At 34.8% G+C, this 57,671-nt stretch carries 43 protein-coding genes (1 of these 43 running past the window's edge); 32 read left to right on the top strand and 11 right to left on the bottom strand.

All coding sequences use genetic code 11. From position 1 onward, the window contains the following. Positions 1–154: 154 nt before the first annotated feature. The 16 genes from VOI54_RS12470 (at position 155) to VOI54_RS12545 (ending at position 17,842) form a co-directional block, all read left to right on the top strand. Positions 155–811: a DMP19 family protein gene (locus VOI54_RS12470; protein WP_326283162.1), complete on the top strand. Its 657-nt coding sequence runs from the start codon at positions 155–157 to the stop codon at positions 809–811. Between the two features lie 530 nt (positions 812–1,341). Further along, on the top strand, positions 1,342–1,632 hold the full coding sequence (locus VOI54_RS12475) for a hypothetical protein (protein WP_326283163.1): 291 nt from the start codon (positions 1,342–1,344) through the stop codon (positions 1,630–1,632). 12 nt (positions 1,633–1,644) lie between these two features. Next, entirely contained in the window at positions 1,645–1,965 is a 321-nt protein-coding gene (locus VOI54_RS12480; RefSeq protein WP_326283164.1) for a hypothetical protein, read from the top strand. A 224-nt stretch (positions 1,966–2,189) separates the two neighbouring features. Further along, positions 2,190–3,845 (top strand): arylsulfatase, encoded by a 1,656-nt coding sequence (locus VOI54_RS12485; RefSeq protein ID WP_326283165.1) that lies wholly within the window; start codon positions 2,190–2,192, stop codon positions 3,843–3,845. A 183-nt stretch (positions 3,846–4,028) separates the two neighbouring features. Further along, positions 4,029–5,123: a DUF695 domain-containing protein gene (locus VOI54_RS12490; RefSeq protein ID WP_326283166.1), complete on the top strand. Its 1,095-nt coding sequence runs from the start codon at positions 4,029–4,031 to the stop codon at positions 5,121–5,123. A gap of 154 nt (positions 5,124–5,277) precedes the next feature. Then, a complete protein-coding gene (locus tag VOI54_RS12495) occupies positions 5,278–5,832 on the top strand; it encodes a hypothetical protein (protein WP_326283167.1) in 555 nt (184 codons plus the stop codon). Positions 5,833–6,417: 585 nt separating this feature from the next. Beyond that, positions 6,418–6,870, top strand: a complete 453-nt coding sequence (locus tag VOI54_RS12500; protein WP_326283168.1) for a hypothetical protein — start codon at positions 6,418–6,420, stop codon at positions 6,868–6,870. A gap of 274 nt (positions 6,871–7,144) precedes the next feature. Next, a complete protein-coding gene (locus VOI54_RS12505) occupies positions 7,145–7,780 on the top strand; it encodes a hypothetical protein (protein WP_326283169.1) in 636 nt (211 codons plus the stop codon). A 219-nt stretch (positions 7,781–7,999) separates the two neighbouring features. Continuing rightward, the gene (locus tag VOI54_RS12510) at positions 8,000–8,779 is read left to right on the top strand and encodes a DKNYY domain-containing protein (RefSeq protein WP_326283170.1); all 780 of its coding nucleotides are present in this window, start codon (positions 8,000–8,002) and stop codon (positions 8,777–8,779) included. 157 nt (positions 8,780–8,936) lie between these two features. Further along, complete coding sequence (locus tag VOI54_RS12515) at positions 8,937–9,467, top strand: hypothetical protein (RefSeq protein WP_326283171.1); 531 nt, start codon at positions 8,937–8,939, stop codon at positions 9,465–9,467. Positions 9,468–9,971: 504 nt separating this feature from the next. Beyond that, complete coding sequence (locus VOI54_RS12520) at positions 9,972–10,676, top strand: hypothetical protein (RefSeq protein ID WP_326283172.1); 705 nt, start codon at positions 9,972–9,974, stop codon at positions 10,674–10,676. 160 nt (positions 10,677–10,836) lie between these two features. Next, on the top strand, positions 10,837–12,045 hold the full coding sequence (locus VOI54_RS12525) for a leucine-rich repeat domain-containing protein (protein ID WP_326283173.1): 1,209 nt from the start codon (positions 10,837–10,839) through the stop codon (positions 12,043–12,045). Positions 12,046–12,328: 283 nt separating this feature from the next. Continuing rightward, positions 12,329–13,009, top strand: coding sequence for a DUF4386 domain-containing protein (locus tag VOI54_RS12530; protein WP_326283174.1), 681 nt, complete (start codon positions 12,329–12,331; stop codon positions 13,007–13,009). A gap of 164 nt (positions 13,010–13,173) precedes the next feature. After that, positions 13,174–13,653, top strand: a complete 480-nt coding sequence (locus tag VOI54_RS12535; RefSeq protein ID WP_326283175.1) for a hypothetical protein — start codon at positions 13,174–13,176, stop codon at positions 13,651–13,653. A 222-nt stretch (positions 13,654–13,875) separates the two neighbouring features. Beyond that, on the top strand, positions 13,876–16,314 hold the full coding sequence (locus tag VOI54_RS12540) for a LamG domain-containing protein (protein ID WP_326283176.1): 2,439 nt from the start codon (positions 13,876–13,878) through the stop codon (positions 16,312–16,314). 133 nt (positions 16,315–16,447) lie between these two features. Beyond that, the gene (locus VOI54_RS12545; protein WP_326283177.1) at positions 16,448–17,842 is read left to right on the top strand and encodes a Gfo/Idh/MocA family protein; all 1,395 of its coding nucleotides are present in this window, start codon (positions 16,448–16,450) and stop codon (positions 17,840–17,842) included. 88 nt (positions 17,843–17,930) lie between these two features. Here VOI54_RS12545 and VOI54_RS12550 read toward each other — a convergent pair whose 3' ends face one another. From VOI54_RS12550 to VOI54_RS12580, 7 genes are read right to left on the bottom strand one after another with little or no spacing between them, the layout of a single operon-like run. Further along, a complete protein-coding gene (locus tag VOI54_RS12550) occupies positions 17,931–19,166 on the bottom strand; it encodes an extracellular solute-binding protein (RefSeq protein ID WP_326283178.1) in 1,236 nt (411 codons plus the stop codon). Between the two features lie 4 nt (positions 19,167–19,170). Then, a complete protein-coding gene (locus tag VOI54_RS12555; protein ID WP_326283179.1) occupies positions 19,171–20,313 on the bottom strand; it encodes a CaiB/BaiF CoA transferase family protein in 1,143 nt (380 codons plus the stop codon). A 3-nt stretch (positions 20,314–20,316) separates the two neighbouring features. Beyond that, on the bottom strand, positions 20,317–20,823 hold the full coding sequence (locus tag VOI54_RS12560; protein ID WP_326283180.1) for a MaoC family dehydratase: 507 nt from the start codon (positions 20,821–20,823) through the stop codon (positions 20,317–20,319). An 11-nt stretch (positions 20,824–20,834) separates the two neighbouring features. Continuing rightward, positions 20,835–23,147: a DUF5703 domain-containing protein gene (locus tag VOI54_RS12565; protein ID WP_326283181.1), complete on the bottom strand. Its 2,313-nt coding sequence runs from the start codon at positions 23,145–23,147 to the stop codon at positions 20,835–20,837. A gap of 30 nt (positions 23,148–23,177) precedes the next feature. Continuing rightward, entirely contained in the window at positions 23,178–24,320 is a 1,143-nt protein-coding gene (locus VOI54_RS12570; protein WP_326283182.1) for a CaiB/BaiF CoA transferase family protein, read from the bottom strand. After that, the gene (locus VOI54_RS12575; protein ID WP_326283183.1) at positions 24,317–25,474 is read right to left on the bottom strand and encodes an ABC transporter substrate-binding protein; all 1,158 of its coding nucleotides are present in this window, start codon (positions 25,472–25,474) and stop codon (positions 24,317–24,319) included. The genes VOI54_RS12570 and VOI54_RS12575 overlap by 4 nt, the downstream gene beginning before the upstream one ends. A 7-nt stretch (positions 25,475–25,481) precedes the next feature. After that, on the bottom strand, positions 25,482–26,531 hold the full coding sequence (locus tag VOI54_RS12580) for an L-rhamnose/proton symporter RhaT (protein ID WP_326283184.1): 1,050 nt from the start codon (positions 26,529–26,531) through the stop codon (positions 25,482–25,484). A 123-nt stretch (positions 26,532–26,654) separates the two neighbouring features. Here VOI54_RS12580 and VOI54_RS12585 point away from each other — a divergent pair, with 123 nt between their 5' ends. Then, entirely contained in the window at positions 26,655–27,416 is a 762-nt protein-coding gene (locus VOI54_RS12585) for an IclR family transcriptional regulator (protein WP_326283185.1), read from the top strand. A 120-nt stretch (positions 27,417–27,536) separates the two neighbouring features. Here VOI54_RS12585 and VOI54_RS12590 read toward each other — a convergent pair whose 3' ends face one another. From VOI54_RS12590 to VOI54_RS12600, 3 genes are all read right to left on the bottom strand, one after another. Beyond that, a complete protein-coding gene (locus VOI54_RS12590; protein WP_326283186.1) occupies positions 27,537–28,316 on the bottom strand; it encodes an SDR family NAD(P)-dependent oxidoreductase in 780 nt (259 codons plus the stop codon). Positions 28,317–28,473: 157 nt separating this feature from the next. Beyond that, positions 28,474–29,118 carry a DNA alkylation repair protein gene (locus VOI54_RS12595; protein ID WP_326283187.1) on the bottom strand — a complete coding sequence of 215 codons (645 nt, stop codon included), beginning with the start codon at positions 29,116–29,118 and terminating at the stop codon, positions 28,474–28,476. Between the two features lie 254 nt (positions 29,119–29,372). Beyond that, a complete protein-coding gene (locus VOI54_RS12600) occupies positions 29,373–30,233 on the bottom strand; it encodes an AraC family transcriptional regulator (protein WP_326283188.1) in 861 nt (286 codons plus the stop codon). A 229-nt stretch (positions 30,234–30,462) separates the two neighbouring features. On the opposite strand from VOI54_RS12600, the gene VOI54_RS12605 reads away from it, so the two are divergent. The 10 genes from VOI54_RS12605 (at position 30,463) to VOI54_RS12650 (ending at position 45,784) form a co-directional block, all read left to right on the top strand. Further along, a complete protein-coding gene (locus tag VOI54_RS12605; protein ID WP_326283189.1) occupies positions 30,463–33,537 on the top strand; it encodes a SusC/RagA family TonB-linked outer membrane protein in 3,075 nt (1,024 codons plus the stop codon). A 36-nt stretch (positions 33,538–33,573) separates the two neighbouring features. Continuing rightward, positions 33,574–35,073, top strand: a complete 1,500-nt coding sequence (locus VOI54_RS12610; RefSeq protein ID WP_326283190.1) for a RagB/SusD family nutrient uptake outer membrane protein — start codon at positions 33,574–33,576, stop codon at positions 35,071–35,073. A 15-nt stretch (positions 35,074–35,088) separates the two neighbouring features. Continuing rightward, the gene (locus VOI54_RS12615; RefSeq protein WP_326283191.1) at positions 35,089–36,783 is read left to right on the top strand and encodes a hypothetical protein; all 1,695 of its coding nucleotides are present in this window, start codon (positions 35,089–35,091) and stop codon (positions 36,781–36,783) included. A 63-nt stretch (positions 36,784–36,846) separates the two neighbouring features. Beyond that, the gene (locus VOI54_RS12620) at positions 36,847–38,367 is read left to right on the top strand and encodes a hypothetical protein (RefSeq protein ID WP_326283192.1); all 1,521 of its coding nucleotides are present in this window, start codon (positions 36,847–36,849) and stop codon (positions 38,365–38,367) included. A 73-nt stretch (positions 38,368–38,440) separates the two neighbouring features. After that, positions 38,441–39,484, top strand: coding sequence for a glycoside hydrolase family 130 protein (locus VOI54_RS12625; RefSeq protein WP_326283193.1), 1,044 nt, complete (start codon positions 38,441–38,443; stop codon positions 39,482–39,484). A 1-nt stretch (position 39,485) separates the two neighbouring features. Continuing rightward, positions 39,486–41,051, top strand: coding sequence for a hypothetical protein (locus VOI54_RS12630; protein ID WP_326283194.1), 1,566 nt, complete (start codon positions 39,486–39,488; stop codon positions 41,049–41,051). Between the two features lie 23 nt (positions 41,052–41,074). Next, on the top strand, positions 41,075–42,670 hold the full coding sequence (locus VOI54_RS12635) for a sodium:solute symporter (protein WP_326283195.1): 1,596 nt from the start codon (positions 41,075–41,077) through the stop codon (positions 42,668–42,670). 83 nt (positions 42,671–42,753) lie between these two features. After that, a complete protein-coding gene (locus VOI54_RS12640) occupies positions 42,754–43,581 on the top strand; it encodes a sialate O-acetylesterase (protein ID WP_326283196.1) in 828 nt (275 codons plus the stop codon). Between the two features lie 322 nt (positions 43,582–43,903). Next, positions 43,904–44,725 (top strand): T9SS type A sorting domain-containing protein, encoded by an 822-nt coding sequence (locus tag VOI54_RS12645; RefSeq protein ID WP_326283197.1) that lies wholly within the window; start codon positions 43,904–43,906, stop codon positions 44,723–44,725. A gap of 90 nt (positions 44,726–44,815) precedes the next feature. Then, positions 44,816–45,784 carry a type I phosphomannose isomerase catalytic subunit gene (locus VOI54_RS12650; protein ID WP_326283198.1) on the top strand — a complete coding sequence of 323 codons (969 nt, stop codon included), beginning with the start codon at positions 44,816–44,818 and terminating at the stop codon, positions 45,782–45,784. Between the two features lie 243 nt (positions 45,785–46,027). On the opposite strand, the gene VOI54_RS12655 is transcribed toward VOI54_RS12650, so the two are convergent. Further along, a complete protein-coding gene (locus VOI54_RS12655) occupies positions 46,028–46,615 on the bottom strand; it encodes an RNA polymerase sigma factor (protein ID WP_326283199.1) in 588 nt (195 codons plus the stop codon). 126 nt (positions 46,616–46,741) lie between these two features. Here VOI54_RS12655 and VOI54_RS12660 point away from each other — a divergent pair, with 126 nt between their 5' ends. The 5 genes from VOI54_RS12660 to VOI54_RS12680 all read left to right on the top strand — a co-directional run. Continuing rightward, positions 46,742–47,890: a FecR family protein gene (locus tag VOI54_RS12660; protein WP_326283200.1), complete on the top strand. Its 1,149-nt coding sequence runs from the start codon at positions 46,742–46,744 to the stop codon at positions 47,888–47,890. 170 nt (positions 47,891–48,060) lie between these two features. After that, positions 48,061–51,366 (top strand): SusC/RagA family TonB-linked outer membrane protein, encoded by a 3,306-nt coding sequence (locus VOI54_RS12665; protein ID WP_326283201.1) that lies wholly within the window; start codon positions 48,061–48,063, stop codon positions 51,364–51,366. 15 nt (positions 51,367–51,381) lie between these two features. Continuing rightward, a complete protein-coding gene (locus VOI54_RS12670) occupies positions 51,382–52,905 on the top strand; it encodes a RagB/SusD family nutrient uptake outer membrane protein (RefSeq protein WP_326283202.1) in 1,524 nt (507 codons plus the stop codon). Between the two features lie 103 nt (positions 52,906–53,008). Next, positions 53,009–56,335 (top strand): VCBS repeat-containing protein, encoded by a 3,327-nt coding sequence (locus VOI54_RS12675; protein WP_326283203.1) that lies wholly within the window; start codon positions 53,009–53,011, stop codon positions 56,333–56,335. Between the two features lie 10 nt (positions 56,336–56,345). Next, positions 56,346–57,671, top strand: partial view of a VCBS repeat-containing protein gene (locus tag VOI54_RS12680; RefSeq protein WP_326283204.1) — the beginning only. The gene runs 2,043 nt beyond the window's last position; the window shows 1,326 of its 3,369 coding nt (coding positions 1–1,326); the start codon lies at positions 56,346–56,348; the stop codon falls past the right edge of the window.

The following is a 57,671-nucleotide window of genomic DNA, read 5'->3' on the forward strand; positions in this document are numbered from 1 at the left end:
GTTTAATCTTAAATCAAAGGGTTAGTGCGTATTTGGTCACTCCGATTTTCCTCCACGCTAAAAAGCGTGGCAGGACGGAAAATCCTCGGACTCAAAACCGCACTATTCTTATACAAACCGTTAGCTACCATATGACAAACCAACAAACTTTTAGATGAATTATAAACTAATAATACCCATTTTGGTAATTGTGATTTTAGCTTTTTGGTTTTATAAATCAAAAACAAATAAACCAACTGGAATTGCTGACGAATGGAATCAAAAAGTGAATTCTGCTAAATTGACAAAGGAATCGTTTAATAAAGCAAGCATAGAAGAAAAAGAGGATTTAATATATTATTTCACTCAAAAAATAAGAAAAAAAGGCAATTACGGAGAAGCCTCTTTCTCAAAAATGCCAAAAACGTTAAAAACAGTCTATTTGATTAATGAATTAGAATCTGAAGTGAATAATGGCGGATTTCTTCAATTCTTCACGAACTCATCTGGAAAACACACAAATGAGACAATTGAAAGTTTGGAATTAATTGGAGCAAATAACACGAAAAATCTTTTGGAAAAAGCTGTGGAAATTATGCTCAAACATAATGAATCGATTAAAAACCTGAATAGAAAAATAAATAGTCGTGAATTGTATGAAATTTTCGAAACATCGGAAATATATGACAATGAAGTTTTAATGAAAGAGTTGAATGATTTGGATTCAAAATTTTATGAATCTACTGAACCGACTCAAGAACTTAAATTCAAATATTTTGAAAGTAACGAAAACGGAATTTGGAACGAACTGAAAGAAAAATACGGTAGCTAACACCGTATAAAATTAATTGCTAGTGCAAGCCTACTTACGAAAATCCTAGCGGATTTTCTATTCGGTTTGTATTTGCTAAATTAGTTACTAAAACCACGCAACTAATCTTATACAACAACGTTATGTACAATTTTTTTAAAGTGTTCAATGTCAGGTCTGTTGCATGTCCGCATAGGTTTGTGTATACAATAAATCCTTTGAGTTGAAGTTTGTGTCAAGACAGGTTCAAGGCTCGCTTGAAAACCGTGTTGCGGTCACGGTTAAAACTTCATCTAATTTCGTAAAATTTTCTGACAAAGTCAAGTTATTTTTATACATTTGAGTGGTACTGCGGCATATTTGCTAGAGACTCTCCATACCCCAAGGTATAGAGAATATCTGCAAAGCATGCATATAAGGACCTGTTTGCCAGAGCAACTTTAAAAAACCGTTAAAGCTACAGTACATAACACCATGCAATAGGCATTAAAACGCCTATTGCAATTAACGTTGTACACAATTAATGACAAGCATTTCGCTGAAAAGAAAAATTGAGAGAATTACCAAAAGATATTACTGACGAAATGAAAATCCGATTTGACTCGGACTTAATTTCCGCGAATAAAATTTTAGCGAAATATCTGACTGAAAACGATTATTTGAATTCTGACCGAATTATTCGCTGTGTAGTTTATCTAACTCAAAACGGAATTGAAAGCTTTGAAAAGAACCTCATTTTAGCCAAAACTGACCCAAGAGATGTAATTCTTTGGGCTGAATATGAAAGAGGAAATGGTGCTGAACCGAAAAGAGTTCGTGATTTCAATAAGACTTTTCAGTAAAATAAAATTTAAATGGAAAAACTAATTGCGACTGACATAAAAACTAAAGATTGGTATTCCATAATTGAATCGCTGAAAAAAGATGGTTGGAAAGTAACAACCGAATACAATCAATTTGACAAAGGAATAGATTTTGACCTGTACGAATTAAAACTAAACGGAGAAAAAATTGTCTTTGCTTGGGATAATTGGTTTGAGGGAGAAATTAAATGTACTGAACAAAGAATGAGAAATTTGGAAACAACATTCGGAATTGAATTCAAATTTGGAAAGCCAGAGCATTTAACTCATAATTTAATTGACAAAATGAAATCATTATTAACCAAAAAATAACTGTGTACAACAACGTGTATAATCAATTGCTTCTTTTGTGTGTACTCGGAAAATTCTTCGGATTTTCCTCTGGTTCGTTTTCTTTTGCTAACTTAGTTCTTACCAACGCAACTAACCATACACGAACACGTTGTGCTTCATTAGTACCAATCATTAAAAAACAATAAACAGGAATAAAGAATCAATATATTTAATAAAATGCACGAGCTAAATAAATCATGAACATGGATAAAACATACAGGTGTATCAAACTTCTTTTCCCATTTTTACTTGCATCTACAATCGTGCTATCGTGCACAGAACAAAAAAGCAAAAAAGAAATTACGAAGAAACCCAATATTGTGTTAATCGTTGCGGATGATTTGGGATTTGGTGATATCGGTTGTTATGGGGGAGATATTCAAACACCAAACATTGATGAATTGTCGCGAAGAGGGATTAAGTTTAGCAGTTTCCATACAGCTCCCATGTGTGCGCCTACTCGAGCAATGTTGCTGTCAGGAAATGACAACCACATTGCTGGAATGGGTAGCCAAGGCAATGTAACAGAAGTGTTTGGTTATGAAGGAAGATTGACCGACCGAATTGTCACCATTCCAGCTTTGCTGAGAGACAATGGATACCATACATATATGGCTGGCAAATGGCACCTTGGCAAAACGCCTGAATCCAATCCACATCAAAAAGGATTTGAGCGATCTTTTGTTTTGCTCGAAGGTGCTGGGAATCATTATAACAACCAAAGTGCCTTGAAAGATGGGTATTCAAGTTACACCGAAGATGGAGATTCTACGACATGGAATGACGGAGACTACTCTACCAATTTTTACACCGATAAATTGATTGAATATATTGATTCTAACGATGAGGATGATAAGCCCTTCTTTGCTTTTGCGGCTTATACATCGCCACATTGGCCGTTGCAGGTCGATAAAAAACATTGGAAAAAGTACAAAGGTCAGTACGACGATGGATATGAAAAATTACGGGAACGAAGATTGGCGAGCCTAAAAAAAGCGGGAATCATTTCAAGTGATGCAATCGCTCCACCCTGTCATGAACGCGTATTACCCTGGGATTCTTTATCGAATCAAGAACAGATGGAAGAAGCCAGGAAAATGGAATTGTATGCTGGCATGGTTGACAATTTAGATCACAATATTGGTAGATTGATTAAACACTTGAAAGACATTGGTAAATATGAAAACACGCTATTTGTATTCATGTCGGACAATGGCGCTGCAAACAGAGACTTTATAAATGATGATAGATTCACGAGTTTAAAGGAATACTACAACGATGACTTCGATAATATGGGAAATGCCAATTCCTATATTTCTTATGGTCCACAATGGGCGGAGGCTGGTTCTTCTCCCTTTAGGTATTACAAAGACTTTGCAACCGAAGGAGGCACAAACACTACGATGATTATTTGTGGTCCAAATGTGAATAGAGAAAATGAAATTCACCATGGCTTTACAAGTCTTTTGGATTTGGCACCTACTTTTTATGAGGTGGCCAATGTGACCTATCCAGCAACCTATAAGGGGAATGATGTCTATCCTCTAAAAGGAAAATCACTCATCCCATTTGTCTCTGGAAAATCAAATGAAATTCATGATTCAACTTATGTGTTTGCTCTGGAGCATTACGACAACGCGATGCTAAGAAAAGGGAATTGGAAAATCACAAATTTTACAAGACCATTCGACATTGAAAATTTCGCCCTTTACGACCTGTCAAATGACATCGGAGAGCAAATCGATCTTAAGGAATCCGAAAAAGAAAAGTATGCAGAACTCCTAGACGAATGGATTAGATTTTCTAATGAAGTTAAGATTCAAACTCCAACGCCTAGACCTTCTGATAAAGGTTTATAGATAATATAAAAAACGAAAGCACAACACCGTGTATAATTCATTGCTAGTGTACTCGCCTACTTGGAAATTCCTACGGAATATTCTATCTGTGATTTATTTGCTAATTTAGTTGCTTAACCACGCAACTAACCATACACAAAACCGTTATGTGCAAGGCGAAAAAAAATCCGAACTAATAAGAATATGAGTTTTTTAAAATCAATATTTAGTGTAAAAGAGCAATCTATAAACTCATACTCTGACTTTTGGAATTGGTTTGAACAGAACGAAAAAAAATTCCACAAAGTTCTAAAAGACCAAGGGAACATAAACAAAGTATTTTTTGACAGACTTGCGCCAAAGCTGAACGAATTAAAAGATGGATTTTGGTTTCTTGCTGGAATGTATGATGATAACACAGCGGAATTGATTTTAACAGCAGATGGAGTAATAAAAAACATCGCATTTGTTGAGGAATTGGTACAGTCAGCACCGAAAATGAATAATTGGAAAATTACAGCACTCAAACAACCATCTGACTTAAATCAATACGGAATTGAAATGGATGGTTATAAATTTGACGAAAGTCAAATGAGTTTCTATTCAACAGACCATAAACAAATGCCAGATGAGATTGACATTACAATTACTCATAAAGATTTTAGCGAAGAAAATAGAGCAGTAATGACAAATGGAATTTACCTTGCTTTGGACAATTCTCTTGGCGAATTGAATTCAGTCACCACGATTGACAATGTAAATATAATTAACCCGAAAGATGCGACATCAGAATTAATTCCATTAGAAAAACTAAAAGACTTTTTGACTTGGCGAGAAAAAGAGTTTGTAGAAAAATATAAAGGTTTCAGACATAACACCGAAAACGACAATTATTCTGGACTCGAAGCGACTTTAAAAAACGGACTTCCATTGGTTGCAGCTATTAATACAGACTTATTGAACTGGGATAGTAAAGCATCTCATCCTTGGATTGCAGTAATGGAAATCAAATATGACGGAAAAAACAATAATGGAATGCCTGACGATTCCACTTATCAACTTCTCAACGAAATTGAAGATAAAATAATGGCTGAATTAAAAGATTCTGATGGTTATTTAAACATTGGTAGACAAACAGCAGATTCTGTTCGAGAAATATATTTTGCCTGTGTTGAATTTAGAAAACCATCAAAAGTATTACACGAAATAAAAAAAGAATATATAAATAAAATCGAACAGGACTTTGACATTTATAAGGACAAATATTGGCAATCATTTAACCGATTTAATCCGAATTGAAAAAAGCCCAGCACATAACAATGGCTATAAGTAATTGCTGGTTCTCGCTTACTTCTGAAAATCCTTGCGGATTTTCAGTTTGGTGTGTACTTGCAAAGTTAAGTGCTAATCCACGCAACTACACATAGCCGAGACCGTTAGGCTTAATAATGAAATGACATTTTACGAATCATTAGAACATATTAAGAAAAGACCTAAAATGTATTTCCAAGAATCATTGACCTTGGCGCATTTAGATTCATTTATTTATGGGTATTTGACAGGCTCAAATGGTAATGGAATTATTGCACCTAATGGAATGAATTTTGAGTACTTTAATACTTGGTTGACAGGTGCAATCCAAAAAACTTTATCTGGAAATAGAGGATGGAGAAAAAGAATTGAACACATATCAAAAGATGAAAAGCACGCCGTTGAACTTTTCTTTGACTTGATATTTAAGTTCGGAACTGGAAAAGTAAAAGTGAATAAAGAAGATACAGAACCGATTCCTTTAAAATGGAGTCGCGGAAGTGGAACAACAAAATTGGAAGATTTTCAAAAAATAGAGGAAACAATTGTACGATTTGAATTTTTGGAACACGAATTTTCCAAAACAAGGTTTAAAATTGGATATAACGCAAATGATTTTAAAGTGTATGTCGAGCCACAATTGGACGGAAAACATTTAAGAACGTTTAGATATACTGAAATTGAAGAAAATTACTAAGCCTAACAATGTATAACCGCAATTACGGCGGATTCGACTACGTCCGAATCCACTCGGAATTGCTAACGCCAGTTCTAAACCGAAAATTAACGCATATTAACCCGTAACTGACGGTTATACGAGACCGTTATGTACAATTTTTTTAAAGTGTTCAATGTCAGGTCTGTTGCATGTCCGCATAGGTTTGTGTATACAATAAATCCTTTGAGTTGAAGTTGGTGTCAAGACAGGTTCAAGGCTCGCTTGAAAACCGTGTTGCGGTCACGGTTAAAACTTCATCTAATTTCGTAAAATTTTCTGACAAAGTCAAGTTATTTTTATACATTTGAGTGGTACTGCGGCATATTTGCTAGAGACTCTCCATACCCCAAGGTATAGAGAATATCTGCAAAGCATGCGTATAAGGACCTGTTTGCCAGAGCAACTTTAAAAAACCGTTAAAGCTACAGTACATAACACCATGCAATAGGCATTAAAACGCCTATTGCAATTAACGTTGTAGTACATTCCCAAAATGAAAATATTGTCTAAATAATGATTCAAAAATACATTTTATAACCCTCTTGTAAAAACATTAATTCGAGAATGAATAGACTTAAGTGGTATCAATATTTATCAAAAAGAATGATATTTATAATTGTTATGGTTATATTTTTTTTCATATCAGGCAAGTATGCTAGAAATAAACATCGCGAAATAAAATCGAGTCCTAAAAAGTATTGTTATAATTCTACTACAAAATATTATATTAAGGTTCTCGATGATTTAAGTGACGCTCAAGAATATATAGATTTATTTGAAAATAAGAGCCCCTATCCTAAAAGGATAAGATTTGATTTTGAAGTTATCCCTAACAATTCTCAAGTGTACTTACTAGGGTATGAAAAAGACTCTACTCTAGCTGAAATAGTTTGCTATTATATGAAAAATGGATTTGGTCAAATGGTTGAAGGTTATATACACTCACAACTATTATTCGACAAACCTGTAAATGATATAGCAAACCCTGATGGGGATAAAGCATTCCCTTATGACTAAAATAAAATTCTATAATAAGATGAATTATTTTAATTTACATAACAAGTATAGAGAAAAAACGTACCACAACAACGTATAAAATTAATGTGGGTTTTTATGGCTTAATCCAAAGGTTTGTGTCTATTTACTATGTCACTTCTACTTATTTAAGTATTTTTTGGTCGACAAAGATAAAAACACATAATAAGTATAAGCTTAGTATTAGGTCGAAAAGTCCACGGACGTTTTCTCCCACACTAATCTTATACAAAAATGTTAGGGCATATTGCTAAAAATGAAAAACAAAATAATTGAGTTTTTAAAAATTATAGCTGTTTCTGCGATTACATCCTTAATCTGGTTCATTCTCCCTACTAGAACAACAAAAGAAACAGATGGTGTAGATTGCGATACTTTAATTGAATTTTATAATATCGATTATATAAGCGATTTCTTTCAGATTTTGCTAATTCTTGTAGTGATTGTAGTAACCTGGATAGTAGGTGTTTTGATTTATTACTACTTGAGACGAAAAAGAAAAATAAACATATATTTATACTTCACAGTAGCAACGTTGATATCTCTATCTACTATGTACTTCAAACCTAAAGAAAAGAAGAATATAGTAAACATAAGTCCTGAAATGAAAAATGTAATCTGTAAAAAGGGAAGTGATGATGGGATGTTTTTACAACTAGATAATTTGACAAATAATGAATATGAATATTTAAGGAGTTTAAAAAAGTGGTGGCCAGAGATTCCTAATGAGGCTAACTCTATTAATGTAGAATATTATAGAGATGATTTTTTAGGTGATTTTAGTTTTGACATCAATTTAGATTTACCAAACATAATAGAAATTGATTCGATAAAATACCCAGAATGGACAAAAATTGATGGTAAATACCACTTCTCAAAATCTCAAAACTAAACATGCCCTAACACTGTATAAAAAACATAGGGCGGATTAAGTATGTTCTCAAGGCTAGGGCTTTTCTACAATGTCGCCAAATATAAAATTTGGTGTTTTAATATTGAAGATAAACACAAAACATTATATTTGGCTTAGTTATAAACCTAGAGTTAGTGATAACCCGCTGCCCTACGTTTCTTATACTCACCGTTAGGTGTTATTGTAGACATAAAAAACATGAGAAATAGAATTTATAAATATCTAATATTACTTAACACATTTTTCATATTAGCTAGTTGCCACTCTGGCTATGAAGAGAAAGAAGGAAAGATATATTTAAAATGGATACATGGCGGTGATTTCACAAAAGAATGGACTTTAATTAAAGATGCAGACGCTAAATCATTTGAAACTATAGATCATAATGTAAAACTAAAGTTAGGGAAAGATAAAAATCATGTTTTTTACAGAGCTAGGAAAATTAAAGATGCTGACCCTAAAACTTTTGTTCAAGTAGCATACTATTTCTGGAAGGATGAAAATAATGTCTATAATTTTAATCATGGTTTGCAAAATTATATTGTGAAGTTTGCTGACCCAGAAAACTTTGAAGTATTGGACATCAATGTATGGGGAAAAGATAAAAACTCTATTTTCCACAAATCATCAAAAAGTCAAGTCATAGATATAGAATCATTTACACCAATTAATGAAAATTGGGGAAAAGATAATCAATATTATTATTGGCAAACAAAAAAACTTGACTCATTAGATTACGAATCAGCAGAAATAGTCAAAACATATTTTCGTGATAAAAAAGGAAAATATTCATATTACATAAAAGATAAAAACAATGTCTATTTCAAAAATCAAATTGTAAATGGGGTAAATCCTAAAAGCTTTGTCGCTAATGGTGTTGGCTCGTTTGGAAATGATGGAGTAAATAGGTTTTCATGGGAAGAAAACAAAGGACCTATAACTGATAAGTTTAAACAAACATATTACATTAAGGAATAAAAACAACACCTAACACCGTATATAATTTATTGCTAGTTCTAGCCTACTTACGAAAATCCTCGCGGATTTTCTATTAGGTTTGTATTTGCTAAATTAGGTGCTTAAAACACGCAACAAACCATATACAAACCGTTGGCGTGCATTAAAACAGACTGGAGTGACAGAAAAAGAGAAAATAGGACATTTAGTTAGATTCGGACTCGCTCTGAAAAAAATTCCATTGACGGAAATAAGCAAATGGGCTGATTACCAAATTGAAAATGGAAAAAATGACAACCTGTATTTTGATTTATCTTTTGCAAAATCGACCAACGAAGTAATTGAATTTCTGACCAAAGACATTGAATGGAATTTTAAATCGGCAGAAATCCGAGAATTAATTCTTGGATATTACAATGAGTATCTGAAATCTGACAACTCAAATTGGAAAAAAATCCAAAAAGAACTAATAGATTTCTATAATTACATTGAATATGAAGATTCAAATGAGCGCGTAGAGGATTTTATTTATTACTTAATTGACGATTACCATTTGAGAAATGACGGATTTGGAGGCTCTTTAAAAATGCCTGATTTCTTAACCGAAAAACTATCTGAATTTGACACCTATCAGGAATTACAAAAATTGCTGAAACGGAATAAAATAAATGGATTTGAAATAAAAAAACGACACGCCAACAACGTGTAAGCGCAATAACGACTGAATTTCCTAATCGGAAATTCAACACGTTTTGCTAAATTAGGTGCGTCAGCGGAAAGTACTCGCGCACTTTCCCGTTACTGACGCTTACACAAAACCGTTATGTACAATTTTTTTAAAGTGTTCAATGTCAGGTCTGTTGCATGTCCGCATAGGTTTGTGTATACAATAAATCCTTTGAGTTGAAGTTTGTGTCAAGACAGGTTCAAGGCTCGCTTGAAAACCGTGTTGCGGTCACGGTTAAAACTTCATCTAATTTCGTAAAATTTTCTGACAAAGTCAAGTTATTTTTATACATTTGAGTGGTACTGCGGCATATTTGCTAGAGACTCTCCATACCCCAAGGTATAGAGAATATCTGCAAAGCATGCATATAAGGACCTGTTTGCCAGAGCAACTTTAAAAAACCGTTAAAGCTACAGTACATAACACCATGCAATAGGCATTAAAACGCCTATTGCAATTAACGTTATATGCAAGCTGAAGAAGCCAATGGATAAAATTAAAGCAGACGTTAATATAGGACAACAAATATTCGACAATGTGCCGAGTATTGTCCAACCTAATTGGGCTGGTTTGATTTTATCAAGATTTGATAGACATCTTGAGAAAGTTCCAATCGAAATAATTGAACTCTATGAAATCATTGATGATTCTGAAAAGTGGAAAGATGCTCACAAGCAATTTGGAGCAATTAGAAATCTGACATTAAAAAACAAAAATGCTGATTTTGAAATATACTTGCTGTTAGCAGAATGTGTAGCAAAAATCACTTATAATTCATCTGGACTTCCTGCACCATTTGACTTTGATAGCGGATTTTATATTCCGAGTCTTGCACTAAAATTTTCGGATACAATATCCGACGAATATTTAAGCGAAGAAGTAAAAGCAACAATTTTAATTTTCAACAGAAATAAAGGAGTGAAAAAAAGTGTACAATCCGCCAAGGATTTAATAACCTATAAGAAAATAGATGATATTCTTTGGAATGATTGGGACCCAATCGGAATTAATGATGTTGCGCCTAGAGATGAATATTCAGGATATGTTATTGGACTTTTTAAATTAAAAAAAGAAGGTGCTGACCGAATAAAAATAGGAGAAAGACTTTTGGAATTGGAGACAAATTCAATGGGTATGCCTAGCAATTTAGATGAGTGCCTAATTGTAGCGGACAAAATATTAGCTGTATAAAAGCCAGCATATAACAACGTGTATAATTAATTGCTAATAAGGGCATTTGTTGAAAGGTCTCAGCCACTTCAAAGTTCAGTAATTATTTATTAAGTTTATGGCTTAAACACGCAACATAATCATACACAAACACGTTGGCAAATATTTCAATATAATTACTATGAAGCGATTTTTAAATTTTGTCATATTATATTTTTCTTTTTTTACTACCTCTTACGCGAGTGTAGGTTTAGCAGATTGGCCTGTTAGAGAATATGGGTTAGGTATGCTAGGTTGGCTTTTATTATTTATAATACTTTCGATAGTTTGCTTAATTCAAATTCTGCGAATACTATATTTTCTGTTTTTAAAAAAATACAAGAAAATATATAGGATTTTAAAATTTACGATTATCGGAGTAGTCAGTACTCTATTTATCAATTATTTATCTCAAGTTACACATGAATTAATAGCAGGTGATTATATCATTTTCAATCAAAAGCAACTAGAGGAATTAGGAAATAAAAAAAAGATTACAATACGAGGCGATTTGTTAATAGGGGAAGTCAATGATTTATCATCACTCTCAACAATTGAAAAGATAAAAGGAGATTTAATATTCAGTTTTGAGGATAATGATTATAATCATAATCCTCAAGATTTACATTCATTAAAAGGATTAAACAATCTTAAATTTATTGGAGGAAATTTAATCATTAAAGAAACTTCATTACGTAATTTAAAAGGTTTAGATAACCTATCTAATATAGATGGTAATTTTATGGTAGAAAGAAATCAGAGATTAAAAAACTTGAATGGAATAGAGAAATTAAAAAAAGTAAATAGCCTTTATATCAGATATAATGAATCATTAAATAGTTTGAAAGGTCTTGATTATTTGACATTATCTGAAAATTTAATCATTTCATCAAATAAATTAATTAAAACCCTTGAACATCTTGGGAATTACACAACAATAAATCGTTTAAACATATCATCCAACCCTAAGTTGAACTCTCTTAAAGGTTTAGAAAATTTAAGGGAAATAAAAAATGATCTAAAATTGTCTGGAAATAAAAATCTACATTCTCTTTCTGCTTTGAGGAATATAACTAAAATAGGTGGTGATTTGAAATTAACTCAAAACACTAACATTACTAGTCTAAATGGATTGGAAAACTTAAAAACTATTAAGGGTAATTTAGAAATCGGTACTTACAAACCATTAACTAAAAGTAAAAGAGAAAGAGAGTTTGATTATGGAAATAAAAAATTATCAGATTTTTGTGCTCTTAAAAACACACAAATACTAGGAGAGGTTCATATAAAGAACAATTTATTCAATCCTAACACTGAAGAAATATATTCAAATTGTAGTGACAAACATTAGTCAACACCGTATAAAATTAATGTGGATTTTTATGGTTTGCCCAAAGTTTTGTGTCTGTTTACAATTACAATGTCGCTTATTCTTATTTGAGTATTTTTAGGCGGACAAGATAAAAACACAAAATAGGTACAAGCTTGGTTACTCGGCTGACAACTCGAAGATTGTCTCCCTCTCACACTAATCATATACAAAACTGATGTGTGTATTTTGAGAGAAAATATTCCATGTAACATTATAGACTTTACATCGTCTTACACTCAATCAATAACTAATCAATCAAAATATGAAATCAAATAAAAAAACAGGGAGATTCGTAGGACTGTTATTTCTGTTCATTTTTGCAACTGGTATTATAGTCTATCAATTTTTACAAGGCCCTATTCTATTTTCAGATAATTTTCTAATTACTGCTTCAGAAAATTCAAATGAAATTATTATTTCAACCTTACTTTTATTTTTAAGCGGTATAATTTCTATTACCATAGCTGTGATTTTATTACCGATTTTTAAAAAATATAGTATCACTTTAGCCTTTTTATATTTAGCTTTTAGCATATTAAGCTTTATAGCTATATCTATTGATAATATTAGTGTTCTATCAATTTTAGAATTAAGTCAAGAGTATATTAAAAATGGAACTGACAATTCAGAGGTATTAAATACATTAGGGAATGTGTTTTATAAAAAACATTGGTGGTCACATTACTTGAGTTTACTCATTTCTTGTTTACCTGTTTTTATTTTATACTATGCTTTGTACGTATCTGAATTAGTCCCAAAAGTCATTTCAATTGTTGGAATAATAGCCGTAATCCTAATGTTTATTGAAATATTGTTCTCGATTTTTGGTAATAGCATTAGTATGAATATGCTTCTTCCAATAGGACTAATTCAACTAATCTTTCCACTTTGGTTAATTTTCAAAGGATTTAAATCAACAACTTTAGAAATTGAAAGCAAATAAATGAAAACTACACACAATACCATATAAAATTAATTGCTAGTTCAAACTTACTCACGAAAACCCTCACGGATTTTCTATTCGGTTTGTATTTGCTAACTTAGTTCTTGCCAACGTAACAAACCATGTGTAAACATGTTGTAACACATTTGAAAACGCAACCAAACATGAAAAAAAAGTATATCTTATATTTTTTAATTTTTGTAATTAATTTATCATTTGGGCAACAAAATATTTCTGTAGCAAAAAAAACAATTGATAGTCTTAAATATAATTCAAAACGATATCACGGAGTTTCTATCAATAAATATTCCATAAAAGATATAAATAAAAATGGAATATCTGAAATTATAGAAAAAGTAAACGAAACAGAACAAGATGCTGTCGGTTTTTTGAATAATGAAATTTACCCTGCATTCGAATTTCATAAAATTTATAAATTTGAAAACGGAAAATTTACTGAGAGTTATATCGGTTTCGAGTCATATTTAACTGAACGAAAAAAACATTATGTGCGCTGGAAAAACCTGATTGAAAATCCTGAAAGTTTAAACTCTGACTCAAGAGGCTTGATTGCAGCAAATAAAGTTGATTTTTTAAAGGAAATCGATAGATTAATCAAATTGATAGACGGTAAAATGAAATAAAAATGTGTTACAACACGGGGTTTCCCTTTGGAAAATCCTCGCACACAAACCCACAACTTTCCATATACATATACGTTAGGGCACATACTGACAAAATCCTGCACATATAGATAATATTACTTTTGACTATTGGAGTTATAACAAATTTATCTACTTTTGAAAGTAGTTGTTATATGTTTAATATCTTCTAATAAACTTGAATGTTTTTTTAAAATTTTGATTTTGTCAAAAAAAATCGATCATTTTAAAGTGAGTTATTTAAAGGGAATAGATCAATTCTCAATGTTTAGAAAACCCCTTTTTCTAATAGGTGTATTATTTTTTTTTATTCCGAAAACTATTTTTTCTCAGAATGATTTATCAGTCGATGATTATGCCTTCATTTGTGCACAATCACCAGATTCTTTAGCCTATAACTTTAATAAAGGTATAAGGGCCTTTATACTACATATAGAAGAAAAAGAAGGAGTATACAAGCTTGAAAACAATACTGATTCAAAGGATTTAAGTGGAACACTAGACTTAATAGAATTATTTTTGGAAGAAAATAATCAGGCTTTTATTTCATTAATTTTTAAAGGGACATTTAATCAAGAAGCATTGAAGAGTATACTTAAAACAAAATTTTCAAACAGAATTTTGTTTCGTACTACTAATGATTGGCCTAAAGTAAATGATTTGCTGAGTGATGGCGTGAGGATTTTTGGCGTTTTTAAATCAGACTTAGTATCAACTACTATTGAACAGATTAGAAAAGTAAATGAGTATTCCGGTAGATTTTCTTCAAACCCTCAAGATAAATTAGTTCTGTTAACTTCACTGGCAGAAACAGATTCTATACTTTATACTAATATCTTTGAGCTATGGAAAAGTACAGGCAAAGCACCAAATTTTATTATTTCTCCAAATATTAAAAACAACAACGTAAAAGGTGTTTCTGATTCGTTAAATAGAATGCGTCGTTTTAGAGGCGTTATAGAATATAAAGGAAAACCTTTAAATGAAATATCTTGGACCAATTCGCCAAAAATAATCACACCTTCAAAATTTTCTTTTCCTTTAATCGAAAAAGAAATAGTTCTTTCACCTTATAAAAATGGTTATAGAATTACGCCAGCAGAGGTAATACATCATGCAGCTCAAAATGATGTTCCCAGATTCTTTAGTGCCTATGACGTGCCTATAGAAGATAAACTAGCTTATGATTTTTCTTTTGAAGAGCGTGTTGAGAATACAGTAGATGTTACTTGGGACCGATCTATATCTAAAGATGTTTCATATGTAAATGACCCAGAGAGAGGTCATGTTTTACATTTTGCCAATAATGATTCCTATATAGATTATTCTAAGGAGAATATATTAGATTTTAAATCACCAATAAGCGTTTCAGTTTGGGTTAAACCAGATAGTATTCCAGAATATGCTGGAATAGTTAGTTTTGGAATGGCTTTTTCTTTAAAGTTAAGAAGTGGAAGTCCGGACTTTACTATGGCAACAGTAAAGGATCATGTTATAGAGCAACCACTCAAAACTAATACCTGGCAACATTTAGTGGTAGTGCATAACCCTAAAACCATGGTTGAATTTTTTCTAAATGGTAATAAAATAGGAGAGGTTAATGCTGATGATATTATACCTTCTAAGCAGTCTTTAGTAATTGGTAATAACATTTGGGGAGAACAATTTTATGGTTCCATAGATGATTTAAAGATTTGGGACAGAGGACTATCCTTAAAAGAAGTTGAAGAATTGTTTAATAAAGATAAACCCATAAACAACAGTGCTTATTATATAATTTCCGGTCTGTTTGTACTGATTGTTTTAGGTTTAATATTTGTTTTTAAACGAAAAAAAGAGACTTTTGCAACATCTGAAATTTATGCCAAACCTGAGTTAGAAAATAAAACTGCTGAAGGATTTAAGGGAAATACACTTCATCTCTTTGGAAATTTTCAAATAGATTTAACTTCAGAGAAAAAATTACCGCCATCATTTTCGCCACTTAATAAAGAATTGTTGTCTTTTATTCTTTTATCTATTTTAGAAGATGAAGATGGTGTTAGTACAAACAAACTTACAGATACATTTTGGCCTGGTGTATCCAAACTAAAAGCCAAAGAGAATAGAAATGGGAATATTGGAAAGTTAAGAAAAGTCCTGTCTCATATTGATGGACTGGATGTGATTTTTGATGATAAGAAATGGCAGGTCAAAACTTCTGAAAATTTTGAAGTAGATATTTTTAAATACAAAAAAATAAAAAAGCGTATTAAAGACAGCCTTAATATGAGGCAGTTCTCTACAGATGAATTTAATAATTTTCTTGATTTATTAAAAAAGGGCAATATTTTGCAGAATACCCAAACCGAATGGGTAGATTATTTTAAGAATAAAATATCTAATGAAGTTGAAAGTGTGTTATCAAAAGTTTATAAAACTCAAAGCGAATTTTTACCGTCTCAATTGAACATAAAGTTGGCAGAAACTATTCTTTTATTTGATAATCTTAATGAAAATGCGCTCAAGATTTTGATTAATGAACTAGTTTCAACAGGTAAGCATGGGTTAGCTAAAAATACTTATAATGCTTTTTCTAAAAACTATAAAACCTTGTATGGAGAAGTATTTGGTGTTGACTATCAGGATTTTGTAAAAAAATAGTGAGGCCTTTTTATAGAGCCGCTATTTAATTTTTATTTAAATATCTTTAGTGTTCACCCAAATGTTCACCCCATTACCTAGACTTAATAACTATATTTAGGCTTTATTAAAGAAATTTAAATAGTGTAAACATATGAAATCTAACAGAAGAGATTTTTTAAAAAAGTCATCAATGGCTGGTGCAGGTTTAGCATTAATTCCTAATTTTTTAAGTGCTAATTCCAGTTCTCCATCCATAGCTTTCGGTCGTACATATATGGGAGGTTTTGCAGCTCCTAAAATAGAAACTTTACGTTGTGCATTTATTGGTGTTGGAGCTAGAGGGGCTGGACATGCCGGACAAATTGCAACAATTGAAGGAACAGAAGTTGTAGCAATAAGTGATTTGTATGAAGATTTGGCAAAAAAATCAGCTGATAAATGTAAAGAAATAGGAAAAGGACAGCGTCATACTAACATTGCTACGTATTATGGGGGAGTAGATGACTGGAAAAAAATGCTAAATACGGTTAAACCAGATGTTGTTTTTATAAGTACACCATGGAAATTACATGCTCCAATGGCTATAGGGGCAATGAAAGCCGGTGCTCATGCATGTGTAGAAGTTCCTATTGCTGTTACCATTAAAGAAATGTGGGATATAGTGAAAACATCTGAAAAAACCCTGAAACATTGTATGATGATGGAAAACGTTAATTACGGACGTGAAGAGTTATTATACTTAAATATGTGTAGGAAAGGTGTTATTGGAGAGCTTCTTCATGGTGAGGCTGCGTACATTCATGAATTAAGAGGGCAAATGCATCAAGTAAAACGAGGAACAGGGTCTTGGAGAACTTATGAGTATGTTAGAGATGGAAACCTTTATCCAACACATGGATTAGGACCAGTTGCTCAATACATGAATTTGGCTCGTGGTGAAGACAATTTTGAACGCTTATCTTCTTTTTCTTCACCAGGGAAAGGGCGTAATTTATATGCTAAAGAAAAGTTTGAAAGTAGCCATAAATGGAACCAAATAAACTTTAAAGGAGGTGATATAAATACCTCAATTATAAAGACCACTTTAGGCAGGACTATTATGGTACAATGGGATGAAACTAGTCCCAGGCCTTATTCAAGACACAACTTAATTCAAGGTACAAAAGGAACCTTAACAGGTTTCCCAACAAGAATAGCATTAGATGGAGGTGTTGAAGGTGCTACAAAAGATCATCATCAATGGGCACAAGGAGACCAGTTGCAAGAAATATTTGAAAAATATGAACATCCGCTTTACAAACGTTTAGGAGAAGTTTCCAAAAAAATGGGAGGGCATGGTGGCATGGATTTCATGATGCTGTACCGTATTGTTGAATGCTTACGTAATGGACTTCCGTTAGATCAGAATGTTTATGAAGGTTGTTTTTGGAGTGCCGTAGGACCATTAAGTGAAGACTCTATAAAAGAACACGGTAATTCACAAAAGTTTCCTGATTTCACTAGAGGACAATGGAAAACAACAGCACCACTTGATATTATTTCTTAAGAATAATTATTGAATAATAGTTAGCAAAGGTTCTGAGAATATTATATATAGACTCTAACCTGTTATTTTAAACCATCAAAGAAGTTGGTTATAAGTTTTCTATTTTATCAATTTTTTGCTGTGCTTCATTCACCAATTCTGCCACCTTTTTTTCTGTCTTGAAAAGTTCAATTACCATAGTATCTATTACTTCTGAAATACTATTCCAATTAATTTTTCGTGGTAAAGTACGGGCATTATTATGAAGCATCTCTAGTTTATGATAATAAGGAACAATCTGGTTTACTTCGTTATCCATCCAAGTCGATTTTCTACATCCAATACCACCTTCAAGAGTAAGAAGCTTGTCATTTTTTGCATTGACTGCATATTTTATAAATTCGTAAGCTAATGCTTTATTTTTACTTCCCCTGGCAATCGTATAAAGCCAATATACATTTAAAGAAACCCCTTCTTCGTTTTTTCCGGCTGGTACATGGGTAATATCAACACATCCTTTTACTTTAGAACCCGGATATACTTCACACATCGATGCAAAACCAAACCAATTAACCATCATAGCTATTTCGCCAATGGCAAATGCCATACCAGATTTTACAGAATCAAAATCATTACATTCCGGATGCAGAGCACTGCTATCTTTTATAATATTTCTATAATACTCTAATCCTTCAATGGCCTCTGGAGAATTTATTTTTATATGCCCATTTTCATCCAATAAATTACCGCCTCTGGTCCATAATTGTAAACAAAAGTCGAATACTGTGTTGTGCCCGTCAGGATATAAAGCAAATGCAGACCCATATAAATTTTTCTCCGGGCGATTAAAAAAACGGGCTACCTCATGAAACTCTTCCCAAGTTGTTGGTGGCTTAAGAGGTTTATTGTATTTTACTTCAAAAGCTTTTTGCTCATTAGGGTCATTGAATAAATCCTTTCTATAAATTAAACATTCCGGACCGTCATGAAAAGGAAAACCTAAAATGGTATCTCCAAAATTTTGCATGCTTAAAAGCGAGTCAGACCAATCTTCAGGAAAATTGTCCGGAGCATCTGATTTGATATATGGAGCCAGGTTTTCTAAAGCATTTTTATGGTGGGCTTCTGTAATCCAATCTGTATTAATATGTGCCACATCCCAATCGCCTTTTACTAATCCTTTTTCTTTGCCTATAGTAGCATCAAATAATGGATGTAACTCCATTGGGACAGCTTCAAGTTCTTTAGTACAACCTGTTTCTTCACAAAAAGATTTCCATATTTTTTCTATGGCTGTTTCAAACGGACCAAATTTACGAACAGCTATTCTAAATTTATCAGACATTTGCTTATAATTTTAATTCTGTTACTATTGCATTTGTATGTTCTCCCAGAATAGGAGTCCCTTTAGGTGATTTTAAAATTTCTCCATCAATTCTAATAGGGCAACGGGTTGTTTTAAAACGAAATCCATTACTCATCTGTACCTCTTGCTCCATTTCCAATACTTTATAGCCTTCACTTTTTAGCAATGTCTTCCAGTCCATAACATCAGCACACCAGATATCGGCAGGCTCCAAAACCGACAACCACTTCTCTGTTGTATTAGCTACCAAATGTGCTGCCAGTACCTCTTTTATTTCATCCCTTTGTTTGAACCATGAGCTTACCTGCTGATACTCCTTTAGTCTTTCACAACCCAACAATTCACCTAGTATAGGTATTTGTCCCATGGCCAAAGCTAAATGACCATTCTTTGTTTTATATATTCCATATGGTGCCCCAAGGTAGGCATGCGCATTGTTGCTCGCTGTTCTTTCTGTTGGTTGACCTCCGTCCATATAAAAAGTTGTGATGGTTTCAAATTGAAAATCGATAGCAGATTCCATCATACTTACTTCAACCTTAGCTCCTTTTTCACTCACTCCTTTACGCACTAAAGCTGCCAATAGCCCTTGTACCAGATGTGCTCCTGTTAGTATATCCACAATAGCTAATCCCATAGGTATAGGGCTATCATTTTTGTTTCCACTTAGCCAGGTTAATCCTGAAAGCGATTGTACTAATAAATCTTGCCCTGGTTTATCTTTCCAAGGGCCTTCTTTACCATAACCTGATATTTCCCCGTAAACAATTGAGGGATTTAACTTTGATATCGATTCATAATCAAGCCCCAACCGATCAATGACCCCAGGCCTAAAATTATGCATAACAATATCAGCAGACTCAATTAATTTCAAAACTCGGGCCTTATCATCCTCATTCTTTAAATCGGCCGCAAAACTTTCTTTATTGCGATTTATAGCGTGAAAAACGGTTGATTCTCCATTCATTTTTACATTTGACACATAAAGTGAACGGCAGATATCTCCAACAACAGGGCGCTCCACTTTAATGACTCGAGCTCCCAAGTCAGCCAGTTTTAAACTTGCTGAGGGGCCTGATAAAAATTGACTCAGGTCAACCACCAATATGCCTTCAAGTGGGTTCATGAATTATCTTTTTTGAAATAAACTCGGATCTCTATACTTTACAGTTTGCAAATGTTCACAGTAGAGCACCAATTCGCCGGGATGCTTATAAACTTCATAGCTTACTGTTATCAAGCCCATCTTATCATATTTAGGCGATTTGTTTAATTGTGTACGAACGGTATAAATGGTATCTCCAATAAATACAGGTTTTATAAATCGTAGTTTATTGTATCCGTAACTAAAGGTATGTATGTTATTGTGTGCCATCAACCCTAATCCTATGCTAAATACCATGGCACCGGCTACCAACCTTTTTCCAAACAAGCCTTCTTCTTTAGCAAAAATTTCATCAGCTACATAAGGGTGCATATCCATTACAAGGCCATTGAACATCATAGCTTCACCTTCAGAAATGGTTCTACTGATAGACCTGGCTTTAAGTCCTATTTCAAAATCTTCATACAACCAATCTTCTGTATTAAAAAGTTTGATTTTTTTATGTTCTTCTAGTGGTGTGTTTTCTGGCATAATTTCAACTTTTATTGATTAGATATTATGATGATATCTTCTTTTCGTGATGAAGGAGTAACTTGTAGCTTTTCAATTTTTCCATTTACCACTTTGGCTTCAATAATGGTATTATAAGGTGCATGTAACTTAAAATCAGCGTTCCATTCTTTCGGCCACGCGGGCAATAAATAGATCTTTTTGGAGTAAGGATCAATTTGCATCAACATAGATTGGAAGGCTTTCATCAAGATACCTCCATGATCCTGATCCGGCGTCCAGTCATAATTAGGCCCCCAGAAAGCAGGAAAACGAGAATTTTTATCATAATTACTGGAACGTTCCACTAGGTTTGCTTTTGCTTGTTCTGTTAACCCTAAATAGGTCATAAAAATGTCGTCTTGCCTCCAGCCAGAAGCTCCTTTATCCCAACGGTGTTGCAAGGCATTTTTTCCATATTCTATATTAGGGTTTCCAACTCCAAATAGCCTAAAAGGGAACACAGCATATAGTTCAGGGTTTTCAATGTTACGTTTTTGCTCAAAGCGTTCGGCTGGAGCTAATGCCATACCTGTAGGGGTTTCGCGAAGAGGGATTTCAGGTAATTTTGATTTGATTGCTTTCCAAAACTTTTTATCTGTAGCACTTGTTAAGTTTTCAGGTAATAGAGATAATCTTTCAGTAATACTATATAAAGCGGCAAGCTCTGGCATAGGGTTGGTAGTATCCCACCAGGTTTCGGCTGCTTGAGAAGGGTACATGACTAACTTTCTATTTTCATTGGTTTTATAATAGTTATCAAAAAACAGTATTATTTGATTGGCTAAAGGAATTATCTTCTGTTGGAGAAATTCTGTATCCAATGTATGATCATAATAATCAAGCATCATGAAAACCAGTTCCGGGCCCGATACCCATTCCCATTTATGATATCTGCTGTCCTGAAGTTTATCTTCTCTTTCTTCCCATGGTAATGGGCCATAATCAAATGCAAATTGTCCGCCCCAGAAGTACATACATTCTGGGAAATATGCCCCTTCAAAGCCAAAGTTCTTTTTTGTTTTTTGTTTCATAATCTTGAAGATGTCCTCCCCATACATTTTGAACAGTGGTTGTAAAAGTTCATAATCACCGGTTGTACACATACTCAAATATGGTAATCTTGTATTCTGCCACCAATAACCCGGCCCCCACCTTCGGTAGTCAGCATCTCCAGAAGGGATAGCATCTGGTGGTGGTACTGTAAATATTGAGCCATTAAACTTTATTGGAAATGCACCTCTTCCTCCACATGCATCTATAAACCGCTGTAATGTATAAGCTCTAGACACGATAAATGCATCATCATCATTATTATTATTATTAATACTATCAACTTGATTTGTTGATGCATTGATCCAGCTTCTATTCCAAAATTCTTTCCACCATTGTTCATGTAATTTTCTCCTTTTACTCAAAGGATTTTCTCCAATTTTCTTAGCTAAGGTTTCAATTTCTTTAATCCACTCATCTGGTTGCGAAGGGTGTTTGGTAAGGACTGTGACAGCTAGTTGGCCTTTATTGTTTTTACTGGTTTCAATTGAATTACCTTTCGTATTAACCAAATTAGCACCACTTAATAATGCGCCGAATGTTCTGTGCAATATTGGGTCAGAATTGTAAAACTCATTAATACCTTGTAGTTTATTTACTTCGTGAAAACCGTGTGATTTTTTATTATGATGATACCATACTAGAGTGTTATCAGGTCTTTTTTCAATTACATCGGGTTCAACAATTACCGTTTCTTTCATTTTAAAAATGTCGGTATGACTCTGCATAAGGTCACTAAAAGCTGCATCTTTTAATTCAAAAGCTTCAGTTCTCCATAGCTCAACATTAGCGTTCATTTTTACAGGAACGGAGCTATTGTAATTTAAATGAACTATTGGGTTATTGGCATCAACCCATAACTCAAGGTTGATGTCTATTATCTGTCCCTTAACAGTACCCTTTGAATTTATTAATAGGGTCCCGGTATCTAAATCAAGTTCTTGTTTGAATTCGGCATCCGAAAAAATAAGAGATGGTTCTGTCTTTACTCTAACCTTACCTACTTTCAATAATCGACCATTATCTCCCCAAGTATCTGTTTTGCCAATATAAAAACAGATATCACCGTTTTGTTCTACCCAAACATTAAGTCCAATATCTCCATTACCTATTGGCATGGAGCCATTATGGTCTTTACTGGGGGAGTCCCAAATAATATTGTATTTGTCAGTTACACTGGTGTTAGTTGCTAAATCATGCTTTTTAGCACAATTTATCAATATAAAGCAAAAAAGTAAATGTCTAATTATCATTGTTATTTATTTTAGTGTATTCTCAAAAAGTTATAAGTTAAATTCTCTGATAATACGTTCTGTATCTTCTCCCACTTTAGGCGCTGCTTTTTTACTGTAGTAACGCTCTTCATCAATTCTTATAGGGCATCGTGTGGTACAGATTTTTTCACCATCTCTGGTATATACATCCTGATCCATTTTCAGGGTTTTATAGCCTTCATGTTCTAAAATATCTTTATAAGAAAAAACATTAGCACACCATATATCTTCTGCCTCCAAAAGAAGCAACCATTCTTGAGTTGTTTTTGTTTCAAATTTTTCCTGAAGTATGGCCATTATATCATTACGCTTTTTAAACCCGTTTTCTTCAGATCTGTACTTTTCGGGTAATTCAATTCCTAAAAGTCCTGTTAGTTTTAGCAACGGAACCATGGCTATGGAAATGTAATGGTCTTTGGTTTTATAAACTCCGTACGGTGCGCTTAAATACGCATGTGCTGCGCCTTTTTCAGCACGCTCAGGTGCTTTTCTGCCATCGTTAAAATGGGTGGTCAGTACTTCAAATTGGAAATCCAGAGTAGACTCCAATAAACTTACTTCTACTAGTCCTCCTTTTTGCATTTTATTTTTGCGTACCAATACAGCTAAAATACCCTGTGCTAGATGGGTTCCTGTTAATATATCGGTTGCGGCTAATCCCATAGGAACCGGACCGTCATTATTATTCCCTGAAAGATATGTTAATCCCGACAGGGATTGAATAAGAAGATCTTGTCCGGGTTTTTTAACCCAAGGCCCCTGGTTACCATATCCTGTTACAACACCATAAACAATTTTTGGGTTTATTGTGCTCACCGTATCATAGTCCAGACCTATTTTTTCCATAACTCCAGGTCTGAAATTATGGGTCATCACATCAGCAATTGCCAATAAATCTTTGATCCTTTCCATGTCATCAGCATCTTTAAGATTGGCTGTATACGACTCTTTATTTCTATTAATAGTATGAAATACCAAACTATCTTTGTCTATAAATAGGTTTTTAATAGCTATTTGTCTGCATCCTTCTCCTGTAACCGGACGCTCGATCTTAATCACTCTTGCTCCCAAATCTGCTAATCGCAATCCAGCTGAGGGGCCAGCGAGATACTGACAAAACTCTAAAACTAAAATGCCTTCTAATGGTTTCATTTCTCGCCTTTAGATTCTAAATATATTTTATTAATTGAAGATAAAACATCGGAAGGATGTCCTCCGTTCATCAAATAATCACGAATAACATCACCAGCGTTATCTTGAAAATGCATATACCCATTATATCGGGGTCTTAAAAATGCATTATCCAAAGTTTTAAGCGTCGATTTAAAAAAGTTAGCGCTTTGAGCATTTACATTCTCATCTTCCCATGCCTTTTTATGTCCGGGCTGCCCACCATTTTCAAAAAACAAAGTGCTTTGACTACCGGGGTTTGCTACTAACATGGCATATTCTGATGCGATCTCTTTATATTTACTTTTTGTTGATATAGCTAAACCTGTGCCTCCTAAAGTACTGCGGTATATTTCATTCTTGTCATCATTTATAAGGTTATGATAATGTAATAGCTTTGAAGTATATCCTTTTCTGGAATAGTTGGAATATCCGTAAGCCCACGGACAATATGCCAGATCGTCTCTGGTGGTCATGGCTTCACATACCTGTATAGGGCTCCAATAAAAAAACTCAGGGTTTAATCGATCCGCTAATTCTTTTAACATATCCAATGCCCTTTTTCCCACATCCTCATTTACCACTTGATCTGGAGATTGGAAAGGAGTTTCTCCTGACACACCACAAAACATATAGAAATTCATTAGAGTGTCAATAGGAATACCCGGCATCGTTACCACTCCTTTTGAGGCTAAATGCAATAATTCGTTAAAAGTTTTTGGTAATGACAGGTTCATACGTTCCATTAAGTCGGGACGACTAGACGCTACTGGTGTTGCAGCATCAATGGGTAATGCAAATTGATCTCCTCCAAAATTATAACTTTCATAAGACCTCCCCACAGAATTATTTTTTTGGTCCTCTAAAAAAGATTCCGGTAAATAGTCATTTAACGGCAAAATAATTTTGGTATCAGCAGCATATCCAGCCCAGGGGTGATCTATAACTAATAAATCGTAATTAAGGGCCAATTGATCAATATGCTCATCCGCAAAGCCTTGAAGTGATCTTTTATCCCATTCTATCTCTACATTTGGGTGTATTTCTGAAAACCGTTGTGCAGTGGCTACCATAGGGCAATACCCCCTGCTGTGATCCCATGTTATTCCTTTTAATTTAATTACTTTATTAGCCATATATTTTCTAATTCTCTACCATGCCTCCATAGGTAATTACCACAAAGGAAATTACCAATATCAATAAACCCAACACTAAAGTAGTGTAGGTGGATTTACCTACTTCTTTCCATTCTTTCATCAGCACACCTACTAAATAGCTGAAAAATATTAGCATCGACATATGTACTGCCCAACTCACAAATTTGAATTTTCCCATATTTATATGTCCCAAGCCATAAAAGAAAAACTGAAAATACCATAAGCCTCCAGTTAGTATCGATAAAAACAAATTTCGAAACCAGATACTCACTCCTAAAGTTTTTATGGCTACCAATTCCCCAATTGTTTTTTGACGGATACTTGCAACTGTAAACCAAACAAAATTAGTAATGAATGCACCTAATGTAGATAGGAGTAAATTGGCATTGCCTTCAAAATGTCCGGCTCCATATTTTCCGGCTATTTCTGCCACCGGAGCTCCAAGTTCTAATGAAATACCAAAAATAGAAGAGAACACACCTGCAAAAACTGCAAGCATCAATCCCTTTTTTAGATTGAAGGAACCTAGGTTGCCTGCTTTAGCTAGCTTTAAGTCATTATCTTTTTTATATCCTGCACATCCGCATATTGCTACTCCAAATAAAGCGAGTAACAACCCAAACAGAACTACTAAACCTCCTGACTTTGTAAACTGCTCCATCAGTGTACCGTGAATTATTAACGGCACAATAGTACCCAACACTGCCGATAAGCCAATAGCAATAGTATACGTTAGTGAAAAACCAATATATTTAATAGCATAGCCAAAGGCCATACCTCCAAATCCATATACTGCACCCAATACTATAGTATTAATTATAACCGAATTTGAAGCTTCTTCATAAACACCCCACAGATTGGGAATGGTTAAATAGCCTACAATTAACGGAAATACTAACCAGGCAAATGACGCCTGAACTAGCCAATAACTGTTCCAAGACCATTTTTTTACTTTCTCAAAAGGTAAGTAGCATGTTGAGGCAGAAACCCCACCAATTGCATGTAATAGAGTTCCAAGTATCGGATTAGAAGCCATAAAACAAATATTGTTTTATTCAAATATAAATATATTATTTATATAAAAATAAAAATATTGTGTTTAGTTTAAAGTTTTTTATTGTTATTTTACTCTTTAAATATCAATTTATAAGATTTATTTATGCCTAAATATCAATCTCCTGCATTAGATAAAGGACTTGATATCCTTGAATATCTTTCTTTAAACGAAGCTCCCCAGTCTCAAACAGAGATAGCCACTGGTATCAATAAAATGCCTAATCAGATATATAGAATGCTTGTGTGTTTAGAAGATCGGGGGTATATAGATAAGGATGTAGTTTCAGGTAAGTTTAGTTTATCGTTAAAGTTATATTACCTTTCTCATTGTCATTCGCCTATTAATGCTATTCGTAAAGCTGCATTTTATCCTATGCAGGAACTATCGGAGTTTTCAGGGCAATCGTGTCATTTGTCCATTTTATACAAACATAGTGTTTTGGTTATTGCTCAAAGTTTAAGCTCTGGTCCAATATCACTTTCTGTAGAAGAAGGGGGCAGGTTTTCTCTATGTGGTACTACTTCGGGAAGATTAATCCTCTCTCAGTTTCCCCAGGATGAAAGACTGATATTATTGAACAAAACAGAAGATTTTGTTAAAATGCCTGAACCAAAGCAGCAAGAACTACTTTTGGATATAGTAAAAATTTCTGAAGATGGTTACAACATCCGTTCAAGTGAAACCACAAGAGGAGTGTATGATATAGCAATACCATTTAACATTCCGGAAATTAATATTACAGGTACATTAGCTATTAGTGTGCTTTCCGGAGAAAGTCAAAAAAGTATAAGTAATGAAAAGGTTCTAACTAAAATGAAGTCTACTGTTATTGATATCTATAAAAAAATAGGTGTAAATAAGTGATATAACTTTAAGAAAATGATTTTAAGACATTAACCAGCTAACTTTTAATACCTTAGTTTGGATATCTAATATAGAAACTTCATATAACATAATAAATATGGAATATGAAATAAAGATATTCTATTTCCCGTTTAATGTAACAAAGCCACCATCAATAGGGAAATTGGAGCCAGTAATAAAACCAGCCGCATCAGAACAAAGGAATAAAACCAGGTCTGCAATTTCCTGTGTTGTTCCCATTCTGCCAATAGGTTGTGTCTTTGATAACTTTTCAAACATTTCTTTTTCTCTGCCAGGGTAATTTTTATTGATGAACCCATCAACAAAAGGCGTATGCACCCTACCGGGAGCAATACAGTTACATCTGATGCCATCCGCTATATAATCTTTAGCAATAGAGTAGGTCATAGTAAGTACGGCACCTTTACTCATGGAATAAGCAAAACGATCGTTTATTCCAACAGAAGATGCAATTGACGCTAAGTTTAAAATAACGCCTCCTCCTTTTTTTAAAGAAGGGATAGAAGCTTTAATACAATTATAAACTCCTTTTATATTTACATTATATAAACGATCTAAATCAGCTTCTTCCACAGCTTCCACATTACCAACGTGTGCAATACCGGCATTGTTGATCAAAATATCAATGTCTTCAGTTTTAGTAATGTGGTGAATGATCTCATAAACATTTTTTTGATTGGAAACATCACATTTATGGGCAACGGCGTTTTCTCCTGCACTTTTTATTTCTGATACAGTTTCCTGGGCTGCATCAATGTTATAATCCATAATATGTACTTTAGCCCCTTGTTGAGCAAAGGTTAAAGAGATGGCTTTACCAATACCACTACCACCACCGGTAATAATGGCTACTTTATTTTTTAAACTGAATTTTGTCATTACTTATGTTTTTTTAACTAAAATACTATACATAAATACGTTACAACCGTAATATTAGATAGAACAATATTACGAGTAAATTCTTAGTATATCTTATCAATATTTAACATAATGCGATACTATTATTGCTTTATGAAGGTATTAATATATTATTTACTTATTTGTTACGTTTATTAACCTCAATAGAAATAAAATCCGGCAAATAATTTGGCGTACATCCTTTGGCAACAATATGATCTTTGTAAAGGCCAAATTTTTCACCTAGAGCGATACACCGGACCCGGTATCTTTCATCAAAAATACCAATCCAGGCAGCTGTAAAATTCATGGCCCACTGTACTTCCGGTTTTTCTTTAGTTAAGTTCTTTTCTATAGAAGAAAGTAAATTTTCCGTATTATCAGGGGGTGTTTGTCCGGTCCACCTCAATCTTGCCTGATAATACCAAAATATGCGTCTTTGAATGGTTGATGGACTGTGTTCCCAAGTTTTTATTAAAGCTATTGTTTTTTTATCCTTGGTAAGTTGGTTGGTCATTAGCCAATCGGTAAGTTGATTGCGTTCTTCTAATTGGTGTTGTTGTATGTCTCTGTCAAGTTGATCAATAAATTCCTGGGAAAGCAGTTTTTTATTCATAATCAGAATGGCAAACAGCCTAGGGAAGAATGCCTCTGTATTCCAAAGCTCTATAGCTAATTCATGGTTCATTTTAATGTCTTTAGCTTTTTTTCTTAAATCCCCAAGCTTAGTTTCTTTTGTACTAATCTGGGAGTAGATGTCTTGTGCTTTGGCTTTTAAATTCATATGCGAGAGGTTTTCTATTAAATACTGTATAATATCACCTGAATAAGGGGTAATAGATGCTATTTGTTAAAACAACTGATAGTCAGGGTTGTATAAAGATATAGAAATCTCCTTATTCTATAGTATAAGCGCATTTGTGATTTCCAGATATCCATATACTTTAGCAGGATAAGAGCCTCTATGTTATTAAACGAAAGCCTATTCTTAATCCAGGATTCATTAGATGTCCAAGGCAAATACGTTATACTTAGTATTTAACGAGAAACTTCCTTATGGTAATTTAGTTTAAATTCTTTAGGAGACATATTATGCTTCTTTTTAAATGCCCTATTAAAGTTTGACAACGAATTAAACCCGGCTGCATAAGATATTTCGTTTATAGACATGTTGGTCTCCGTTAAAAATTTAGTAACAACACCTAGCCTGTAGTCTAAAAGATATCCCGTAAAACTCAATCCTGTTCTTTTTTTGAAATAATGACTAAAAGCCGACTCAGACATGTTTACAAGATTGGCTATCTGACTTAATTTGATATTCTTTTGATAATTATTTTTAACATAATTTAGAACTAATGAGATACGCCTGCTTTCTCGTTTTTGACTGTAATTAGCACTAGGAGGGCTACTGAGTACTTTGGTGTCTTTTGATATAGATAAGATGTGGAGTATTTCCAGGAAAGTCAAAAAGGACTTAAAGTTATCATTATTATCAATGGACAATATTTTGTCAATAACCTCTGCTTTGGTAGGGTTTGAAAACGTAATGCCGCGTTTAGATAATTCCAAAAGTTTTTTAATGTCTTTGGAAACATTATAGCTCATTATTTTTGAGTGCAGGAAATGTTCTTGAAACTGAATGGTTATCACACCGGCATTACTAATAGCCTTATCAGATTTCCAGGCATGTTTTAATTCAGGACCCAAAAGCGTTAAATCGTTTCCTTCAAGTTTTTCAACCGAATCACCTACAGTTCTGCGACCTTTAAAATTTGTAACCAAATTCAATTCATATTCATTGTGAAAATGCAAAGGATAGTCAAACAACGCGTTTTCGTGTATTAAAATCACAAACGGGTCATCAGATTTTATGGGCGTAATCTCTTTAATTGATTTCATAGGGATAACCTTTCTTTAATCAAAACATATTGACTATTAAAAGGAGAGCAAATTTAATAATTAAAAATTATTTTACTTTATTTTAATAAAATGATAATATAATTGAACAGAAAATAGCAACAATCAACTGATAATTCAAAAAACGCATAGTATTAAACATAATTTTGTCATTTTGCACCCTGATACTTCTATAATTTTGAACCATAATTAACTCTTAAAACTAAACTAGATGAATAAAAAAAATCGAATATGGCTGTTCTCTGCTATATTGACCGTTTTATGTTTTGGCTTTGTAAATGCCCAAATAACTATAAACGGAGTTGTTACAGATCCAGGTGGCCAACCACTACCAGGAGCAACAATAGTAGAACAAGGGACCAATAATGGAGCAATTACAGATTTTGATGGTGCTTTTGAACTTTCTATTGCCAATAGAGAAACTATTATAGCGGTTTCATATATAGGATTTATAAAAAAGGAAATTCAAGTGAAGGGGCAAACCACATTTAATATTGTTTTAGAAGAAGATGTGGCTCAACTAAATGAAGTAGTTGTAGTGGGGTATGGAGCCGTTAAGAAGAGTGATCTTACCGGTTCGGTTTCTTCAGTTAAGATGGATAAACTCCCTGCCAGAGCTACAAATTCTATTGATGGTTTACTACAAGGTCAGGTAGCAGGGGTGCAAGTGGTTTCACCATCTGACGACCCCGGAGCAGGTTCAGTAGTCAGAATTAGAGGAGGGAGTTCACTTCGTGGAGGGAATGACCCTTTAGTTGTAGTAGATGGTTTTCCAATTGGAAATGCCGGTGATTTAAAACAAATTTCACCACAGGATATAGCATCTATGGAAGTTCTAAAAGATGCTTCAGCTTCAGCTATTTATGGTTCTCGAGGTGCAAATGGTGTTATTATGATAACTACTAAAAAGGGAGCAAAGAATACTACCGAAGTAACGGTTTCTCAACAAAATACCTTTTCCAGTTTTACTTCAGAATTAAATTTATGGAGAGATCCGGCTTTAATGGCAGAGTTAAACAATGAAGGACGAATCAATGGGGGCTTTGTTCCTATATATATAGGAGCAGAGGATGTAAATGGTGTGTATTATCCTTCAGTACAAGAGCTAAAAGACGGAACATGGCCTTATTTTACACAGTGGGATGACGTTGTATTTAGAAACCCAGTTTCTAACAATACCAATTTAGCTATTAGAAGTCAAACGGATAAAACCCAATTTAGTTTAAGTACTACATATTACACCAATGAAGGCATATATATTAATGATGATTACGAAAAACTAAATATTAATTTAAACGTAATCCACAAAATATTTAATGATAAAGCTAAAGTTGGTGGTAATGTTATTTATTCAAAAGGAAAAAGAAATAATAATGGAGGTTTAGCCTATTGGCGTAATCCAATCTTCCCGGTTTATGATGACAACAATGACTATTTTTTAATAGGCAATAACGATTTTTCACACCCTATAGCATTAACAAACCATAGAACTAGTAAAAATGAGTTTAAAGATTTTATAGGTTCAGCATTTATAGATGTACAGTTTTTGCCTTCGTTGAATCTAAGAACGCAATTAAACCATAAATTCGGACATTCTATTACAGATTATTATAACCCTAAAGTATACACCCTGGATGGAACATTTAACAATGGGGCTGGGGGTATTAGTAATTGGGAAAATAACGAAACTGTTGTAGAAACTTACCTGACATTTAATAAAACATTTAATGAAAAGCATCAACTCAGTGCTATGGGAGGTGTTTCATACCAATATTATACCAGTCGTACATCAGATCTAAAGGCTTTTGATTTCTTCAATGAATCTTTAGGAAATGAATATCTGGCTGCAGGAAATCCGGATCAGCAATCTGTAGCAAACAGTCTTACAGAAACTGTGATGTACTCATATTTAGGGCGTTTAAACTATACGTATAACGATAAGTATTTGGCAACATTTACAATGCGTTCTGATGGATCTTCAAAATTTGGATCTAATAACCGATGGGCAACATTCCCATCAGGAGCAGTAGGATGGAAAATGCATAAGGAAGATTTTATCAGTGACTTGAATATTTTTAATGAGCTAAAATTACGCGGATCTTATGGTATTTCAGGTAATCAGGGCATTGCTCCATATCTAATAAACAGTAGGTACGGGCAAGATCGGTATTATGTAAACGGTGGTTGGCAAACCACAATAGGGCCTGGATTTGTAGTAGATAGGGATGCTCAAACTGGTAAAAAAACATGGGCAGGAATTCCTAATCCGGATTTAAAATGGGAAACAACCTCACAACTAAATATAGGAGCAGATTTTGCCTTTTTTGATCGTCGTTTAAAAGTTACTGTTGACTATTATGATAAGTACACAACAGATTTATTACGTGAGCGTTTACTTTCGCCTTCATCTTCTTATGACGAAATGTGGGTAAATGATGGAGAAATTCAAAACAAAGGCGTTGAGTTAACTATAGATGGTATTATTCTAAATAAAGAAAATTGGGATTTTAGTGGTTCGTTGATTTTTTCAAAAAATAAAAACGAAGTAGTAAGCCTTGGAAACGAGATCTCTTCAGGTTTAAATACTGATGCGCTTACAGGAATGAAATATGAGTTTTCTGGTAGTGTGGTAGAAGCCTTTCGTGCCATACCTAATATTTTAGCAGTTGGGCAACCAATAAATGTGTTCTATGGGTATAGAGTAGATGGAATTATTCAATCTGAAGATGAAGGGTTAGCTGCAGGATTAACAGGAGCCTTGGCGCAACCGGGAGAGTTTAAATATTTAGATTTAAATGAAGACGGTGTTATAGATGAAAATGACCGTACAATAATTGGTGATCCCAATCCGGATTTTCTTGCCAGTTTAAATCTGCAAGCACGTTACAAACAATTTGATTTATCACTGTTTTTTAACGGAAGCTTTGGTCAGGATATTTTTGATACCAAAAGATTTAATGAGCCAAGTAATCAACCGTTGCGTTGGACACTGGATAACTTAACTAATAGCTATCCAAGTTTACGTGAAGGACGAAATTTGTTTATGTCTGATTGGTTTATACAGAAAGCAAGCTTTGTACGGTTACAAAACTTTTCATTAGGATATAGATTTGAAAACTTAAATAGCTCAAAAATCAAAAATGCTCGCGTTTTTGTAAATGGTACAAATCTATTTACAATAACAGACTTTGAGGGGTATGATCCTGAAGTAGGAAGTAATGGGATTTACTGGGGAGGTTATCCAAAGTTAAGAAACTGGACTTTGGGCCTGGAATTTACCTTTTAGGTTTAAAAAACATTGACAAAAACAAACGAATTGAACATGATGAAATTAAAAAAAATAATATTAGGACTAGCTTTTGCAATAGGGCTTATATCCTGTGAAAGTTTAGATGTAGAGCCTCAAAGCTTTTATTCTGACGAGAATTTCTATAAAACTATAGAAGATGTTGAAGCTGCCATACTTTACGCCTATGATGCGCTTACTCTGGTAAGCTATGCTCCGGTAACGTATTATTTAGCAGAATTGGCTACAGACAATTGTAGTGTAAAACCTGATGAAGGTGCTGATGCGCAGGCCTTTGTTAATTGGGAAGTGACTTCTCAAAACGAATTGTTAACCCAGTTTTACAGATCAGTATATATAGCCATTAACCGTGCAAATGCTGTGATAGAAAATGTAGAAGGTAAAGGCTTTAACCCTCAGGATGAAAGACGCCTTTTGGGAGAAGCCCTGTTTTTAAGAGCATACAATCATTTTAATGTTGTTAAAGCATTTGGTCTGGCACCACTACAAAAATCCCTTATAGACAAATTAGATGAAACTACAGCTCCTTTACCGGAAGATATGGATGAGGTCTATACTTTTTTAATAGATGATTTAACAAAGGCTATTGATTATCTGGAAGTAAACAGGGTTGCCGGGAGAGCGGATAAAATTGCAGCGCAAGCCCTTTTGGCAAAAGTATATTTGTTTGCAGCTTCAGCAAAAGCGAGTGGTGTTCCAAAATATGATGCTGTAACAGAAAGTGCAGACAATCTTTATGCAAAAGCAGCAGAATATAGTGGTTATGTTTTAAATGGCCAGGGGGAGTACAACCATGATTTAAACTTGCAAAATATTTATGATGTTGAAAAACCAACGGGACCGGAACATATTTTTATTTTATCAATGGATCGTTTAGGAACTGAAGAAGGCAATTATTCAAAGCTTTCAAAATATTTTATTCCCTGGTTGGGTGGCGCAACGGTTTATCTGGCTAATAATGATAACTCTTATATAGCCACTCACGATGGCTGGAGTGTATTTCAAACCAATAGCGACTTATACAATTCATATGAAGCGACAGACAAACGTCGTAATGAATTAATAGTCTCTGAAATTTTCGATGAAAACGGCGTTTCAATAGGTACGATTGGTGATGGAACTATTCCATATCCGTTCACCAGAAAATACGTAGACCCTTCATTTCAAGGAGATAAAACAAGTACCAAGCCTTATTTAATTCGTTATTCAGATATACAATTGGTCTATGCCGAAGCTACGGCCAATACAGATGGACTGATTCATTATAATCAAATACGCAAAAGAGCTGGAGTAAGTGAGTTACCTGATCTTAGTGGTATATCTGTAGATGAGTTTAGAGATTTGGTTATAGAAGAACGTCAACGCGAATTTGCATATGAAGGTGATCGCCTTTGGGATTTAAGACGAAACAATATAGTTCAACAAGAAGTTGTAGAAGCAGCAGGGTTATCACCGGAAGCTGTGGCTTTTTATCCCATTCCTCAACGTGAGATAGATTTGAATCCAAACATTTAATTAAACTCAAAAGAAATGAAAAAAATATATAATATAGGTCTTACCATATTGGCTGTTTTTGCTTTTGCATGTACAGATAATCCTCTTGAAGAGGTAGAAGGAAAGGCTTGGCAAAAGGAACGAAATATAGTTTCAATTTTAGTTGAAGGACAAATAGGAACAGCTATTATAGAACGTAATTTTGATGAAGCCAAAATTAAAATCTTTGCCAAGGTAGAAAATATTGCAGATCTCTCTAAGGTTGAGATCAAGGACATTCAATTGTCTTATGGGGCAAGTACAATAAATGAAGCAGGAACTACACTGGATTTAACGGACGGAACAAGTACAATTTATGTAAAATCCGGAGCAGGAGAAACATTAGAATGGGAACTATCATTAAACTCGTTCAAATCAGATCTTGAAGGCACCTGGTATGTTGGAGATATTCGTATGTATTGCGATATGTTTACCTGGGAAAGCTGGGGATGGGAAAAAAACGAAAGTATATTTGGTTACCTTCCGGAATTAGGACCGGAATGGGATAACGAAATTATATTTACCGTAGAAGGCGCAGATGTAAACGGAAATCCTTTTGGAAACTATGAACATGGCCCGGGAAATAATGGTGAATACGGAAGCTTTGGAGATACAGGAAAAGGATGGGACTTTAATGAAAGGTTTCGTAAAATTCCAAAGGGAACAGGTACCTGGTTGAGAGATTTCGAGCGTAACAAATTGATCATCACAGATGCTCTCAATGTGGTACATGAAATTGACCTTGAGGTTTTAACAGATACAAACGAAGTTGTACTTAAAGCAGCTATTCCTTATTTAGCAGAACTTTTTGATTGGAATAATATAGACTGGAGCTATGAAGAATTAGCGCATATGTCTAACCCTATGTGGTATACATTAACAAGAGAGCGTATTCTTCAAAAGGGTAACAGTATAACCAGCCTGACAGTTAAAGACCAGGTTGGAGACACAGAAATAAATAATGATACTAAAGAAGTTACCGTAACTATTCCTGATAACGGAGCAGACTTATCAATGGTTGAAATTGAAAGTTTAGGGTTGCCCCTGGCAGCTACAGCTAGTATTTCAGCCGGAGAAACATTAGATTTTTCTAATAATAATGAAGCTAGTATTACGGTTACATCAGAATCGGGAGAAGCGGCTATATGGACTATAAAGCTGGTTATTCAAGTAGATCCGGGAGATTCAGCAATTGCCGGAACCTGGACCATACAACAAATAGGAATGTATTGTGATTTGTTTACCTGGGAATCCTGGGGATGGGATAAATATGAATCTATCAACAATTATTTATCAGCTGTAAATCCGGAGCTTGATAATACAATAACCTTCGTCTTTACAGGCGTTAACGGAGACGGAAATCAATATGGGACCTATGAAAATAATTCCGGTACTGATGGTGAGTATGGAGATTTTGTAGATACAGCTAAAGGCTGGGACTTTAATAACAGGTTCCGTAAAGTACCAACAGAGAGTGGCACCTGGGTTTTGGTAGATGATGTATTGACCATAACAGTAAACGGAGGAGCTGAGTATGTGCTTACCGTTGAGATAAAACCATCCAATACTGAAATAGCCTTAACATCTGAAGTAGAGTTTTTACCGGATAATTTTGATTGGGATGTTCAGGATTATAATTACGAAGAACTGGCTCATATGTCTAAAAAAATGTGGTATAACTTAATAAAATAAGAGATAAACCCAAATGTCAAGCCTTTTAAAGCTGGATATTATAATACAGTTGAAATGAAAAAAATGAAAATAAATAATATGATAACTATTCTGTTTTCACTCCTGCTAACCATTGTTGGATGTGATGATAATGAATTGAATTTTGATGATACCATAAAAAAGAATAGAGAACTAACCGTTACTGGTGACCTTATATCCAGCAATTTTATTGGAAATGGAGTACAATGGGGAGGCTATGATATGGTTCGAGTATGGTTGGGAACAGAAACCTTGAGTGATGCAGATTGGAATACCTTATTTCAAAGAATTGATTATATGCGCCCCCCGTTCTTAAGAATAATGACAACTGCAGAATGGTCTTATGATGATAACGGCGACTACGACGAAAATGCTAAAACCCAATCTCTTTTTAAAATGTTAGACTATGCCAAAAGTAGAAATATTGAGATTACCTATGGGGAATGGGGACATCATTACATTGGTGATATTGCAAATATTAATACGGATTGGATTGCAAACTCGGTAAAGTTCCTGAATCACTTGGTTAATGAAAAGGGGTATACCAATATTAAAACCATTAATATCATTAATGAACCAAACGGATATTGGGCCAGTACACAGGGAGATTATAATATTTACAGGAATGTACAGCTATTATACCTTGACGAAATGGAAAAGTATACTTTGTCAGGGGTTCAATTAATGGGGCCGGATATAGCCGTCTTTAATTCAGCTAGTCAAACGGAATGGATTACAAATACAGAAAATGATTTGGGAGAGCATATGGGCTTATATGATATTCATGTATATCCAAAACAGCAACTTGTGCGCAATGGAGACTTTGGTGAAATGCTGAGAAGTTACCGAAAAGTTACCCCTTCAGATAAACCGCTTGTTTTAGGAGAAATTGGCTTTAAATACACTGAAGTGGATGCCGACCTAAAAAGAGAAAATGAAGAAGCTATTGCAAATGATCCGTATGCAGGAGAAGATTCTAACATGATGGTCTATAAGGCTTTTTATGGCATTGATATGGCAGATGCATTAATTCAGGCTATGAGAGAAGGCTACTCAGGGTCATTGGTTTGGAATATGGATGATGCTATGTATAACAGTCCGGATAATGGTGATTATCAAACAGACAAATTAAAGCGCTGGGGGTTTTGGAATATCTTAGGAGAAGAGCATACCAATGATGCTTCAGATGAGGAGATCCGCCCATATTTTTATCCGGTGTCCCTTTTAACCCGTTATTTCCCAGCGGGAAGTAATATATATAATGTTGAATTGCCAAACAAAAAAGGAGTGCGCGCTGTTGTTGGGGAGTACAATGGTCAATATACAGTTGCTTTGGTTAACTCGCATTATACCACATATCAAATCGTTTTGAAATCAAATGCAATGGACAGCCTAATAGCAGATAAATACAGTTATAAATCCAATTCAGATGGCTCATTTATAGGAGATGTAGATGAAAACGGTTTTGCTACACCATCAGAAAAAGGAATGACGTTAAATTTTGAACAGGGGGTAGATATGACCCTTGAAGGCGAGTCGTTTATTCTATTTACCAATATGAATTAATGGTTAACATTTAAAAAGAACTTACCCATAAAAAAATAAAACTTAGTTAAAAATTTAGAAAAAATAATAGAGAATGAGTACTATTGAAGAGAAGAGAACAGGATTATTACGTTTAAAAAAGTATGAAAAGAATCCTATTTTTAGCCCAAACCCAGATAATTATTGGGAGAATATTGTAGTGTGTAACCCAGGCGTTTGGTATGAAGACGGTAAGTTTTCAATGCTTTACAGAGCTGCAGGAGATGATGAAGAACACTATATTAGATTTGGATTAGCCGAAAGTACCGATGGAATTAACTTTACAAGAGTTTCTGATAAACCTGTGTTTTCACCTAGTATTGACGGACCGGATATGGGCGGGGTAGAAGATCCCAGAATTGCAAAGTTTGGCGACGAATTTTACATCACTTATGCTTACAGGCCGTTCCCTCCGGGACAATATTGGAAATTTGCTCACGATGAAGTTCAGGCACCTGAATCTGGTGAAGATGCGCCTTTGGTATACAAGAAAAACGTAGCTAATTCTGGTTTGGCTATTTCAAAAGATTTAAAGACATTCAAAAGATTAGGACGAATTACAACATCAAACCTTGATGATAGGGATGTTATCCTGTTTCCTGAAAAAATCAATGGAAAATTTGCTATGCTCCACAGACCTAAAGAGTGGATTGGTGAAGCATATGGCCCGGTAAGACCGGCAATCTGGATTCGTTTTTCAGACGATTTAATGGTTTGGGAAGAAGAGAGTACGTTACTTATTGAAGGAAGAGAAGGTACCTGGGAAGAAAAAGTAGGAGGTAGTACACCGCCACTCAAAACCAAGGATGGATGGTTAGTTATTTATCATGGCGTTGAAAAGGGTGGGATTGGTTACTACCGCGTAGGAGCGGCTTTGCTGGATTTGGAGGACCCAACAAAAGTGATTGGCAGATTAGAAGATTGGATTATGGAACCTGAGCATGACTATGAGATTGAAGGGTATTATAATGGTTGCGTATTTCCAACAGGAAACATTATTATAGATGATACTTTGTATGTATATTATGGCGCTGCAGATAAATATATAGGATTGGCAACCTGTAATGTAAGTGATTTATTAAAAGAATTAAAAAAATAAAATGAACAGACATTTTGAGTTAGTCTTTTTTACTGTTTTTTCCCTTTTAATAACCGGCTGTGTTAATATTAGCGAAAAAAAAGCTGACATTGACATAGCATTTACATCATCAAATGTAGTAAACCATCAATTTATGGGCCATGGGGTACAGTGGTCTGCCTACCCGCATGCTGATTCAGAAGATGCAGAATGGGGGTTTTTGATGACTGATGAAAAATGGAAAACCTTATATAAGCGGTTGGATTATGTAAACCCTAATATCATTAGGGTTATGGATATGGCCACATGGAGGTATTTTAAAGGAGTAGATGAAAACGGCGAACCTATATTGGATTTTTCAACTCAGGAAGTAAAAAGCCTTTTTAAGTTATTAGATTATTGTCAGTTGAATAAAATTCCGGTTTTGTTTGGTGAATGGGGCGCTCCTGGTTTTTGGGATGTTGATAAAACAAAGAAAAGTGTATTTAGAGCAGATGATGACCGATGGATTTCCATGATTACAAAGTATCTGGATTTTTTAATTGTTACAAAAGGCTATACCTGTATTAAATACTATAATCTGGTTAATGAACCCAATGGTTATTGGGCTTCAACAGATGGAGATTGGGAGCAATGGAGAGCAGGTTATATAAAACTTGGGGAAGCATTAAAAGCATCGGGTTTAGACAAGTATGTTTCGCTTTCCGGCCCGGATGCCGTAACACAGTGGAACCATCCAACACACCCTAAAAAAGCACATGATTGGGTATATTCAACAGTAACAGAACTTGATTCTATAACGGCATTATATGATTTTCACATTTATGCAGATCAGGATTTAATTAGAACAGGGAATTTTATCCCTTATTTAGAACCCTTTACAACCGCAATAGGAAAAACTAATAAACCACTGGTTCTTGGAGAGTTGGGGATGAAATATAACGGAGATTTAAAAGAAGAGAATAAAAGAAGAGGAGAAGCAGATCCCCATGCTGGTCCTGAGGATTCCTCTATGTTTGTTTATGATTATTTTTACGGAGTGGATATGGCAGATGCTGCTATCCAAAGCATGTTAGCAGGTGTTAGTGGAACTATAGCATGGGACTTGGATGATGCTATGCATACCGTTGGCGATTTAGGTGAAAAAGACCAGCTAAAAAAATGGGGTATGTGGAATATTTTAGCTGAAGAATTTGGGAACTTAGAAGCAGATAAAATGCCAAGGCCCTGGTCTTATTCTTGGACGTTGCTTTGCAACTTATTTCCACCAGAATCTGAAATTTACAAACCTGAATTTTCAATTGTAAATGATAGGATACGTGCTGTTGCATCAAGGTATAATGATACATTTTCAGTGGCTTTGGTAAATCAGTCAGACACTTCAAAAACGATTAATATCAAACCTGAGATATTTTCAAAGAATCAATCACTTTATCAATATGAATATTCAGAAACTAACAGGCCGATTAATTCAGAAGGGTTTCCTGTAGCAACAAAACGTATTGATTTTGATTCTAAAAACAAAGACATTATTGTTACTGTTAATGACAATAGTGTTGTCTTTCTAAGCACAATTTTAATTAAATAGCCCAAAGGGTTTATCAAGATATTATGGAATATAATTTAGGGATTGTAGATGTTACAGTACTGGTAATATACTTTATTTTTATAGTTTGGTTTGGTATTAAATCATCCAAAAAGGGTAGTAGCTCAACAAGTGATTATTTTTTGGCAGGTAGAAATATGACATGGCCAATTATTGGGTTTTCATTATTTGCCGCAAGTATATCAAGTACAACTTTAATAGGTAAGAGTGGCGACGCGTATTCTACCGGAATAGCAGTATTTAACTATGATTTAATTTCTGTATTGGTCATGGTATTTTTTGCCATGTTCTTTTTACCATTTTATATTAAATCCGGAATTTTTACCATTCCAGAATTTCTGGAGAGACGATTTGACAAACGATCACGATATTATTTCTCATTTATAACATTAATGGGGTCTACATTTTTAGACGCTGCAGGAGCTTTGTATGCAGCTTCACTATTGATGAAATTGGTTTTTCCAACATTGTCAATCATGGAATTGTCGGTGATTTTTGCACTAATAGTAGCAGCTTATACCATTCCGGGAGGTTTATCAGCAGCTATAAAAGTAGATCTTGTTCAGGGAATACTATTATTGGTTGGAACATTCATTCTAACCTTTTTAGCTATGAATAATGGTGGGTTGGATTATTTGAAAAACTTACTTTTAGAAGGCGATTATATGATGAAATTAATTCGCCCCATGAACGATTCCTCCGTACCTTGGTTAGGAATGATTGTTGGAATTCCAATTCTGGGATTCTATTTCTGGGGAAATAATCAAATGCTGGTACAACGTGTACTAACAGCCAGATCTATAGATCATGGAAGAAAAGGGGTTTTATTGGTAGGCTTTTTAACCGTATCTCTAATTTTCATTATTATTTTTCCGGCGGTAATAGGAAAGTACTTGTTTCCGGGTTTGCCAAAAAATGATATGGTTTACCCTAAATTGGTAATAGAGTTAATGCCTACAGGGCTATTAGGGTTAATGCTGGCAGCTATGGTTGCTGCTTTAACCTCATCACTAAGTGCATTGTTAAATTCTGTAGCTACACTTTTTACTATGGATTTCTATACCAAGTTTAAAAAAGAGGCCTCACAAAAAGAACAGGTTTATGTTGGTAAAATAGTTTCGGTGATTGTTTTAGTTCTCGCAGTACTTTGGGTGCCATTCATTTCAAAATTTGATTCATTGCTGAAATACTATCAGGAAATGCTAACCTATATAGCTCCTCCCGTTGTAGCTGTATTCTTTTTGGGTGTATTTTGGAAACGCATTAACAGACATGGCGCCTTTTGGGGGTTAATAGGAGGTGCTTTTGCAGCCGCAGCTACAATAATAGCCAAGGTGTCTTTTAATTATGACCTTTTAGGAGATATTCACTTCCTGCTCAAGGTACCGTTCTATTTTGTATTTAGTGTCATTATCATTATTGCGGTAAGCTTGCTTTCAAAGGCAGATGATGAATCAAAGATCAAAGATTTAATATGGACCAAAAAGATATATCATGAAGAATCAAAAGAACTTATTGGTGTACCGTTCTACAAAAACTTTAGGGTTTGGTCTGTAGTGCTGATAGTATTTTGCTTTGTGGTGCTTTACATTTATCAATAATAGATATATTTAACATCATATAATGAGAATTTTATTTAAAGAAGAAAGTGTTAGTGTTAACACTATTAAAAATACTAAGAGTTATGAAGATTAAAATTTTAGTCATAATAGTATTGGTTTTATTCACAAAGACTATGTTTTCACAAGATCCTAATTTTCATATTTATTTGTGTTTTGGACAGTCTAATATGGAAGGATCTGCAGCTATAGAAGCCCAGGACAAAACAACACACAGTCGTTTCTTGGCCTTACAGGCATTAGATTGCGAGAACCTTCTTAGAAAAAAGAATATATGGTATCCGGCAATCCCGCCTTTGAGTCAATGTTATACAGGCTTGTCTCCTGCAGATTATTTTGGAAAAACTATGATAAAGTATTTACCCGATAGCATTAAAGTAGGAGTTATAAATGTTGCTGTTGGTGGAAGTGATATTAGGCTTTTTGATAAGGCTATCTATAAGAATTATACGGCAATGTATCCGGCAGAATGGTTTGATAAAAAAATTAGGGACTATGGTGGTAATCCGTATAAGCATTTCATTAATTTGGCTAAACAGGCACAAAAGGATGGTGTGATAAAAGGCATTTTATTACATCAGGGAGAAGCAAATCAAGATGATGAAAAGTGGCCGGAATATGTTAAAACGGTTTACAATAATATACTGGAAGATTTGTCTTTAAAGGCAGAAGAAACACCACTATTGGCAGGAGAGTTAGTTCATAAAGAGCAAAACGGTGTATTTAGCAGTATGAATTCCATTATCAATATACTTCCGGAAGTAATTCCTACCGCATATGTTATATCATCAAAAGGCTGTGAAGTTAGTGATGATAATGTACATTTTAATACAGCAGGAGTAAGAGAGTTAGGAAAGCGTTATGCTGTGAAGATGTTATCACTGAAGGAGTAGGAGGTAAATTTTTATTCTGAAAAACTATATACTCAGGCACCATGATGTTTACTCTAAAGCATTGAGGGAAAAACATAGAGAATATATTGGGTGTTATCATGTTTTGCAACACCCATAAAGAAACTACCTATTTTATATTTAATTCATAGGAAGCATCAGTCCTGTGGGAGCTTCAGAAAGAATGAGTTCAAATTATAAAGTGTTTGAAATCAGTATTTTCAATAACTTCATAAAACAATAAGTTTTCAACATTATTTAGTCATAAAAGTACTTTTCCCGAAAGTACCTTTACTGTAGTTTATTAATCTTTAACATTGAAAATATGTATTATAAAATTACACGATTAAAGTGTCTTGAAACACTTACAAAGAAAATGGTCCTTATTATGGGAGGCTTGTTAATAACAGGAAGTATAGCCTTTGGGCAAGATACAGTTATTGATTTTGAAACACCTTCAGAATATCAACATTTAGCATGGGAAGGCATAGCAGAAGTTGTTACCAATCCAAATTCCGGAGGGATCAATACCTCCTCAAATGTTGCGAAATATACAGTACCGGCAGGGAAATCATGGGGAAATGCTTCGGTGGTTATAATTAATAATGCACTAAATTATAAAGACCTTGATAATATTCAATTTAGTGTGATAGCACCATCAGCTACTTTAATGTATGCAAAACTGGAGCTTGATGGAGTTGGTGGCGTAGCTGAAGCATATGTTACCCCGGGCTCCGATTCCGGTTGGCAATTGGTGACCTTAAACTTTACTGCCCTTGGAGGAGTGGATGTCAATACGGCTACATATGATAAGTTTACATTTTTCTTTAATGTTAATGATAATACTGGTGGTGAAGCATGGCATTTTGATAATATTTCAGTACAAAATAAGGTGCTAAGTGTTGAGGATGTTAGTTATGAGGCAGGACAATTTTATCCAAATCCAGTTAGAGATGTGTTGTTTTTTAAAGGACAAGATCGTTTTAAGGATAGTGTTGAGATGTCAATATATAGTATAACAGGCCAGCTTTTAAAATCATCAAAAAGTACTTCGGTTGATGTCTCAGATATCAGTAAAGGAGTATATCTGGCTGCAATAGAAAATAAGCTAGGGCAAAAAACAATAAGAAAGTTTATTAAAGAATAAGTTAATAGCAGTGATGTAAATAGCACTGATGCAATAATTTTTTGTATCGGTGCTTTTTTATATAATTCGTGAGAAAATAAAATGAAGACCATGAAAGGATATCCAATAAAATTTGAACCCATTTTAAAAGAACGCATTTGGGGTGGAGAGAAGTTAGTCAGTACCTTTAAGAAGTCATCCGCTAAGACCAATATAGGAGAGAGTTGGGAGATATCAGATGTAGAAGGTGATATATCAGTGGTTTCAAACGGGGCCTTAAAAGGACAATCACTAAGAGATCTGATCAGCACCTATAAAGGTGAATTTGTAGGGGATAAGGTTTACAAACAATTTGGAGACGCCTTTCCCATATTGATCAAGTTCATTGATGCCAAAACCCCTTTATCTATCCAGGTACATCCCAATAATGAGTTGGCAAAATCCAGGCATAACTCCTTTGGGAAGAATGAGATGTGGTATATCATGGATACAGATAAAGACGCAGAACTCATAGTAGGGTTTAATAAAGCCGTATCCCAAGAGGAATATGTAGAAGCATTGCATAAGGGCAAGCTCTTAGATATTTTAAATACAGAAAAGATAAAGACAGGAGATACTTTTTATATTCCTACAGGACGGGTACATGCCATAGGAGTAGGGACAGTATTGGCAGAGATCCAGCAAACCTCAGATATTACCTACCGGATCTATGATTATGAACGGGTAGACGCCTCAGGCAACCAAAGGGAGTTGCATACGGAACAGGCACTGGAGGCCATAGATTATCAATTATATGACAATTACAAAACAGATTATGCAGTAGAAGCAAACCAGTCCTCAAAATTGGTACATTCGCCTTATTTTAAGACAGATATTATTCAATTAAGGGGGGCGTTAGAGAAAGATTATAGGGCGTTGGATTCGTTTGTGATCTATATGTGTGTAGAAGGCGAATTTGAAATAGTCCACGATAATGAGGTCATGCCAGTCAATACAGGAGAAACTATTTTGTTACCGGCAACAGTTGAAGCCGTTAAATTACGATCAGAATCTGCCAGAATTCTGGAAGTGTATCTGTAGTATGTTTATGGACCAATGACGCCGAAAATAGAGCGGATAGTTGATTTGAACCAACGCTTGCCGTATTTTCCGAAAGATCCTGGGCCAGTCCTAGAGAAGCGTCTATAGATCATTTTAAACATAAGTATAATACTATTGGAAAGACTATTAACAGTAAATAAAGTTTATCAGAAGAAGTATCAATTAGCAACAGGTTAAGTAAACAAGTCTTTGGGCCTAAGAAAAATTCAGGCTTATATAAAACTAAGTTGAGCGTTTTGTTTTTAGAAAATCTGATTTGGAAAAGAAAAGTGTAAAAACACTTTCGTTCTTAAATCCTTTGCGAATTTTTTTAAAAGCGATCCGTATTTGGGACTCAACAGTTTTTATAGAAATATCCAATTGAGTAGCTATTTCCTTATATTTTAAACCTTCCACCTTATTAAGCCTAATGATTTCTTGGCATTTAGGAGGAAGGTTACTAATGATTAATTTAAGCTTTTCAATTCGCTTTTCTTGAACCTCATTATCTTCTGCTATACGATTACGCAAGGAAATCTCCCATAATTCTTCAAGTAGCTTACTCCGTTTCTTTTTGGTCTTTATACTATCAATATATTTGTTGTAAGCAATGGTGTATAAGTAGTTTTTTGGTGATTTATCAGATGCCAGTTTATCCCTGTTTTCCCAAAAACTAATAAAAGTTTGCTGTACTATATCCTCGGCTTGGAGCTTATTAAAGGTATGAGAAGTTATAAAGACTACCAAAAGATTATAATATCTATCAAAAAGACATTTAAAGCCAGATTTATCACCGCTTTTAAGTGCTTTTACAGCTTCAATATCATTCATGTTTGGTTGTTAGTTAGTCGGAGAATATGTTGTAATGGGAATGTAATATTAAAAAAAATTAATAATTTTTTAAGGGTTTTTTTGAGTTTTATAGTAAAATAAATATAAAACCTTAAACATTTCACAGTGAAAACCCTTATTCATAAGTTTATTGATGGTACCATATCGGCAGAGGAACTGTTAGTTCTCCATGAAAAACTAAAGGATGAACATCATCAAAATGAACTGAAATCTTTTGTTAGGGATAATTATGATCTTAACTTGGCTTTGATACAAAGTAATATTGATGATGCCTACAAGAAAGTAACACATGCCATAAAGGATCAACAGCCTTCAAGACCATTAAGAAAACTAGTTCCCAACTGGGTAAAATATGCAGCCGTAGCTGTAGTCTTTATTGCAGTTGGTTATATCTATCAACAAAATTCACAGTCCTTAAAATCCCAAGTGCCTGTTACAATTGTTCCAGGTGAAGAACCTATTACTTTAGAATTGGATAACGGCAAGATCATAACTCTTGACCTGTCACAAAATAAGGTGGTTGCAGACTCCAAAGGCAAAGTTATTGGAAAACAAAATGAAGATCAATTGAATTATTCTTCAAAAAGTGATGCTTCAGAGTTAGTTTACAACACCTTGAAAGTACCCTATGGTAAACAGTTTGAATTAGTTCTTTCTGATGGGACAAAGGTTTTTTTGAATGCCGGAACAGAACTTAGATACCCGGTTAGCTTTATCAAAGGACAAGATCGCTTGGTTTATTTAGAAAGTGGGGAAGTGTTTATGGATGTTACCCAGAATAAGGCACAGCCCTTTATAGTCAATACTGATGGTCTAAATATAGAAGTGCTGGGTACAGAATTTAATGTATCTTCTTATCCGGAAGATAAAGATATTGCCGTGGTACTTGTTGAAGGATTAGTGGGGCTGACCTCCAAAAAATCTGCAAAAAAAGATATGGTAAAGCTCATTCCCGGACAACTTGGAGCCGTAAACAGGGCATCGCAGGAGATTGAAGTTGAAAAGGTAAACATCAATATTTATACGGCCTGGATGAGTGGTCATTTGTTTTTTAGAAACGAAAGCTTTGACAATATACTAACCAAATTGGAGCGCCATTATAATGTGGAGATAGAAAATGAAAATGCCGAATTAGGAAAAATACATTTTGACGCTAGTTTCAACAAAATTGAAATTGATAGTGTATTGAGTTTTTTCAATGATTCCTATAAGATTGATTATACTATAGAGAACAATAAGGTATATATTAAATAACAATAACAAATTATTATTAACTAACTAAACAAACGTAAAATATGACTAAAACTTAAACTATCTGAATGCTTCCTTTTAATAAAAAACCGGAAAACGCTTCACCATTTTCCGGCTATTAAATAGGATTGACTAATGTATTATTAATCAACCATTAAAAAACAACTAAATGTATGAAAAAAATACGTGATATAAAGAAGGTTTCTTTACCTTCTTTTGAATTTGACTTAAAGATGAAACTAACGACTTTATTTTTATTTTCGATCTTGTTTGGAATGTATGCCAATGAGAGCTATTCGCAAAAAACAAAAATAAGTCTGGATTTTGAAAATGCAACCATTCGAGAGATCATAGATCAAATTGAGTTTTCTACCGATTTTAGATTTATATATGCCACAAGAGACATTGACCTAAATAGAGAAGTGTCTGTAATAGCATCACAGGAGAAAATCAAGGAAATTCTTTTAAAAATGTTTGATGGAACCAACACAAATTATAAGGTTAGAGGTGTCCATGTTATATTAAAGAAAGGAAAAAGACGAAAGAAACCCATTTCAACCCAAAGTGCTGAGGTCGAGCAGGATCCAATTACCATTACAGGAGTTATAACAGATACCAATGGTCAACCCTTGGCTGGTGCAAGCATCCTAGAGAAAAATACCTCTAACGGTGCGCAAACAGATTTTGATGGTAACTATACCATTACAGTTGCAAGTAGTAACTCAGTATTGCACATCTCATATCTTGGCTATAAAACCGCAGAGGTTACCGTAGGGAATAGAACCAATATCAACCAGTCTCTCCAGGAAGATTCTCTAAACCTAAATGAGATTGTGGTAACCGGATATGGATCAGAACTAAGCAGGGATAAGATTACCGGCGCTATAGCCCAAATTGGTAAGGAGGAGTTTGAAAGCCAGCCTCTGTTTAAGGTAGATCAAGCTTTACAGGGCAGAATAGCAGGTGTTGCAGTGACACAAAATAGTGGGTCTCCGGGACGTGGCATGCGTATCAGGGTAAGGGGGGCAAACTCTATTACCTCAGGAAACGATCCCTTATATGTTATAGATGGGCTTATGGGAGTAGATATCAACACGGTAAACGCTGCCGATATTGAAACCATTACCGTATTAAAGGATGCCAGCTCCCTGGCCATATACGGAAGCAGGGGGTCTAATGGAGTGGTGATAATAACGACCAAAAGATCTAGAAGTGATAACCCAGTGGTCACTCTGGAGAGTTTCCTGAGTGTAGAATCGGTTATTAATACTATAGACGTGGTTAGTGGTGATCAATTCAACCAAATAATACTGGATAGTGGAGGAACGCCAAATGGTTCTTCAAACACGGATTGGCAAGATGCCGTTTACAGAACCGGAATTGTTCAAAATTATAATCTTTCTGTAGGAGGTAACTTTAGTAAAGTAAATTATTATGTATCAGGTAATTTGGTAGATCATGAAGGTATGGTGAAAAACAGTAGCTATAAAAGATATGCCATAAGAACCAATTTAGATGGAGATATATCAGATAAGTTGAGGTTTAATTTAAATCTTTACGCAAGTAGAGAAAAAGGCCATAACAATAACCTTGAGGGAGGTGCCGGAGATGGTTTTTTCCGTGTATTGGTTAATGTAGACCCAAACCAACCGGTAGATTTTACGGGAGTGACTCCCAATAATACAAGAGCTAATCCGCTGGAGATTTTAAATACCAAAGAAGAGAATAGGTTTACCAATAATTTTCAGGGTAATTTAGGATTTGACTGGGAAATAACAGAACCGTTGACCTTGTCTGTATCAGGTGGTACCACGGTAGTTGACCGTCAAATGAAACTATGGCTTCCAGCTACAGGTGTAGCTGACGTTTCTACCGCAAGTTCAGGAAGAGGGTTTCAGGAAAATCTTAGTACTCAATTTGTTACCAAATTAGCTTATGATAAGGATTTTGGAGACCATAGTCTTCTGGCCGAAGGACTTTTTGAAGAACTTAATTTAAATTCAGAGTTTTTCGTAATAAATTCCTCAGATTTTTTCACCACGGCAGGAGGTATAGACAATTTGGCCATTCCGGCTACTAACTTACCCCGATCTGGAGTAACTCTTGACCGGTTGATAAGGTCATTCATGTTTAGGGTTAACTATAATTACAAGGAAAAGTATTTTCTAACCGCTACCTTAAGAAGGGATGCATCTAACGTGTTTCCGGTTCACAATGCGGCAACCTTCCCTTCTATTGGAGCAGCCTGGAATATTACAAGCGAAGATTTTATGCAAGACCAACAGTTGTTCAATAGTATTAAGCTAAGAGCAGGATGGGGAGAGACCGGTAATCAAAACATTCCTTCATTCTCTTCATTATCTTCGTTGAATACAGACCTACAAGGTTGGTTAACGGCAGGAACAAATAATGATATTGAAGGTCTTTCAGTAGCTGCAGGACCTCCAATAAGATTAGATAACCCGGAATTGAGATGGGAAACTACAACTCAAACCAATGTGGGATTAGATATGGCCTTATTGAATAATAGATTAGGATTTACCTTTGATTATTATAAAAAGGAAACCACAGACTTGTTGTTGGACAACAACGTACCAAACGTACTGGTAGGACCATCTATCCAGCAACAGAATGTTGGAAAAGTGGAAAATAAAGGATTTGAAATAGGTATAACGGCAAACCCTATTTCCAGTGAGGATGGGTTGAATTGGGATTTGGCATTTAACCTATCTAGAAATAAAAATGAGGTTACCGAGTTATTTGGAGATACAGATTTCATACTTTTTGGAGAAGGGTTTAGACATACGCTTACCTCCAGAGTAGAAATAGGGGAACCTCTGGGAACTTTTAACGGGGCTACTTTCTTGGGAGTTGATGAGTCAAACGGAGATCCTATTTATGAAGAAGATGGAAGTGGAAATGTCGTATTAAGAGCAATAGGTGATCCAAACCCAGACTATACCTTTGGTTTCAATAACACCTTTACGTATAAGAATTTTGATTTAAACATATTTATTAACGGAAGTCAAGGTAATGAGATTTTGAATTTACAAAAAGCGTTTTCATCAAGAGGTGATGCTTGGTTACCGTATGGAACACATCCCGATTTGGTAAATGCATGGACGTCCTCTAATACCAGCAGTAATATTCCGGCTAATAGTTCGGGATCTATCAGAGCCTATGCTTCAAATTTTGTAGAGGATGGATCCTTTATAAGAATTAAAAACATAACCTTGGGTTACAATTTAGGAGAATCAATGTTGGAGAGTATTGGACTGGTAAGCGCAAAATTTTATGTGAGTATGCAGAACGTAGCAACCTTTACAGATTATTCTGGATTAGATCCTGAATTGAGTGGGTTTAGAAGAGGCGGTAATGACTTTGAACCGGCCACCCAGGCTGATAATGCAAAGGGTGTGGATTGGGGATCATTCCCATTACCAAGAACATTTACAGTAGGCGTTAATTTATCATTTTAACTAAAAAACAAAGAGATGTTAAAAAAAATAGAAAATACTTATTTACGACTCGCAAATATTTCCATCTTAGTTGTTATTTTGATAGCAGTATCTTGCGATAAAATAGAAGAAGACCCTAGGGGGTTAGTTAGTTCAGAAACCTTCTTTAAAACTACCGCAGATATGGAAGCGGCAGTAAATGGGCTGTACGGAGAAGTTACAGTTTATTTTAGTACAGTGAATGCAAGGCGACCAGTGTTTGGAGGTGATGATATTACCGCAGGTTTTAGTCCATATACAGATTTTGATGTGTTAAGACCCGTATCAACAGATGGTCAGTTGAACAGCTTTAATTGGGAGCCATTATTTAGTACCATATACAAATGCAACTGGCTAATAGAAGGTTATGAGAATAATATAGCTAATGTAGAAGCCGGTGATAAGGCGTTTTGGGATCAAGCTGTGGCACAGGCGTATTTCTGGAGAGGCTTTAGTTATTTCTTTTTGGTAAGAACTTTTGGAACTGTGCCTTTAATTACAGATAATGAAATTACCGGAGAGCCCGTAGTATTGAGTACCTTTAAGGAAATTTATGATCAGATTGTTGAAGATTTATCCAAGGCCTCAAATGATTTACCCCACTCATGGTCAGGTGAAGATGGTGGTAGGATTGATGCATACGGAGCTAAAGGGCTTTTAGCTTTAGCCTATTTAACAGGGGCAGGCTTTCCGCTTGGAGATACCTCGTATCCGGCTTTGGCCCTGGCAACGGCAAAAGATGTAATTGACAATAGTGGTCATAACTTGCTGGCAAATTATGCTGACCTCTGGCTAGGGGCTGCCTCCGATAATGGGCTAGAAGGTGTTTTAGAACTACAATTTAGCGATACCAATGGTGATTGGGTAGGAGACCCTTGGACGGGTAACTTTGTAATGGGCTTTGCCAGTACACCATCTCAAATGGATGTTTCCGGAGGAAGCTGGGTTGAACAATACTCAGAACTTTCTTTCTTTAATGAATTCCCAGCCGGTCCGCGTAAAGATGCAACCTTTCTTTTGGAAGCTCCAATAGGAGGCGTTTTAACCCCTTGGACAGATTGGGTAGAAGAGCATCCGCATTATAAAAAGTATGCAAATCCCGATTTAAGGGACGGTGGAAATGACTTTGATGCCAATTTATACATCATTCGGTTTGCAGAAGTGCTGTTGATTTCTGCAGAAGCACAGGCCATGATTGAAGGTGGAACCACGTCTGATGCATTTGCACTAAACGCATTCAATATGGTAAGAAGGAGAGCAGCAGGATTGCCTTTTGATACTCCAGATGCAGGAGATGCGGTTTCTATAAATGTAGATGATATAATTGCAGAACGGGCCTGGGAGCTGGCATCAGAATATTCAAGATGGTTTGATATGGTTAGAACACAAACCATAGATGAAACCATTGCCAAAAGAGACCCGGCAGATAACCCAATTACAGGGCCAACCTTAACTGAATCTAATCCATGGATACCAATTCCGGATGTTGTTGTTCAGTTACATCCCGGTTTGAAGAAGTAGTAGTTTTGATTTTAGATATTAGAGCCTCGTTGTTTATTCAATGGGGCTTTAAAAACAAATTGGCCCTTGAAAAATAGTAACTACCAATAATACCTATGATAAAATGATCTCAAAAGAACTTATTCTGGTTTGTATCTTTTTTATAGCCATATCCTTTGGATGCAAAAACTTTAATAAGGAGCTTAACCAGCCACAAAAATTTAGTCAGGTACCTACTAGCATAAGCAAGGTTGAATTTACAAACCAAATCACCGAAACAGATAGTTTGAACTACTTCAACTACGGATATATGTATATGGGCGGAGGGGTTTCCCTTGGAGATATTAATAATGACGGTCTTACCGATATTTTTTTTACCGGAAACATGGTAGATAACAAACTGTATCTCAATAAGGGTAATTTCCAGTTTGAAGATATTACAAACAAAGCAGGTATTCAAGGGAGCGGTAAATGGTATACAGGTAGTACCATGGTTGATATTAATAATGATGGTTTATTAGATATTTATGTGAATGTCTCAGGTAAAAAAAATTATGATAAAGCAAATGAACTTTATGTAAATCAAGGTAATTTAGAATTTAAGGAACAAGCCTCAGAGTATGGAATTGCTGATGCCGGTCATAGCACCCAGAGTACTTTTTTTGATTATGATAAGGATGGTGATTTAGACCTATATGTTGCAAATTACCCTATAACCCCATTTGATGCGCCTAACATGTATTATCAAATGCAGGTCAAGTTTAAGGATATGGAAAAGTCTGATAACCTGTACCGAAATGAAGGAAATGGCTTTTTTAGTAAGGTGACCAAGGAAGCAGGAATACTAAATTTTGGATTATCCTTAAGTGCAACGGTTAGTGATTTAAACAATGATTCCTGGCCAGACATTTATGTGTCAAACGATTTTGCGGCCCCAGATTATTTATATATTAATAATCAGGACGGAACTTTTAAAGAAACCTTAAAAACATCAACAAGGCATACAGCTTTTTATGGAATGGGTGTAGATATAGCAGATTTTAATAACGATGGAGCAACAGATATACTACAAGTAGATATGACTCCGGAGGACAACAGAAGGTCTAAAGCCAATATGGCAAGTATGAACCCACAAAAATTTTGGGAAATAGTTAACGGGGGAATGCACTACCAATACATGCAAAATGTGCTACAGCTTAACCAGGGGGTTGACCAGAATGGCATTCCAATCATGGGAGATGTGTCAAGGATAGCTGGAGTAGCAACTACAGATTGGAGCTGGGCAGCTTTGTGGATGGATATTGATAATGATGGCTGGAAAGATATTTATATTACCAATGGATCAAGGCGAGATATTAATAACAAGGATTTTTTTATTAAGCTTAAACAAAAGAACCAGTTTGCCACAAGTGTAGATAAATTCAAGGTCAATAATTTTAATTTATTACCCTCTGAAAAAATACCTAATTATGCTTTTATAAACAACGGTGATCTTACCTTTACCAATAAATCTGAAGCATTAGGGCTTGATTTTAAAGGATTCTCCAATGGGGTGAGCTATGCCGATTTGGATAACGATGGAGACCTTGATTTGGTGGTTAACAATTTAGATGATGTAGCTCACATCTATGAAAATAACACCAAAAATACTAAAAATCATTATTTGAGATTAAAATTTAATGGATCAGAATCAAACCGCTTTGGATTAGGTGCCTCGGTTACTCTTAAAACAAAAAGAGGGATACAATACCAGGAACTACAGCTTACACGGGGTTTTCAATCTTCAGTGGAACCCGTATTGCATTTTGGGCTGGGAAAGCAGGAAAAAATTGAGGAAATTAATATAACCTGGTCAGATGGAAAGAAACATGTACTGGATAATATATACGCAGACCAAGAGCTAGTAGTAGATTATTATAATTCCAAGTTGCCCACAAAAGTTGCCAACCAGCCTTCAGTAAAGCTCTTTGAAAATAGTACAGACCAAATTCCGCTCTTACATGAACATCATGAAAATCAGTATAACGACTACCTTTTTGAAGTTTTATTACCCCATAAATATTCCACAATGGGGGCAGGTATGGCAATTTCTGACATAAACAATGATGGCCTGGACGATGTGTTTTTTGGGAATGCCAACGGTGCTTCCGGAAGCTTACTGGTTCAGGAAAAAAATAATGAACTGACAAAAATTCAAGGCCCATGGGAATTTGATGCGGACTATGAAGATACCGGAGTCTTGTTTTTTGATGCCAATGGAGATGGATTACAAGATTTATACGTGGTCAGTGGAGGAAACGAACGTTTAAACGGAGATGAATTTCTTGCAGACAGACTATATATCAATAAAGGCAATCAAAAATTTGTTAAAGAAACAGCCGCCCTTCCTAATATATACATGAGTGGCTCGGTAGTAAAAGCAATGGATTATGATCGTGACGGGGATCTGGACTTGTTTATAGGTGGAAGATCGGTTCCTAAAGCATATCCTAAGCCAGCAAGCAGTTATATTCTTGAGAATATAAGTTCAGAAAACAATGTGAAGTTTAGGGATGTAACCCATAAAATTGCCCCTGATCTAAAAGAGATAGGTTTGGTTACTGATGCCATTTGGACAGATTATAACAATGATGGCTTGACTGATCTGATATTGGTAGGAGAATGGATGCCCATAACCTTAATGGAAAATCAGGGAAAAACCTTTACAAAAAAATCAAGTCCGGAAATGAAAAAGACTATAGGTTGGTGGTATACCATCAATCAGGGTGATTTTGATGGTGACGGAGATATGGATTACGTTGCCGGGAATTTAGGCCTGAACTATAAATATAAGGCTACAAAAGAAGAACCATTTGAAGTGTTTGCCAGCGATTTTGATAATAATGGTAAGTTGGATATTGTTTTAGGCTATTATCAAAATGGAATACAATTCCCTGTAAGGGGAAGACAGTGCTCATCAGAACAGGTTCCGGATATAAAGAAAAAGTTCAAGGATTACGAATCCTTTTCAACAGCATCGCTTGTTGATATTTATTCAGAAAATTTGTTGAGTAATGCCCTGCATTATAAGGCAATAACCTTTGCCAGTAGTTATATTGAAAATTTAGGACATGGAGAATTTAAAATAAGCCCATTGCCCAATGAAGCTCAAATATCTTCAGTAAATACCATAACCGTTCAAGATTATGATGGCGATGGAAATTTGGATATGGTCATAGCCGGGAATCTATATAATGCAGAGGTAGAAACAACAAGAAATGACGCCAGTATTGGTCTTTGGCTAAAAGGGAATGGCAAAGGAGGTTTTAGTGCTGTAGATTACCAGAAAAGTGGTCTTAGAATTAACGGAGAGGTAAAACAATTGGGGCAACTTTTGCTTGGCCATAACAGGAAATACCTTATAGCATCAATGAATAATGCAAAACCGGAACTAATCAAAATAAATAACTAATTGCACAGCCATGCCCAACTCAAATGTACATGTTATTAGAATACTTTGGCTAATGTTGGTCTTGGTGTCCTGTAATACGGCCCCGGAGAATAATCAAAGCTTGAACTCTGAGGCTTTAGGAATAAATCTATTTACTGTACTTACCGAAGAGCAGACCGGAATAACATCAAAAAATGTTCTACGTGAAAACACTTATATGAATGGGTTTTTATATGAGTATTATTATAATGGAGGGGGAGTGGCCGTTGCAGATTTTAACAATGACAGTTTAATAGACATATATTTTATAAACAACCTTCAACCCAACCAGCTTTACCTTAATCAGGGAAATATGAGGTTTAAGGAGGTTTCTAAAATATCTGGAACTCAAGGAAGTAGAGGGTTCCCAACTGGCGTGACCATTGTGGATATAAATAATGATGGGTATAAGGATATCTACATCTGCTATTCAGGAAGCCCCAGCAACAAGGACCTGTTAAAAAACCAATTACTTGTAAATCAGGGAATCAATGACAAAGGAGTCCCTCATTTTGTAGATAAGGCTGCAACCTATAACCTAGATCTTGCCCACCATGCTATTCAAGCGGCATTTTTTGATTATGACCGGGACGGTGATTTGGATATGTTTGCCATTAATCACGGTCTGCAGTACTCATATTTAGATCATGAAATAGATTCGTTAAGCAGGCTTATAAACTCAGAAGCCGGGGAGAAGTTATATAGAAATGACCATAACAAATTTATAGAAGTAACCCACGATGCCGGAATTGTAAGTAATGCACTTGGGTATACACTGGGCGTTTCTATTGGAGATCTAAATAATGATGGTTGGCCAGATGTTTATACGGCCAATGATTATGCTCAAAAAGACCATATATATATCAATAATAAGAATGGAACCTTTGAGGAAACGTCGCATAATTCATTTAGGCATATATCTAACTTTTCTATGGGAACGGATATTGCGGATATTAATAATGATGGATGGCTTGATATAATGTCCCTGGATATGATGGCCAAGGATAATTATTCACAAAAGACCAGTATGAGCGGTATGAACCCAGAACGTTTTTTTAATTATGTCAATTGGGGATTGCACCACCAGTATATGTATAACGCCATGCATTTAAATAGAGGCATTGATTATAATACCAATGCCCCGGTGTTTTCAGATATAGCTAAATTGGCAGGTGTCTCCAGTACAGATTGGAGTTGGTCTCCGTTGTTATTTGACTTTAATAATGATGGCTATAATGATTTGTTTGTATCCAATGGAATTAAACGTGATTTTAGAAGTAACGATTTTAAAATCTATAAGGAGAAAAAACGTGAAGAA

Origin of the sequence: Alterotamlana spongicola (assembly GCF_035818475.1) — a bacterium.
GTDB lineage: Bacteria > Bacteroidota > Bacteroidia > Flavobacteriales > Flavobacteriaceae > Cognatitamlana.

Bases quoted from the DNA above. Each gene is read 5' to 3' on its own strand.
- VOI54_RS12470 (WP_326283162.1), top strand. From the start codon at position 155: ATGAATTATAAACTAATAATACCCATTTTGGTAATTGTGATTTTAGCT.
- VOI54_RS12480 (WP_326283164.1), top strand. From the start codon at position 1,645: ATGGAAAAACTAATTGCGACTGACATAAAAACTAAAGATTGGTATTCC.
- VOI54_RS12485 (WP_326283165.1), top strand. From the start codon at position 2,190: ATGGATAAAACATACAGGTGTATCAAACTTCTTTTCCCATTTTTACTT.
- VOI54_RS12490 (WP_326283166.1), top strand. From the start codon at position 4,029: ATGAGTTTTTTAAAATCAATATTTAGTGTAAAAGAGCAATCTATAAAC.
- VOI54_RS12495 (WP_326283167.1), top strand. From the start codon at position 5,278: ATGACATTTTACGAATCATTAGAACATATTAAGAAAAGACCTAAAATG.
- VOI54_RS12500 (WP_326283168.1), top strand. From the start codon at position 6,418: ATGAATAGACTTAAGTGGTATCAATATTTATCAAAAAGAATGATATTT.
- VOI54_RS12505 (WP_326283169.1), top strand. From the start codon at position 7,145: ATGAAAAACAAAATAATTGAGTTTTTAAAAATTATAGCTGTTTCTGCG.
- VOI54_RS12510 (WP_326283170.1), top strand. From the start codon at position 8,000: ATGAGAAATAGAATTTATAAATATCTAATATTACTTAACACATTTTTC.
- VOI54_RS12520 (WP_326283172.1), top strand. From the start codon at position 9,972: ATGGATAAAATTAAAGCAGACGTTAATATAGGACAACAAATATTCGAC.
- VOI54_RS12525 (WP_326283173.1), top strand. From the start codon at position 10,837: ATGAAGCGATTTTTAAATTTTGTCATATTATATTTTTCTTTTTTTACT.
- VOI54_RS12530 (WP_326283174.1), top strand. From the start codon at position 12,329: ATGAAATCAAATAAAAAAACAGGGAGATTCGTAGGACTGTTATTTCTG.
- VOI54_RS12535 (WP_326283175.1), top strand. From the start codon at position 13,174: ATGAAAAAAAAGTATATCTTATATTTTTTAATTTTTGTAATTAATTTA.
- VOI54_RS12545 (WP_326283177.1), top strand. From the start codon at position 16,448: ATGAAATCTAACAGAAGAGATTTTTTAAAAAAGTCATCAATGGCTGGT.
- VOI54_RS12550 (WP_326283178.1), bottom strand. From the start codon at position 19,166: ATGTCTGATAAATTTAGAATAGCTGTTCGTAAATTTGGTCCGTTTGAA.
- VOI54_RS12555 (WP_326283179.1), bottom strand. From the start codon at position 20,313: ATGAACCCACTTGAAGGCATATTGGTGGTTGACCTGAGTCAATTTTTA.
- VOI54_RS12560 (WP_326283180.1), bottom strand. From the start codon at position 20,823: ATGCCAGAAAACACACCACTAGAAGAACATAAAAAAATCAAACTTTTT.
- VOI54_RS12565 (WP_326283181.1), bottom strand. From the start codon at position 23,147: ATGATAATTAGACATTTACTTTTTTGCTTTATATTGATAAATTGTGCT.
- VOI54_RS12570 (WP_326283182.1), bottom strand. From the start codon at position 24,320: ATGAAACCATTAGAAGGCATTTTAGTTTTAGAGTTTTGTCAGTATCTC.
- VOI54_RS12575 (WP_326283183.1), bottom strand. From the start codon at position 25,474: ATGGCTAATAAAGTAATTAAATTAAAAGGAATAACATGGGATCACAGC.
- VOI54_RS12580 (WP_326283184.1), bottom strand. From the start codon at position 26,531: ATGGCTTCTAATCCGATACTTGGAACTCTATTACATGCAATTGGTGGG.
- VOI54_RS12585 (WP_326283185.1), top strand. From the start codon at position 26,655: ATGCCTAAATATCAATCTCCTGCATTAGATAAAGGACTTGATATCCTT.
- VOI54_RS12590 (WP_326283186.1), bottom strand. From the start codon at position 28,316: ATGACAAAATTCAGTTTAAAAAATAAAGTAGCCATTATTACCGGTGGT.
- VOI54_RS12595 (WP_326283187.1), bottom strand. From the start codon at position 29,118: ATGAATTTAAAAGCCAAAGCACAAGACATCTACTCCCAGATTAGTACA.
- VOI54_RS12600 (WP_326283188.1), bottom strand. From the start codon at position 30,233: ATGAAATCAATTAAAGAGATTACGCCCATAAAATCTGATGACCCGTTT.
- VOI54_RS12605 (WP_326283189.1), top strand. From the start codon at position 30,463: ATGAATAAAAAAAATCGAATATGGCTGTTCTCTGCTATATTGACCGTT.
- VOI54_RS12610 (WP_326283190.1), top strand. From the start codon at position 33,574: ATGATGAAATTAAAAAAAATAATATTAGGACTAGCTTTTGCAATAGGG.
- VOI54_RS12615 (WP_326283191.1), top strand. From the start codon at position 35,089: ATGAAAAAAATATATAATATAGGTCTTACCATATTGGCTGTTTTTGCT.
- VOI54_RS12620 (WP_326283192.1), top strand. From the start codon at position 36,847: ATGAAAATAAATAATATGATAACTATTCTGTTTTCACTCCTGCTAACC.
- VOI54_RS12625 (WP_326283193.1), top strand. From the start codon at position 38,441: ATGAGTACTATTGAAGAGAAGAGAACAGGATTATTACGTTTAAAAAAG.
- VOI54_RS12630 (WP_326283194.1), top strand. From the start codon at position 39,486: ATGAACAGACATTTTGAGTTAGTCTTTTTTACTGTTTTTTCCCTTTTA.
- VOI54_RS12635 (WP_326283195.1), top strand. From the start codon at position 41,075: ATGGAATATAATTTAGGGATTGTAGATGTTACAGTACTGGTAATATAC.
- VOI54_RS12640 (WP_326283196.1), top strand. From the start codon at position 42,754: ATGAAGATTAAAATTTTAGTCATAATAGTATTGGTTTTATTCACAAAG.
- VOI54_RS12645 (WP_326283197.1), top strand. From the start codon at position 43,904: ATGTATTATAAAATTACACGATTAAAGTGTCTTGAAACACTTACAAAG.
- VOI54_RS12650 (WP_326283198.1), top strand. From the start codon at position 44,816: ATGAAAGGATATCCAATAAAATTTGAACCCATTTTAAAAGAACGCATT.
- VOI54_RS12655 (WP_326283199.1), bottom strand. From the start codon at position 46,615: ATGAATGATATTGAAGCTGTAAAAGCACTTAAAAGCGGTGATAAATCT.
- VOI54_RS12665 (WP_326283201.1), top strand. From the start codon at position 48,061: ATGAAAAAAATACGTGATATAAAGAAGGTTTCTTTACCTTCTTTTGAA.
- VOI54_RS12670 (WP_326283202.1), top strand. From the start codon at position 51,382: ATGTTAAAAAAAATAGAAAATACTTATTTACGACTCGCAAATATTTCC.
- VOI54_RS12675 (WP_326283203.1), top strand. From the start codon at position 53,009: ATGATCTCAAAAGAACTTATTCTGGTTTGTATCTTTTTTATAGCCATA.